Source organism: Dehalococcoidia bacterium, assembly GCA_040902535.1.
Taxonomy (GTDB): domain Bacteria; phylum Chloroflexota; class Dehalococcoidia; order DSTF01; family JACRBR01; genus JBBDXD01.
In genome coordinates, this window is sequence record JBBDXD010000009.1 from 113,738 (window position 1) to 168,291 (window position 54,554).

At 66.0% G+C, this 54,554-nt stretch carries 58 protein-coding genes, 1 tRNA gene and 1 pseudogene (1 of these 60 cut by a window edge); 22 read left to right on the plus strand and 38 right to left on the minus strand.

Annotated features, from left to right (window positions below):
* The 10 genes from alaS to WEB52_04655 form a co-directional block, all read left to right on the plus strand.
* Nucleotides 1-455 carry the end of an alanine--tRNA ligase gene (gene alaS / locus WEB52_04610; protein ID MEX2225716.1) on the plus strand. It extends 2,251 nt beyond the left edge of the window, so 455 of the gene's 2,706 nt are visible here — the last part of the coding sequence; its start codon lies beyond the left edge, outside the window; it ends in the stop codon at nucleotides 453-455.
* Entirely contained in the window at nucleotides 456-908 is a 453-nt protein-coding gene (gene ruvX, locus WEB52_04615) for a Holliday junction resolvase RuvX (protein ID MEX2225717.1), read from the plus strand.
* Entirely contained in the window at nucleotides 905-1,969 is a 1,065-nt protein-coding gene (gene mltG / locus WEB52_04620) for an endolytic transglycosylase MltG (GenBank protein MEX2225718.1), read from the plus strand. Before ruvX ends, mltG begins: the two co-directional genes overlap by 4 nt.
* 13 nt (nucleotides 1,970-1,982) lie before the next feature.
* Nucleotides 1,983-2,843 (plus strand): shikimate dehydrogenase, encoded by an 861-nt coding sequence (aroE, locus tag WEB52_04625; protein MEX2225719.1) that lies wholly within the window; start codon nucleotides 1,983-1,985, stop codon nucleotides 2,841-2,843.
* 26 nt (nucleotides 2,844-2,869) lie between these two features.
* Nucleotides 2,870-3,562, plus strand: coding sequence for a hypothetical protein (locus tag WEB52_04630; GenBank protein ID MEX2225720.1), 693 nt, complete (start codon nucleotides 2,870-2,872; stop codon nucleotides 3,560-3,562).
* Nucleotides 3,563-4,732 carry a chorismate synthase gene (gene aroC / locus WEB52_04635; protein ID MEX2225721.1) on the plus strand — a complete coding sequence of 390 codons (1,170 nt, stop codon included), beginning with the start codon at nucleotides 3,563-3,565 and terminating at the stop codon, nucleotides 4,730-4,732.
* Nucleotides 4,733-4,924: 192 nt separating this feature from the next.
* On the plus strand, nucleotides 4,925-5,470 hold the full coding sequence (locus WEB52_04640; protein MEX2225722.1) for a shikimate kinase: 546 nt from the start codon (nucleotides 4,925-4,927) through the stop codon (nucleotides 5,468-5,470).
* Nucleotides 5,467-6,546, plus strand: a complete 1,080-nt coding sequence (aroB, locus tag WEB52_04645) for a 3-dehydroquinate synthase (protein ID MEX2225723.1) — start codon at nucleotides 5,467-5,469, stop codon at nucleotides 6,544-6,546. The genes WEB52_04640 and aroB overlap by 4 nt, the downstream gene beginning before the upstream one ends.
* A 154-nt stretch (nucleotides 6,547-6,700) precedes the next feature.
* Nucleotides 6,701-7,111 (plus strand): hypothetical protein, encoded by a 411-nt coding sequence (locus WEB52_04650; protein ID MEX2225724.1) that lies wholly within the window; start codon nucleotides 6,701-6,703, stop codon nucleotides 7,109-7,111.
* Entirely contained in the window at nucleotides 7,108-7,347 is a 240-nt protein-coding gene (locus WEB52_04655; GenBank protein ID MEX2225725.1) for a hypothetical protein, read from the plus strand. The genes WEB52_04650 and WEB52_04655 overlap by 4 nt, the downstream gene beginning before the upstream one ends.
* Here the strand turns inward: WEB52_04655 and tsaD are convergent.
* Complete coding sequence (gene tsaD, locus WEB52_04660) at nucleotides 7,344-8,354, minus strand: tRNA (adenosine(37)-N6)-threonylcarbamoyltransferase complex transferase subunit TsaD (GenBank protein MEX2225726.1); 1,011 nt, start codon at nucleotides 8,352-8,354, stop codon at nucleotides 7,344-7,346. The genes WEB52_04655 and tsaD overlap by 4 nt on opposite strands.
* A gap of 77 nt (nucleotides 8,355-8,431) precedes the next feature.
* On the opposite strand from tsaD, the gene WEB52_04665 reads away from it, so the two are divergent.
* The gene (locus tag WEB52_04665) at nucleotides 8,432-9,790 is read left to right on the plus strand and encodes an MFS transporter (protein MEX2225727.1); all 1,359 of its coding nucleotides are present in this window, start codon (nucleotides 8,432-8,434) and stop codon (nucleotides 9,788-9,790) included.
* Nucleotides 9,791-9,800: 10 nt separating this feature from the next.
* Here the strand turns inward: WEB52_04665 and WEB52_04670 are convergent, their stop codons facing one another.
* The 4 genes from WEB52_04670 to WEB52_04685 form a co-directional block, all read right to left on the minus strand.
* Nucleotides 9,801-9,989, minus strand: coding sequence for a hypothetical protein (locus WEB52_04670; GenBank protein MEX2225728.1), 189 nt, complete (start codon nucleotides 9,987-9,989; stop codon nucleotides 9,801-9,803).
* Between the two features lie 38 nt (nucleotides 9,990-10,027).
* Entirely contained in the window at nucleotides 10,028-10,924 is an 897-nt protein-coding gene (dapA, locus tag WEB52_04675) for a 4-hydroxy-tetrahydrodipicolinate synthase (protein MEX2225729.1), read from the minus strand.
* 61 nt (nucleotides 10,925-10,985) lie between these two features.
* Nucleotides 10,986-12,002: an aspartate-semialdehyde dehydrogenase gene (locus tag WEB52_04680; protein ID MEX2225730.1), complete on the minus strand. Its 1,017-nt coding sequence runs from the start codon at nucleotides 12,000-12,002 to the stop codon at nucleotides 10,986-10,988.
* Nucleotides 12,003-12,328: 326 nt separating this feature from the next.
* Nucleotides 12,329-13,492 carry a VIT1/CCC1 transporter family protein gene (locus WEB52_04685; protein ID MEX2225731.1) on the minus strand — a complete coding sequence of 388 codons (1,164 nt, stop codon included), beginning with the start codon at nucleotides 13,490-13,492 and terminating at the stop codon, nucleotides 12,329-12,331.
* Nucleotides 13,493-13,837: 345 nt separating this feature from the next.
* Here WEB52_04685 and WEB52_04690 point away from each other — a divergent pair, with 345 nt between their 5' ends.
* Nucleotides 13,838-14,221 carry a type II toxin-antitoxin system VapC family toxin gene (locus tag WEB52_04690; GenBank protein MEX2225732.1) on the plus strand — a complete coding sequence of 128 codons (384 nt, stop codon included), beginning with the start codon at nucleotides 13,838-13,840 and terminating at the stop codon, nucleotides 14,219-14,221.
* Nucleotides 14,222-14,404: 183 nt separating this feature from the next.
* Nucleotides 14,405-15,211, plus strand: coding sequence for a signal peptide peptidase SppA (sppA, locus tag WEB52_04695; GenBank protein ID MEX2225733.1), 807 nt, complete (start codon nucleotides 14,405-14,407; stop codon nucleotides 15,209-15,211).
* 19 nt (nucleotides 15,212-15,230) lie between these two features.
* Here the strand turns inward: sppA and WEB52_04700 are convergent, their stop codons facing one another.
* Together WEB52_04700 and WEB52_04705 are read right to left on the minus strand one after the other, a co-directional pair.
* Complete coding sequence (locus tag WEB52_04700) at nucleotides 15,231-15,494, minus strand: hypothetical protein (GenBank protein ID MEX2225734.1); 264 nt, start codon at nucleotides 15,492-15,494, stop codon at nucleotides 15,231-15,233.
* 182 nt (nucleotides 15,495-15,676) lie between these two features.
* On the minus strand, nucleotides 15,677-15,958 hold the full coding sequence (locus WEB52_04705; protein ID MEX2225735.1) for a hypothetical protein: 282 nt from the start codon (nucleotides 15,956-15,958) through the stop codon (nucleotides 15,677-15,679).
* A 417-nt stretch (nucleotides 15,959-16,375) separates the two neighbouring features.
* Between WEB52_04705 and WEB52_04710 the strand changes: the two genes are divergently transcribed.
* Together WEB52_04710 and WEB52_04715 are read left to right on the plus strand one after the other, a co-directional pair.
* The gene (locus tag WEB52_04710; GenBank protein ID MEX2225736.1) at nucleotides 16,376-20,092 is read left to right on the plus strand and encodes a DNA-directed RNA polymerase subunit beta; all 3,717 of its coding nucleotides are present in this window, start codon (nucleotides 16,376-16,378) and stop codon (nucleotides 20,090-20,092) included.
* Nucleotides 20,085-24,497: pseudogene (locus tag WEB52_04715) on the plus strand (DNA-directed RNA polymerase subunit beta'). The gene WEB52_04710 and the pseudogene WEB52_04715 overlap by 8 nt, the downstream one beginning before the upstream one ends.
* Before the next feature lie 400 nt (nucleotides 24,498-24,897).
* Here WEB52_04715 and WEB52_04720 read toward each other — a convergent pair.
* The 3 genes from WEB52_04720 to trxA form a co-directional block, all read right to left on the minus strand.
* Nucleotides 24,898-25,899, minus strand: a complete 1,002-nt coding sequence (locus WEB52_04720) for a diguanylate cyclase (protein MEX2225737.1) — start codon at nucleotides 25,897-25,899, stop codon at nucleotides 24,898-24,900.
* Between the two features lie 111 nt (nucleotides 25,900-26,010).
* A complete protein-coding gene (trxB, locus tag WEB52_04725) occupies nucleotides 26,011-27,021 on the minus strand; it encodes a thioredoxin-disulfide reductase (GenBank protein MEX2225738.1) in 1,011 nt (336 codons plus the stop codon).
* A gap of 94 nt (nucleotides 27,022-27,115) precedes the next feature.
* Nucleotides 27,116-27,571, minus strand: a complete 456-nt coding sequence (trxA, locus tag WEB52_04730) for a thioredoxin (GenBank protein MEX2225739.1) — start codon at nucleotides 27,569-27,571, stop codon at nucleotides 27,116-27,118.
* Between the two features lie 5 nt (nucleotides 27,572-27,576).
* Between trxA and WEB52_04735 the strand changes: the two genes are divergently transcribed.
* The 3 genes from WEB52_04735 to WEB52_04745 all read left to right on the plus strand — a co-directional run bounded on the left by WEB52_04735 (nucleotide 27,577) and on the right by WEB52_04745 (nucleotide 29,484).
* Nucleotides 27,577-27,909: a metal-sensitive transcriptional regulator gene (locus tag WEB52_04735; protein ID MEX2225740.1), complete on the plus strand. Its 333-nt coding sequence runs from the start codon at nucleotides 27,577-27,579 to the stop codon at nucleotides 27,907-27,909.
* An 86-nt stretch (nucleotides 27,910-27,995) separates the two neighbouring features.
* Nucleotides 27,996-28,610, plus strand: coding sequence for a DinB family protein (locus tag WEB52_04740; GenBank protein ID MEX2225741.1), 615 nt, complete (start codon nucleotides 27,996-27,998; stop codon nucleotides 28,608-28,610).
* A gap of 379 nt (nucleotides 28,611-28,989) precedes the next feature.
* Nucleotides 28,990-29,484 (plus strand): hypothetical protein, encoded by a 495-nt coding sequence (locus WEB52_04745; GenBank protein ID MEX2225742.1) that lies wholly within the window; start codon nucleotides 28,990-28,992, stop codon nucleotides 29,482-29,484.
* On the opposite strand, the gene WEB52_04750 is transcribed toward WEB52_04745, so the two are convergent.
* Nucleotides 29,481-30,851: a hypothetical protein gene (locus WEB52_04750; protein MEX2225743.1), complete on the minus strand. Its 1,371-nt coding sequence runs from the start codon at nucleotides 30,849-30,851 to the stop codon at nucleotides 29,481-29,483. The two genes, WEB52_04745 and WEB52_04750, sit on opposite strands and share 4 nt — an antisense overlap.
* A gap of 179 nt (nucleotides 30,852-31,030) precedes the next feature.
* On the opposite strand from WEB52_04750, the gene WEB52_04755 reads away from it, so the two are divergent.
* The 3 genes from WEB52_04755 (at nucleotide 31,031) to WEB52_04765 (ending at nucleotide 32,772) form a co-directional block, all read left to right on the plus strand.
* Nucleotides 31,031-31,846 (plus strand): hypothetical protein, encoded by an 816-nt coding sequence (locus WEB52_04755; protein ID MEX2225744.1) that lies wholly within the window; start codon nucleotides 31,031-31,033, stop codon nucleotides 31,844-31,846.
* 162 nt (nucleotides 31,847-32,008) lie between these two features.
* On the plus strand, nucleotides 32,009-32,551 hold the full coding sequence (locus WEB52_04760) for an alpha/beta hydrolase (protein MEX2225745.1): 543 nt from the start codon (nucleotides 32,009-32,011) through the stop codon (nucleotides 32,549-32,551).
* On the plus strand, nucleotides 32,551-32,772 hold the full coding sequence (locus tag WEB52_04765; protein ID MEX2225746.1) for an alpha/beta hydrolase: 222 nt from the start codon (nucleotides 32,551-32,553) through the stop codon (nucleotides 32,770-32,772). Before WEB52_04760 ends, WEB52_04765 begins: the two co-directional genes overlap by 1 nt.
* A gap of 108 nt (nucleotides 32,773-32,880) precedes the next feature.
* On the opposite strand, the gene WEB52_04770 is transcribed toward WEB52_04765, so the two are convergent.
* From WEB52_04770 to murI, 19 genes are all read right to left on the minus strand, one after another.
* Nucleotides 32,881-33,309, minus strand: a complete 429-nt coding sequence (locus WEB52_04770) for a F0F1 ATP synthase subunit epsilon (protein ID MEX2225747.1) — start codon at nucleotides 33,307-33,309, stop codon at nucleotides 32,881-32,883.
* A 4-nt stretch (nucleotides 33,310-33,313) separates the two neighbouring features.
* A complete protein-coding gene (atpD, locus tag WEB52_04775) occupies nucleotides 33,314-34,711 on the minus strand; it encodes a F0F1 ATP synthase subunit beta (GenBank protein MEX2225748.1) in 1,398 nt (465 codons plus the stop codon).
* A gap of 18 nt (nucleotides 34,712-34,729) precedes the next feature.
* Nucleotides 34,730-35,590 (minus strand): ATP synthase F1 subunit gamma, encoded by an 861-nt coding sequence (gene atpG / locus WEB52_04780; protein ID MEX2225749.1) that lies wholly within the window; start codon nucleotides 35,588-35,590, stop codon nucleotides 34,730-34,732.
* A gap of 159 nt (nucleotides 35,591-35,749) precedes the next feature.
* Complete coding sequence (atpA, locus tag WEB52_04785; GenBank protein MEX2225750.1) at nucleotides 35,750-37,261, minus strand: F0F1 ATP synthase subunit alpha; 1,512 nt, start codon at nucleotides 37,259-37,261, stop codon at nucleotides 35,750-35,752.
* A gap of 20 nt (nucleotides 37,262-37,281) precedes the next feature.
* Nucleotides 37,282-37,698, minus strand: a complete 417-nt coding sequence (locus WEB52_04790; protein MEX2225751.1) for a four helix bundle protein — start codon at nucleotides 37,696-37,698, stop codon at nucleotides 37,282-37,284.
* Between the two features lie 56 nt (nucleotides 37,699-37,754).
* Nucleotides 37,755-38,303, minus strand: coding sequence for an ATP synthase F1 subunit delta (atpH, locus tag WEB52_04795; protein MEX2225752.1), 549 nt, complete (start codon nucleotides 38,301-38,303; stop codon nucleotides 37,755-37,757).
* On the minus strand, nucleotides 38,304-38,819 hold the full coding sequence (atpF, locus tag WEB52_04800; protein ID MEX2225753.1) for a F0F1 ATP synthase subunit B: 516 nt from the start codon (nucleotides 38,817-38,819) through the stop codon (nucleotides 38,304-38,306).
* A 57-nt stretch (nucleotides 38,820-38,876) separates the two neighbouring features.
* A complete protein-coding gene (atpE, locus tag WEB52_04805; GenBank protein MEX2225754.1) occupies nucleotides 38,877-39,083 on the minus strand; it encodes an ATP synthase F0 subunit C in 207 nt (68 codons plus the stop codon).
* A 136-nt stretch (nucleotides 39,084-39,219) separates the two neighbouring features.
* The gene (locus WEB52_04810; protein MEX2225755.1) at nucleotides 39,220-40,431 is read right to left on the minus strand and encodes a F0F1 ATP synthase subunit A; all 1,212 of its coding nucleotides are present in this window, start codon (nucleotides 40,429-40,431) and stop codon (nucleotides 39,220-39,222) included.
* Nucleotides 40,432-40,438: 7 nt separating this feature from the next.
* On the minus strand, nucleotides 40,439-40,687 hold the full coding sequence (locus WEB52_04815; protein ID MEX2225756.1) for an AtpZ/AtpI family protein: 249 nt from the start codon (nucleotides 40,685-40,687) through the stop codon (nucleotides 40,439-40,441).
* A gap of 165 nt (nucleotides 40,688-40,852) precedes the next feature.
* Nucleotides 40,853-41,071: a hypothetical protein gene (locus WEB52_04820; protein ID MEX2225757.1), complete on the minus strand. Its 219-nt coding sequence runs from the start codon at nucleotides 41,069-41,071 to the stop codon at nucleotides 40,853-40,855.
* On the minus strand, nucleotides 41,068-41,376 hold the full coding sequence (locus WEB52_04825) for a hypothetical protein (protein MEX2225758.1): 309 nt from the start codon (nucleotides 41,374-41,376) through the stop codon (nucleotides 41,068-41,070). Before WEB52_04825 ends, WEB52_04820 begins: the two co-directional genes overlap by 4 nt.
* A gap of 4 nt (nucleotides 41,377-41,380) precedes the next feature.
* Complete coding sequence (locus tag WEB52_04830) at nucleotides 41,381-41,815, minus strand: MerR family transcriptional regulator (GenBank protein ID MEX2225759.1); 435 nt, start codon at nucleotides 41,813-41,815, stop codon at nucleotides 41,381-41,383.
* A gap of 128 nt (nucleotides 41,816-41,943) precedes the next feature.
* A complete protein-coding gene (locus WEB52_04835) occupies nucleotides 41,944-42,474 on the minus strand; it encodes a bifunctional nuclease family protein (protein ID MEX2225760.1) in 531 nt (176 codons plus the stop codon).
* 81 nt (nucleotides 42,475-42,555) lie between these two features.
* Nucleotides 42,556-43,944 carry an MFS transporter gene (locus WEB52_04840; GenBank protein MEX2225761.1) on the minus strand — a complete coding sequence of 463 codons (1,389 nt, stop codon included), beginning with the start codon at nucleotides 43,942-43,944 and terminating at the stop codon, nucleotides 42,556-42,558.
* Entirely contained in the window at nucleotides 43,945-45,273 is a 1,329-nt protein-coding gene (locus WEB52_04845) for an MFS transporter (GenBank protein ID MEX2225762.1), read from the minus strand.
* Nucleotides 45,273-45,488, minus strand: a complete 216-nt coding sequence (locus tag WEB52_04850) for a DUF951 domain-containing protein (protein MEX2225763.1) — start codon at nucleotides 45,486-45,488, stop codon at nucleotides 45,273-45,275. Before WEB52_04850 ends, WEB52_04845 begins: the two co-directional genes overlap by 1 nt.
* A gap of 26 nt (nucleotides 45,489-45,514) precedes the next feature.
* Nucleotides 45,515-46,366 (minus strand): orotidine-5'-phosphate decarboxylase, encoded by an 852-nt coding sequence (gene pyrF, locus WEB52_04855; protein MEX2225764.1) that lies wholly within the window; start codon nucleotides 46,364-46,366, stop codon nucleotides 45,515-45,517.
* Nucleotides 46,363-47,226, minus strand: a complete 864-nt coding sequence (gene murI, locus WEB52_04860; GenBank protein ID MEX2225765.1) for a glutamate racemase — start codon at nucleotides 47,224-47,226, stop codon at nucleotides 46,363-46,365. Before murI ends, pyrF begins: the two co-directional genes overlap by 4 nt.
* A gap of 30 nt (nucleotides 47,227-47,256) precedes the next feature.
* On the opposite strand from murI, the gene WEB52_04865 reads away from it, so the two are divergent.
* Nucleotides 47,257-47,901, plus strand: a complete 645-nt coding sequence (locus WEB52_04865) for a class I SAM-dependent methyltransferase (protein ID MEX2225766.1) — start codon at nucleotides 47,257-47,259, stop codon at nucleotides 47,899-47,901.
* 119 nt (nucleotides 47,902-48,020) lie between these two features.
* On the opposite strand, the gene trpB is transcribed toward WEB52_04865, so the two are convergent.
* From trpB to WEB52_04905, 8 genes are all read right to left on the minus strand, one after another.
* Nucleotides 48,021-49,211, minus strand: a complete 1,191-nt coding sequence (trpB, locus tag WEB52_04870; protein MEX2225767.1) for a tryptophan synthase subunit beta — start codon at nucleotides 49,209-49,211, stop codon at nucleotides 48,021-48,023.
* A gap of 8 nt (nucleotides 49,212-49,219) precedes the next feature.
* Entirely contained in the window at nucleotides 49,220-49,945 is a 726-nt protein-coding gene (locus WEB52_04875) for a phosphoribosylanthranilate isomerase (protein MEX2225768.1), read from the minus strand.
* Complete coding sequence (locus WEB52_04880) at nucleotides 49,942-50,457, minus strand: ATP-binding protein (GenBank protein ID MEX2225769.1); 516 nt, start codon at nucleotides 50,455-50,457, stop codon at nucleotides 49,942-49,944. The genes WEB52_04875 and WEB52_04880 overlap by 4 nt, the downstream gene beginning before the upstream one ends.
* Nucleotides 50,457-51,290 carry an indole-3-glycerol phosphate synthase TrpC gene (trpC, locus tag WEB52_04885; GenBank protein ID MEX2225770.1) on the minus strand — a complete coding sequence of 278 codons (834 nt, stop codon included), beginning with the start codon at nucleotides 51,288-51,290 and terminating at the stop codon, nucleotides 50,457-50,459. The genes WEB52_04880 and trpC overlap by 1 nt, the downstream gene beginning before the upstream one ends.
* Nucleotides 51,291-51,297: 7 nt before the next feature.
* On the minus strand, nucleotides 51,298-52,323 hold the full coding sequence (trpD, locus tag WEB52_04890) for an anthranilate phosphoribosyltransferase (GenBank protein MEX2225771.1): 1,026 nt from the start codon (nucleotides 52,321-52,323) through the stop codon (nucleotides 51,298-51,300).
* Between the two features lie 144 nt (nucleotides 52,324-52,467).
* Nucleotides 52,468-53,007 carry a hypothetical protein gene (locus WEB52_04895; GenBank protein MEX2225772.1) on the minus strand — a complete coding sequence of 180 codons (540 nt, stop codon included), beginning with the start codon at nucleotides 53,005-53,007 and terminating at the stop codon, nucleotides 52,468-52,470.
* Between the two features lie 291 nt (nucleotides 53,008-53,298).
* Nucleotides 53,299-53,389, minus strand: a tRNA-Ser gene (locus WEB52_04900).
* A 67-nt stretch (nucleotides 53,390-53,456) separates the two neighbouring features.
* Nucleotides 53,457-54,554 (minus strand): DUF1786 family protein (locus WEB52_04905; GenBank protein ID MEX2225773.1); only part of this gene is annotated, 1,098 nt, incomplete at its 5' end.

Sequence of the window (54,554 nt, forward strand, 5' to 3'; positions counted from 1 at the left end):
TCGAGGAGCGCATCGAAGCGCTGGAGGCCGACCTGGATGCCGAGCGCAAGCGGACACAGCAGCTCTCGCGCCAGGCGGGTCGCGCGGAGGTCGATACGCTGATCGAAGCCGTGGAGCGCGTCGATGGCACCTCGCTCGTCGTCGCCCGCGTGCCTGCCGACAGCGTCGAGGCGATGCGCGAAATGGGCGACCTGCTGCGAGACAAGCTGGGAAGCGCGGTCATCGTGCTGGGGTCGGTGGTCGGTGAGAAGCCGAGCTTTTTGGCGATGGTGACAAAGGACTTGTCGGGGCGCGTGCACGCGGGCAACCTGATCAAGAGGATGGCACCCGTAGCAGGCGGCGGCGGTGGCGGGCCTGCCGACATGGCGCAGGGCGGCGGCAAGGATCCGGCAAAGCTCGATGACGCTCTCGGCGTGGCGCGCGACCTTGCGAGGGAGAGCCTCGCCGGGAAGTAGATGGGGTCCGGCGGGCGGCTGCTCGGGCTGGACGTGGGCGAGCGCCGGATCGGCGTCGCCGTGAGCGAAGGAGCGATCGCGGTGCCCCTGGCAATCATCGAGCACACGAATCGCGCGAGCGACATCGCCCGCATCGTCGACATCGCGCAGCGCGAGCGTGTCGAGACGATCGTGATCGGCCTTCCGATCAGCCTCTCCGGCGAGGAGCACGAACAGGCGCGGCTCACGCGTAAGTTCGGCGATCAACTGGCCGAACAGACCCCAGTGCCGGTCACGTTTCACGACGAGCGCTATTCGAGCGTCCAGGCAGCCGGAGCGACCGATGCGATGTTACCGTCGAAACCAGCACGGCGACCGCGGGTCACGCCCAGGGATCGGCGCCGTCATCTCGACGACCGTGCGGCGGCGGTGATCTTGCAGTCCTACCTTGATGCGAGGGAGAAGGCGGAGTGACGCAGTATCGGACGGCATGGGCCGCCGTCATCATCATGCTGATCGTGGTGATCGCGAGCGGGGCGTGGTTGATTTCGCGCACGCCCGGCGCCATCTTCGACGAGGACGACGTGCCGCGTGTCGATGCCATCGAGTCGGGCGGCGACCCGTTGCTGTTCACCGTCAACGAGGGCGATAGCGCAGCCGCGATCGGCGACGAACTGGAAGCGCAGGGCATCGTCCGCAGCGCGCTCCTATTCGAGGTGCTCGTCGCGCTGAACGGCGTCGGCAGCGACCTCGAAGCAGGAGAATACGAACTTGACCGCGGCATGACGGCCATCGAAGTCGTGCACCGGATCGCCGAAGGCAAGACGGCTTCGCGCGTCCTCACCGTGCCGGAGGGGTTGCGCATCGAAGAGATCGGCGAACTGCTCGAGGTCAACGGGATCACGACGAAGGATGCGTTCCTCGCCGCGCTCGTGAAATCTGAGTACTCCGAGCCGTTCCTTCAGCAGATCGCGACCGATGACCTCCAGGGCTACGTCTTTCCCGCCGGATACGAGTTCGGCCGATCCACGACGGCCGAACAGGTCGCCGCAACGATGCTCCGCGGGTTCCAAACCAACGTCTTCGATGAAGTGAGCCGCGAAGGCCAGGCTATGACGTTTCACGACGTCGTGACGCTCGCATCGATCGTGGAGCGAGAGGCGGCCACCGCCGAAGAGCGCCCGATCATCGCCAGCGTGTTCCTCAACCGCCTGCGCCTGGGCATTCCGCTGCAGGCCGACCCGACGGTGCAGTTCGCCGTCGCTGCAGATCCGGCGAGCGTCGAACAGTACGGGTACTGGAAGCGCGAACTTACGCTCGACGACCTTAAGATCGATTCTCCCTACAATACGTACGTGTACGGCGGCCTTCCCCCGGGCCCGATCGCGAACCCCGGGCTCGACTCCGTACTGGCGGTCATACGTCCTGCGAGCACCGAGTACCTCTTCTTCGTCGCGAAGGCCGATGACGGCACGCACGTCTTCGCCGAGACGCTGGAGGAACACGAAGCCAACGTCCAGATGTATCAGCGCTAGGGGAGCCAGCAACGTGACGAAGCGCGCGGGGGTCATCGGTCACCCGGTCGGGCATTCGATCAGCCCGTCCGTCTACGGCGCCGCATTCAAGGCCGCGGGCATCGACGCCACCTACGAGGCGTGGGACACGCCGCCCGATACGCTTGAAGGGCGCGTAAACGCGCTTCGCGGTTCCGACTTTTATGGCGCGAACGTAACGATCCCGCACAAGGTCGCGATCGGGCAGTTCCTCGATGGCATGAGCGACGTCGCGACGAAGTCCGGCGCCGTCAACGCGGTGGTCCACGACGGCGACCGGCTCATCGGAGACAACACGGATGTCACCGGCTTTGCGCGCTCCCTGCGAGAGGATGCGGGCTTCGACGCAAAGGGCAAGCGTGCGATGCTGCTCGGATCGGGTGGCGCTGCTCGAGCCGTGGCGCTCGCGCTGATCGAAGCGCATGCGTCTGTGGTCTACGTCGTAGGTCGCCAGCCCAAGAAGATCGACCGCCTCGTGCTCGACCTCAAGCCGCTCACGCCTACGGGCACTACCGTGAGCTGGGCGTACTGGGGCGACGGTTCTTACCTCAACATGCTCGGCGGCGAAGCCGACCTCGTCGTCAACTGCACGCCCGTCGGCATGAGCGAGACGGACACCGCAGGGGAGAGCCCCGTACCCGCTGACCTGATGCAGCCGAAGACGCTCTTTTTCGACCTTGTCTATAACCCTGTCGAGACGCCGTTCGTTGCCGCTGCAAAGTCGCGCGGCGCAAGGGCGTGTTCCGGTATGGGGATGCTCGTCTACCAGGCGGCCGAAACGTTCAAGCTCTGGACAGGACAGACCGCCGATACAAACGCGATGTTCGCAGCCGCCAGGACCTCGCTCGGCGCCTGACTCCCCGCTCGGGGCATAATGGACGCATGAATCTGCCGGTCGTGCTCGCCGTCTCGGACTGGGGTCTCGCGTTTGGCAGTATCCTCGTGCTCCTGTTGTTCCTGGTCATCGGGTACGTCGTCGTCCAGGGGACGCGCGTGCAACTCGCCTGGCGTCAGCGCGTCGACGAGGGCGACGTCGACGCGATTCAGACGCTCGTCGGAGACGAGGTGGCGCGATGGAAGGCGGCTCGCATGCCGAAGGGCATGGAGCCTTCGGTCTGGCACGGCGTGCAGGGTGCGGAACTGCTCGAGGTGACGCCCGACAGCTTCCGGCTCAGCGCCTCGGCCGAAGGTCAATACGCCCTCGCCAGCGGCGAACGGCGCCAGGTGAGCAGCGCCTTGCGTGAAGGCATGAAGCTCACCGCCCAGCTCGCCGACATGGCGTTCTACGATATCCCCAACGTGATGCTGCCGTACGTCCAGATCGACATTTACAGCACCTTCCGCGACGAGCACGGATCTTCCCAGCAGTGCATTCTCTCGACACTCGCGGAACGCAGCGTTGCCGCGGAACTCGAATGGGACAGCATGGATGCGGAAGAGGTCGTGCGAGCGTTCGGCGGGCGGTACGCTCTCGATGATCGGGGCAACCCGCTTCCCATCCAGCCGGACAAGCCACGGACGAACGGCATTCCGTCGGCGTTTTATGAGCCCGGCGACAGCAAGGTCGAGGACTGAGTGCTGCGCTTTCTGACTTCAGGTGAGTCTCACGGCAAGGGCCTGACGACCGTGATCGAAGGCATCCCGGCCGGCCTCGCGCTGTCGGAAGACTTCATCGCTGTCGACTTGAAACGGCGACAGGGAGGCTACGGTCGCGGCCGCCGCCAGCGGATCGAGCAGGACCGCGCGGAGATCATGGCGGGCGTCCGGCACGGCGAGACGCTGGGCAGCCCGATCGCGCTCTTCGTGCAGAACCGCGACTGGGCGAACTGGACCGACGCCATGGCGATTGAGGCGATCGACAAGGAGATCGAGAAGGTTACGCGGCTGCGGCCCGGACACGCCGACCTCGCCGGTACGGTCAAGTACGACTTCGACGACGTCCGTCCGATCCTCGAGCGCGCGAGCGCTCGCGAGACGGCCGCGCGCGTCGCGGTGGGCGGCGTCTGCAAGCGCTTCCTCGAGGAGTTTGGTTTCCGGTTCTACAGCCACACCGTGCAGATTGGCACCGTCTCGGCCGACGTGCCCGAGGATATTGATTGGGCCGCGGTCGAAGAGTCGCCCGTACGCTGCGCCGACGCGGCCGCCGCCGAGCGCATGGTCGCGGCGATTGATGATGCCCGCAACGCCGGCGACACGCTCGGCGGCGTCGTCGAAGGCCGCGTCACTGGCGTACCGATCGGACTCGGCAGTCACATCCAGTGGGATCGCAAGGTCGATGGCCGTCTTGCGCAGGCGCTCATGAGCATCCACAGCGTCAAGGGAGTCGAGATCGGCGGCGGATTCGGACTCACGCGTCTGACAGGCTCCAACGTGCACGACGTGATACTGCCGCGCGAACGCTGGACCTCGGGCATGTGGGAGCGGGAAACCAACAACGCCGGCGGTACCGAGGGCGGCATCACCGACGGCCAGGACATCGTAGTGCGGATCGCGCTCAAGCCAATCGCCACCCTGCCCCGCTCGCTGCCTTCCGCCGACCTCCGCACAGGAGAGGAGATCGCAGCGCATTACGAACGCAGCGATGTATGCGTCGTGCCGGCCGCGGGCGTCATCGTGGAGGCGATGTGCGCCATCGTGCTCGCAGGCGCCGCGCTCGAGAAATTCGGCGGCGACAACATGCGCGAAACACTGCGCAACTTCCGCACGTACCAGGAGACGACCGGACCGCGTGACCTGCGCGAGTGAGAATCAGCCGGCGCGACGGTTCGCACGCGACGGGTTCGGGGCCGTCACCTGCGCCGGGAACGCCTACCCGACGTAACGCGGGCTCTGGTGCTTACGACGCGTTGTCCTCGGTGGATGGCGCTCTCGGTTGCCGTTAGTCATCGGCCTCGACAGCCGGACGCCTGACCATCTCCGACCTTGTACTCTTAGAGCATGAAAGATCAGGTCTGGCTCATTGGATTCATGGGTACGGGCAAGTCGCGCGTGTCGCGGCCTCTTGCCGCCGCCCTCGAGTGGGATCGCGTCGACATCGATGCTCTCATTGAGCAGGAAGCGGGGGAAGGCGTGCGGGCGATCTTCGCCAGGGGCGGAGAGGGCGCATTCCGCGCGCTCGAGGAGAAGACCATTGAGCGCGTCGCCGAGATGTCCAACGTCGTCGTCGCGACCGGCGGCGGTGCGGTCACTTCCGACGTGAACCGCGAAGCGATGCACAGGCGAGGATTCGTCGTATGTCTGGACGCGCGCGTCCAGACGATCGCCGATCGGCTGCTTACGTCGGATGCGCACGTATCGGAACGGCCGCTGCTCAAGGGTGATGACCCGGTTGGGAAGATCTCATCCTTGAAAGCCGAGCGCGAGGCGCTTTACCGTCAGGCGGACTTCATCGTCCAGACCGATGACATGTCACCCGATCAGATCACGCATCAGATCCTGCTGGCGTTCCGCGAGCAAGCGGCGGTACCCGGTAGCGCCCCGTGATCGAGGTGACGGCAACTGCCGGGCGCTACGCGGTCCACTGTCGCTGGGGAGCGCTGGATGATCTCGGCGCCCTCATGCGCGACGCCGGGCTTGCAGGCTCGGCGTTCGTCATATCCGACGATTGCGTGGCGCCGTTGTTCGGCGAGCGAGCGCTCGCGTCGCTGCGCGGCGCTGGCTTCGATGCGGACATCTCGGCGTTCAAGGCCGGCGAAGCAAGCAAGAGCCTCGAAACCGCGCGTGAGATGTACGACTGGCTTATCGAGCGGCGGGCAGAGCGCGGATCGACGATCGTGGCGCTGGGCGGAGGCGTCGTCGGTGACCTCGCCGGCTTCGTGGCGGCGACCTATCTGCGTGGCGTGCCGTTCGTGCAAGCCCCCACATCGCTGCTGGCGATGGTCGATGCATCGATCGGCGGCAAGGTGGGAGTCGATCACCCGCGCGGCAAGAATCTGATCGGTGCGTTCTACCCGCCCCGCCTGGCCGTGCAGGACACGAGCCTGCTGGCGTCGCTACCTCCCAGGATGCTGCGAGAGGGCTTCGCTGAGGTGATCAAGCACGGGCTGATCATGGACCCGCCGATGCTCGACGTGCTGGAGCAGGGCGCCGACCGTCTGCTCGCTCTCGAGCCCGAACTGATCACCAACGTCGTCGCGCGGAACGCCGCACTGAAGGGAAGCGTTGTGTCCGAGGACGAGCGCGAGAGCAGCCGTCGCACCATGCTCAACTACGGCCACACCCTCGGTCACGCCATCGAGGTGGTGACGGGGTACGCGCGCGTGCTGCACGGCGAAGCGATTAGCGTCGGCATGATGGCCGCCGCCGAGATCGGACGGCGCCTCGGCATCACGCCGGCGCACGTCGGGCAGCGTCAGGCACGTCTCTTCGAGCGTTTCGAACTGCCCGTGCGCATGCCGGGCGTCGATGTCGATGCCGTCATCGCTGCGACAGCGCTCGACAAGAAGGTCGCATCGAAAACAGTGCGCTGGGTGCTGCTCGAAGACTTCGGCCGGCCGATCCTGCGGGCGGACGTACCTGCTGACGTGGTGCGAAGCGCGGTCCAGGAGATTCTTATCTAGCACTCCTACGCGACGGGCCTGGTGTGATCCACCGCGACGCTGCGCCAACGCTCCCTGCATCTTCGCAGCCTCGCAACCTTCGCACGCTCGTGAAGGCGAGCGTTTCGTTATCCGCCCGTTCCTAGACTGCATGCAGAGCAGAAAGGAGCGCGACGTGGCAGACGAACGGGAACGCGACGTTGAACGCACATCGGATCTGCACAGGCGAGAGAAGGAAGACATCGAACGCGACGGCCCATCGCCGTACGATGAGGCTTCTCCCCACATGCCGGCCGATCGCGTCATCACGAAGGGCCAGCCCGAAAAGCCTGGACCGGCCGGCGCAGAACTCGACGCGGTCGATGAGCACGTACCCTCCGACGACGATCTGCTGCAGACTGGCCAGATCGATCGTGGCGGCGAAGTCGTCTCGGGCGGCACCGGCGGCATGAGCGGCTCGCTCGAAGACGAAGAAGCGCTCGAAGCGAACGACGAGAGCGGCACGCTCGGCGGCGAGGGCCTACACCGCCGGCTCCAACAGCAGGCGACCGAAGAGGACATGTTGGGCGACGAGGAGGATGGATGAGCGATCATCACGGGCGGCGCCCGCACGACCGGTCCACCGGCGCTGTCGATAAAGATCGAGCGGATCCGGGCAGCAAGATGGACCGCGAACTACGCAACACCGATTCCACCGGCGTCAACGATCGTGATCGGCGCGGCATGGGGCGGCAGGCGGTTGAGCAACAGGAACGAGAGCAGGACTTCGACCAGATCGACCGCGACCTATCGGCGGACAGCGCCGTGGACGACGACAGCTAACTCGCGAATCGCATCCCCGGATCGGGGTCGAGATCGAGTCCCGCCCGCAGCGCCTCACCGCGGAAGTGCGCGCATGCCGCGATCATAGCCCCGTTGTCCGTGCAAAGTACGGGCGGCGGCGCGAAGACCGGCACCGGCGACCGCGCGATGAGTGCATCGCGCAGCGGGCCGTTCGCGGCGACGCCGCCTGACAACAGCAGGCTTCGCGCGCCTTCGCGTGTCGCCGCTTGTGCCGCTTTCTTCGACAGCACGTCAACCACCGACTCCTGAAACGCCGACGCGATCTCTGGTACCGATGGCGGTTCACCGCGTTCGCCCCGGACAACATGAAGCACCGCGGTCTTGAGGCCGCTGAAGCTGAAGTCGTCGCTGCCCTTCAGCCACGCGCGCGGAAAGCGCAACGTGCTCGTCCGCTCCGATGCGCGTGCCGTCCGTTCGATCGCCGGGCCGCCTGGAAAACCGAGCCCGAGCAGGCGCCCCACCTTGTCGAACGCCTCGCCGGCAGCATCATCGCGCGTGCGCCCGAGACGCAGGTAGTCGCCGTGGCCGCGCATCAGCACAAGATCGGTGTGACCGCCCGACACGATCAGCCCGACCGCCGGAAGCGTTGGTTCCGCGTACTCGCGCCCGTCGACCTCGATCCAGTTCGCGTACAGGTGCGCCTCGAGATGATTGACGGCAAGCAGTGGCAAGTCGTGCGCCCACGCGAGCGCCTTTGCGGTGTTGACGCCGACGAGCAGCGCGCCCGAAAGGCCGGGCCCGGCCGTCACAGCGACGGCCGAAAGGTCGCGCCACCCGGCGCCTGCCTCCGCAAGTGCAGCGTCGACCACCTGCAAGATCACTTCCAGGTGGTGGCGCGATGCGACTTCTGGCACGACGCCGCCGTACTCCGCGTGCAGGTGGAACTGGGATGCGATGACGTTGGACCGCAGGTGACGGCCATCCTCCACAACGGCCGCCGCCGTCTCGTCACAAGAAGTTTCGATGCCGAGGATGAGCTGCCCCATGGGCGACATTGAAGCACGCGACGGCGCGGCGCGCCCACATCGCGGCTACAATGCCGCGCGATGATCATGTGCGGTCGTTGGACCTCGGCCCGAACTTCGTCGCCCCGCAGGTGCGCCGCGGTGTCGAGCCGCGCATTCAACCTGTGAGCAGGTTCGACGGCCTCTGGCGAAATCCCGACTTCGTGCGGCTCTGGGCTGCGCAGACGGTCTCCGTCTTCGGCTCCCTCATCACACGCACGGCGATCCCGTTCACGGCGATCTTGCTGCTCGATGCTTCCGCCCTTGAAGTTGCGTTCCTGACGATGTGCAGCGTGTTGCCCGGCGTCCTCGTCGGGCTGCACGCGGGTGTCTGGGTCGATCGCCTGCCCCGCCGCCCCGTCATGATCGCCGCCGATATCGGCCGCTTCGCGCTTCTGCTTACGGTGCCCGTCGCGCACTGGCTCGATGAGCTGCACATGGAGCACCTCTACGCCGTCGCGCTCTCGACTGGCGTGCTGACCATGTTCTTCGACGTCGCGTATCGCACGTACCTGCCGTCGATCGTCCCGCGCCAGGAATTGATGGACGGCAACGCGAAGCTCACCGCTTCGGAGAGCGTGGCGGAGTTCAGTGCGTTCAGCGTCGCGGGCTGGTTGGTGCAGATCTTCAGCGGCCCCGCGGCGCTGCTCGTCGACGCGGTGACGTTCGTGCTGTCGGCCCTATCGCTGAACGCGATCCAGCGCGATGAACCGCATCGCGCCGCGCCGGAGGTGCAGCCGTCGGTGCGGGAAGAAGCGCTCGAGGGGCTGCGCACGGTGTGGCGCGATCGCATCCTGCGCGGGCTTACCGGCGCGACGGTCTGCTGGTCGCTCGGCCTGGGCATGTTCGGCGCCGTGTACATGCTTTTCGTCACGCGCGGACTCGGCTTTAACCCCGGCGTGCTGGGCGTGATCTTCGGCATCGGCGGGATCAGCGCGTTGGCCGGCGCGTTGCTCGCGGAACGAAGCGCGCGACGGTGGGGCGTCGGACCATCGATGGTCGCGGGGCTCGCCGGCATGGGCGTATCGATGCTGTTCATTCCCATGGCACATGGCGCCGGGCTCGCCGCCGCATCGCTGCTCATTGCGCAGCAGGTGTTCGGCGATGGCATGTTCACCGTCTACCAGGTCAGCGACACGACGACGCGGCAATCGATCACGCCGGAGCACATGCTCGGCCGCGTCAACGCGTTCATGCGCATGCTCGAGCTGGGGCTCACGCTCACCGGGCTGCTGCTCGGCGGGCTCATCGGCGAGTGGCTCGGGTTGCGTACGGCGCTGACCATCGGCGCCGTGCTGACGATCGGTGCGGGCGCGGCGCTGCTCCTGTCGCCGGCACGCGGCGTGATGCGGTTACCGGCGCCGACGTGGCCGCTGGACGCAGCAGAGCCGGACGTCGCGCTGCCGCACGTGACGTGAACCCTAAGGTTCACCGCCCGTCTTCAAGCTCTTCCTTGCCGAACTCCTGGAGATGGCACTTGAGTGCCGACTTCGTGTACGCGAGGGCTTCGTCAAACGTATCACCCTGCCCGATGACGACGCCGTTCACGCCCAACGGGTATCCCACGTGACCGTCAGGGTGCTTTTCGATGACGATCTTGATCTGGTGAGGCTCCATTGGGACTCCGATCCCAAACGCGAGAGATTACACGAAGTCTAAACAGGCAGCGGCAGGTCGATCGTGTGGCGGCGCAACTCCGCTTCGATGCGGGCGGCGGAAGCTTCGTCTGGCTCGCACATTGGTAGCCGGTAGCCACCGACGCTGAAGCCAATGCTGTTGAGCGCGTGCTTCAGCGGGATCGGGTTCGTCTGGCAGAAGAGCGCATCGAGCAACGGCAGCAACCGCCGGTGGATCGTCGCGGCTTCGTCGGTACGGCCATCGACGAGATGGCGCACCATCGTTGCAAGCTGCCGGCCCACCAGGTGCGACGCGACGCTGATCACGCCGTAGCCGCCGAGCGTCATGATGCCGAACGTGTCTTCGTCGTTGCCGGACCAGATGCGGAAGCCCGGCGCCGCGTCTTCGACGATGCGCGCGATCTGCGCCATGTCGCCGCTGGACTCCTTGACGCCGGCGATGTTGGCGATGCGAGAGACGCGGGCCTGCGTGTCTGCGGTCATGTTCACGCTCGTGCGTCCGGGGATGTTGTAGAAGATGCACGGCAGCTCGACCGCTTCGGCGATGGCTGCGAAGTGGCGGTACATCCCCTCCTGCGAGGGCTTGTTGTAGTACGGCACGGTGAGCAGCAGCGCATCGACGCCGGTGCGCTGCGCCTCAAGGCTCAGGTCGATGCTGTCCTCGGTGCAGTTGTCGCCTGAGCCGGCGATCACCGCGGCGCGGTCGCCCAGCGCCTCCTTCACCTCGGTGAAGAGGCGAAGCTTCTCTGGCGGCTTGAGCGTGGGCGCCTCCCCCGTCGTGCCGCAGACCACGATCGACTCGCTGCCTGAATCGATGAGCGCGACGGCAAGCCGCCGCGCCTGCGCGTAGTCGACAGCGCCGTCCGCGGTGAACGGCGTCACCATGGCGGTGATGAGACGACCGGGTTCGATCATGATTGTCTCCTCTCGCATCGACATCCCGGTCGACGCGAAAGACCTGCGGGCGAGCGCGGCGTTACACCAGCCCGCGCTCGATCATCGTTTCGGCGATCTGGATCGCGTTGAGAGCGGCGCCCTTCCGCAGGTTGTCCGTCGAAATCCACATCGCGATGCCGTTCGGGTTCGATGCGTCCTGCCGAATACGGCCCACGTACACGGCGTCCTTGCCCGCCGCATCGATCGGCGTCGGATAGACGGCGTTCGATGGATCGTCCTGGACGACCACGCCCGGCGCATCGCGCAGCAGGTCCCGCACTTCCTGCGGGGATATCGGCCGGTCGAACTCCACATGCGCAGCGACGGAATGACTGATGAAGACCGGCACGCGCACGCAGGTCGCGGACAGCGCAAGATCAGGCTCGTGCATGATCTTCCGGGTCTCCGCCATCATCTTCCATTCTTCTTTCGTGTAGCCGCTGTCCATGAAGTTGTCGATGTGCGGCAGCACGTTGAATGCTATCTGGTGCGGATACACGTCGTGGCGCATCTCGCCGCCCGACGCCCAGGCGCGTGACTGCTGGTCCAACTCGCCGACCGCCGACGTGCCGGTGCCCGCTACGGACTGGTAGGTGTCGGCGATGACGCGCTTCACGCGGTTGACCTTGTGCAGCGGCCAGAGGCACATCACGAGCGGCGTCGTCGAGCAGTTGGGGATCGCGAGGATCCCGTGATGGTCCATGACGTCGTCGGCGTTGACTTCGGGCACGACGAGCGGCACTCCGGGGTCCTGCCGCCAGACGCTCGAATCGTCGATCGCGATGGCGCCGGCGTCGCGGGCCGCCGGACAGTACTCCTTCGAGGCGGCGCTGGAGGCCGATACGAAGACGAAGTCGGCGCCCTTGAACGAATCGGCGTTGGTCGCCTCGACGACGATCTCACCTTCGCCAAACGGGATGCGCTTACCCGCCGAGCGCTCGGTCGCGAGGAGCTTGAGCGACTTCAGGGGGAAGGCGCGCTCCGCTGCGATCTTGAGGAACTCCGCCCCGACGATGCCCGTGGCACCGACGACGGCGACGTTGTAGCGCTTCGACATGGCTTCGATGCTCTCCGCTTCGGGGTGTTATGTGATGCGTCAGAGTACCCGCTCGGCTTGGCCGGAACCAAACACCGTCGGCCGCGTGTCCGATCCACTTGATTGTTTTCGTTTTGGATTTTTCACTTTGCGGCTATCTGGATTCGATCTAAGCCAATCTTGATTGTGTCGTTTTGATTGTGGCCTCCAAATGTTGATCTCGGCGCGGCGGCGAGGCGTCCGACGGATGGGGCGCGGGTACGGTCATGCCCCATCATATGCCCGCGATCCGCGGCCAACGGCCCTGGGCATGTCACCCGTGCGGATCCCGCACACGGCGCGCGATGTCAGCCGGTGCTGCCGACCCCAATCATGCGGCCGATCGTATACGTCACTGCCGCCGCGATGGCGCCGATCGCGAGCTGGCGAAGGCCGCTGTAGATCGCGCTGCGGCCCGTGAAGAGCGACACGCCGGCGCCGATCGCGAACAGGGCGATGCCGCTGAACGCCACCGCCAGCCCGAAGTTCAACCAGCCGGAACCGAAGAGGAACGGCACCACGGGGATGATCGCGCCCGAGGCGAACGCCGTGAACGAGCTGAAGGCGACGCGGTACGGCGAGCCAAGCTCGTCGGGGTTGAGGCCGAGTTCCTCGCGGGCAAGCGTCTCCAGCGCGACGCCGCGGTCGGAGATGATGCGCGTCGCGAGCGCTTCGGCTTCCGGTTGGGCGATTCCCTTCGCGCGGTAGATCAGCGCCAGTTCGCGACGCTCCGACTCCGGGTCGGACTCCAGTTCTTCGCGCTCAAGCTCGATCTGGCGTTCAAACAGCTCGCGCTGCGACGTCACCGAGACGAACTCGCCGGCCCCCATCGAAAACGCGCCTGCGAGCAGGCCGGCGACGCCCGCGAGGATGATGAAGCGCCCGTCCGGGTCGGCGCCGGCGACGCCTATGACGAGGCTGAGGTTCGAGACAAGCCCGTCGTTGACGCCGAAGATCGCCGCCCGCAGCGTGCCGCCGGAGTCGACGCGGTGCCAGCGCTCACCTGCCGCGATGCTCGACACATCGTCGGTAGCGGCGAGCGGCGCGTTGGCGGAAGACAGCGCGGAGAGCGTGCGTGCATGGGCGCGTTCGGCCCGCGCGAGCGGCGGCCCGGCTTCGGCCTGCGCCATGTAGTTGTCGTAGCCGCTCGACTCCATCGCCGACACCATCGGCAGGACGGCGCGCGGGCCGAGCCGGTCGGCGAGAAAGCCAAGGATGCGGACGCGCATGCTCGGGCGCAGGTCGTCGCCGGGGTCGAAGCCGGCGTCGCGGAGCCTCTGGCGCCAGTGCTCGACGTGCGTCTTCTCGGTCTCCGCCAGATCGAGGAAGATCTGCGCCCGCTCGGGGTCCTTCTCGGCGCGCGCGAGCCGCCGATACAGCTCGACGCCGTCGATCTCGCCCTGGAAGTTGTCGCGGAAGCGCTTGATGTCAGCGGCGGTGGGGGCGGGCGGCCCCGGTTCGGTGGTGGTCATACGGGCATCATAGGCGGGTCATGCTCCCACCGTCCAAGGCGTTCGGCCCGGAAATAGGCAGGTGGACTGTCGGCCGATGGTGATGTAAGCTTACATCATGAGTCACAGGACGCAGATTACGCTCACCGACGATCAATACGCCCGACTCGTCCGTGAGTCGAAGCGGACAGGACTTGGTCTCGCCGAGTTGATCAGGCGAGCGCTGGACCGTAGTCACGGCGCAACACCGCGCGAGGATGCATTGCGCGCACTCGATGAGAGCGCCGGTGCATGGACTGATCGCCCGTTTGATGGAGCGAGCTATGTCGATGACCTGCGGCGCGGCATGGCAAGACGACTCGCTCGTTGACTGCTATCGTCGTCGATACGTCCGTCCTTATCGACTGCTTGCGTGACGATAGGAAGGCGATAGAGGCGCTTCGTACCGCCATTGAAGCTGGCGATTCTCTAGTGGCATCGGTCCTCACCAAAGTCGAAGTGCTCGCAGGAATGCGAGCAGGCGAGGAGCGACCGACACGCCGTTTGTTCGATGTTCTGCATTGGGTCGTCGTAGATGATGCGCTCGCTGAGCGTGCGGGGGCTCTCGCCAACCAGTACGCGAGGAGCCACCCTGGCGTCGACCCCGTCGATTACGTGATCGCCGCGACGGTGGAGCACCTTCACGCAGGGTTCATGACGCGCAACGTGAAGCACTTCCCGATGTTCCCGGGGCTCAAAGTTCCGTACTGACTGCAGTCAAACGGCTTCGCGACAGGCCGGCCTGAGCCGCCTGAGGTGGTTGTGCCTTCGATGAAGAGCCTATTCACCGCGCTCTGAATCACGTCCTCGCACGCACCTCGATTGACCCGCACTTCGCGCCTCCATACACTCGAAGCACGCCCTCACATCGTCCCTGACTTCCGAGAGGACCTCATGCTGCAAGCTGTGCTCAATCTCAACCCCGACCGCATCGCGGTGACCGAACTGTTCGGGGCGATCGGATCGCCGGCGCGGACGACGGAGTACATCCGCATGTTTCGCGCGATCGAAGAGAACGCGCGGATCCGCGCCGTGGTGATCGACATCGACTCGCCGGGCGGCAGCGCCGGGCCGTCGGAGTACCTGTACCGGGCCGTCGCGAAGATCGCGCGGAAGAAGCCGGTGATCGCCTTCGTGCGCGGCACGGGCGCTTCCGGCGCCTACATGGTGGCGGCGGGCGCGACGAAGATCGTCGCGGTGCCGATGGCGCTCATCGGGTCGATCGGCGTGATCTCGATGCGGCCGATGCTGTACGAGATGCTCGACAAGATCGGCGTTCGGGTCGAGGTGACGAAGGCAGGGCGGCTGAAGGACATGTTCTCGGCGTTCCGCGAGCCGACGGACGAGGAGCGCGGCAAGGAGCAGGCGCTGCTCGACGCGTTCTACAACCGCTTCGTCGAAATCGTGTCGGAGGCGCGGGCGATGCCGGCGGAGCGCGTGCGCGAGCTTGCGACGGGCGAGCTGTTTACGGCCGGCCAGGCGAAGGACAGCGGGCTCATCGACGAGCTGGGCGACCTGGATACGGCGATCGACCTCGCACAGCAGCTCGCGAAGCTCGCCGAGCGCAAGGTGACCTTCATGAAGCCGCACCGGGGGCTGCGGGACCGGCTGCTGAACAACGTCTCGACGGGGCTGGTGGACGGGGTGGCGTGGGCGCTGGAGTCTCGTCTTATGTCACGCTGGATTGATTATCGGGGATAGGGTCAGCTCCGCCTGCAGGCTACCGCGGGTCCAGTGTGAGCTCGGTGGGCTGCACGAAGGTGAGCCTGAAATGCTCCAGGATGTCGCGCCCCAAGAGTGACTCATGCTCGGTCCCGCTCTCGGAGTCGGCTATCCAAATGACGATCTCTCGCGCCCACGTCTCGTCATCATCGTGCGACAGAAAGAGCACGGCAGGCACCGCAAAGTACGAGTGTCCGGCCCCGGCGCCGCCCAGGCGTTCGGCATGGAAGCTGCGGACCGTACGCCACTGCGACTCACTCACGGCCAGCCTGAGCGAATCCTGAGGGTGGAGCACAGAGACATCGGCGCCAGTATCAACCAGGAACTGGAGCCTCGCGTAGCTGTCAATTGAGGGCACGTAGAGAAACGCGTCGAGGAGCGGCACCTGTGTCGGAGCGGGATCGTTCTTTCCAAGGTGTGTGGAACTGAAGAATCCTCTGATCACTAGAGGAGGACTATCGCGCGTCTCCTAGTGAGATGATCGATAGCGATCACATCCAGAGGCCAGCCGGATTGCTTCGCCGCCGCGAGGACGTCCTTCATCGAATCTTCGAAAAGAAACTGGCCCTTGTATGATGCGACCCACTGCCCTTCATGTTGCTCAATCAGGCGCGAGCGTTCGCGCGCTAGGTGGTCGGAGTAGGCGCGCCCCTCGGCTATGAGGTTTCGCACGCGCCGTTCATCGAAGCCCTTCGGCAGCCTCTCCGGGTGGAACTGTGCGGCCAACGGTTCACCTTCCTACGTCTAGCGGTCAGGCTAGCTATTATAGTCGGACGCGGCTCGCGGGGGGCGTTGCATCGTATACGCATGTCCGAAAACTGACCCTCGATTTCGTCCGGCGATGGCCCAAGTGGGCGCCTCCGACACGTTGTGCGGAGATCCCAGGCTGAATACCGACGGGAAGGTGACAGATTAAATTGACGGAATGTGACCCGGGGGGCTTGCAATTGGGGTAGCGGATTGGGTAGCATCCGCTGGTTGACATCCCCTCGATCCCATTTGTATACTCACTAGAGGCTAGACAGAACCCCCTTGCCCAATCATCCCCATGTGTCCCTTTTCGAGGGACTATTTCTGTCACCAGGAGATCACGGTTCGTAACGCATTGTCAGGAGCGCCGCCCGAATGACTGTCTCTACAGACATGGTCAGTACTCGATCGTTGGTTCCGGAGAGCAAGAAATCCTATGCGAAGATCGCTCACGTACTGGACATCCCGCACCTGATTCACATTCAACTCTCGTCGTTCGAGTGGTTCAGGAAGGAAGGCCTTCGCGAGCTTCTGGACGAGATCTCCCCGATCGAAGACTTCACGGGCACGCGCATGAAGCTGCGCTTCCGCGACTACTCGTTCGGTGACCCCAAGCACACCGAGCTGGATTGCCGCGAACGCGACATGACGTACTCCGCCCCGCTCAAGGTCTGGGTGGAGTTGGAGGTCAAAGAGACCGGGGAGGTCAAGGAGCAGGAACTCTTCATGGGCGACTTCCCGCTGATGACGCCCAACGGCACCTTCGTGATCAACGGCGCGGAGCGCGTCGTGGTGTCGCAGCTCGTGCGCTCGCCGGGCGTGTACTTCACACAGGAGACCGACCCGACGACGGGCCGGCAGCTCTGCTACGGCAAGCTGATCCCGAACCGCGGCGCCTGGCTGGAGTTCGAGACGAGCAACAAGGACGTCATGTCGGTCAAGGTCGACCGCAAGCGGAAGATCCCGGTGACGACGCTGCTGCGCGCGATCGACCAGCAAGAAGGGCTGTCGGACAGCGAGCTTGGCACCGACGAACGCATCCTCGCGAAGTTCGCTGACATCGACACGAACGAAGAGCACCAGTACATCCGCACGACGCTCGACAAGGAGGCGTCGTCGAGCAAGCAGGAAGCGCTGCTGGACTTCTACCGGCGGCTGCGCCCGGGCGACCCGCCGACGCTGGAGAACGCGCGCGGGCTGCTGAACTCGTTGTTCTTCAATCCCCGGCGCTACGACCTGGGCCGCGTCGGCCGCTACAAGCTGAACCGCCGGCTGCAGTTGGACACGGAGCAAAAGATCCGCGTCCTGCAGCCGCGCGACCTCGAGACGATCATCCGCACGCAGTTGCAATTGAACAACGGCGTCGGCCACCCGGACGACATCGACCACCTGGGCAACCGCCGCGTGCGGGCTGTCGGTGAGTTGATCCAGAACCAGTTCCGGATCGGGCTGCTGCGCATGGAGCGCGTCGTGCGCGAGCGCATGACGATCATCGACCCGGACCAGGCGACGCCGAGCGCGCTGATCAACATCCGCCCGGTCGTCGCGTCGATGAAGGAGTTCTTCGGCGGGTCGCAGCTTTCGCAGTTCATGGACCAGACGAACCCGCTGGCGGAGTTGACGCACAAGCGGCGTCTCTCGGCGTTGGGCCCGGGCGGTCTTTCGCGCGACCGCGCCGGTTTCGACGTGCGTGACGTGCACTTCAGCCACTACGGGCGCATCTGTCCGATCGAGACGCCGGAAGGCCCGAACATCGGCCTGATCGGGTCGCTGGCGACGTACGGCATCGTAAACCCGTACGGCTTCATCGAGACGCCGTACCGGCGCGTCGTGGGCGAGTTGCCGGCGGACTCCGCGGAGTGGGTCGGACGCTACCTCGCTGAAGACGTCGATGGCGTCGGCGACGCGGGCACGCAGATCGACGATGCGGCGGCGAAGAAGCTTTCGCGCAAGGGCAACAAGCCCGTGAAGGTGCGGCCGTTCGTCAGCACGCAGATCGAATACCTGGCGGCGGACGAAGAGGACCGCTACGTCATCGCGCAGGCGAACGCGATTCTCGACGAGAACAATCACTTCATCGAGGACCGCATCGAGGCGCGGGTGGGCGAGCGGTTCATCATGGAGCCGCCGAACCGCGTCGAGTGGATGGACGTGTCTCCGAAGCAGATCCTGAGCGTCGCGACGTCGCTGATCCCGTTCCTCGAGCACAACGACGCGCCGCGCGCGCTGATGGGATCGAACATGCAACGCCAGGCGGTGCCGCTGGTACGGCCCGAGACGCCGATCGTGATGACGGGCGTGGAGGCGCAGGCGGCGCAGGACTCCGGCCAGGTGATCATCGCGGAGAACGAAGGCATGGTCTTGCAGGCGGACTCGAAGATGATCCGCGTGCAGTACGAAGGCGAGCCGGAGATCACGGAGTACCCGCTGCTCAAGTTCGTGCGCTCCAACCAGGGCACGTGCATCAACCAGCGCCCGACGGTGAAGACCGGCGACCGCGTATGGCGCGGGACGCCGCTCGCGGACAGCTCATCGACCAGCAAGGGCGAATTGGCGCTGGGGCAGAGCGTGCTCTGCGCGTTCATGAGCTGGCAGGGCTACAACTTCGAAGACGCGATCATCTTGTCGGAGGCGCTCGTGCGCGACGACAAGTTCACCTCGATCCACATCGAGAAGCACGAGGTGGAGTCGCGCGACACGAAGCTCGGGCCGGAAGAGATCACGCGCGACATCCCGAACGTCGGTGAGGAGTCGCTGCGCGACCTTGACGAGGACGGCATCATCCGCGTCGGCGCGGAGGTGAATTCGGGCGACATCCTGGTCGGGAAGATCACGCCGAAGGGCGAGACCGAACTGACGGCGGAAGAGAAGCTGCTGCGCGCGATCTTCGGCGAGAAGGCGCGCGAGGTGAAGGACACGTCGCTGCGGGTGCCGCACGGCGAGCGCGGCAAAGTCATCGACGTGAAGGTGTTCCGCCGTGACACGCACGACGAACTGCCGGCGGGCGTCAACGAACTGGTGCGCGTTTCGATCGCGCAGCGACGCAAGGTGTCCGAAGGCGACAAGATGGCGGGCCGTCACGGCAACAAGGGCGTCGTGGCGCGCATCCTGCCCGTCGAAGACATGCCGTACCTCGCGGACGGGACGCCCGTCGACATCATCCTGAATCCGATCGGCGTGCCGAGCCGGATGAACGTCGGGCAGGTGCTGGAGACGCACCTGGGCTGGGCGGCGAACCAACTTGGTTTCCGCGCCGTGACGCCGGTGTTCGATGGCGCCAGCGACCGGCTGATCGAAGACGAACTGGCGCGGGCATGGCTCGCACAGCAGGCCGACGCGTTGTACCGCGCCACCAACGGCAGCGGCGACGGCGTGTCGCCGTACGAGAAGCTCGACATGGAGAAGCTCGACGCATGGCTGTCGGCCCGCGGCTACGACAGCCGCGAGGTGCTCGATCCGACGCGCGCGGGGGTGGCCAAGCAGGCCTGCCTCGAAGTGTGGTTGGAGACGGTCGTCGGCGCGAAGCGCGTCAAGGGCATGGCGCCGGAGAAGATCGAAGAGAAGGTGAGCGAAGCGGCGTTCCAGGGCCTCGCGCCGCCGACGTGGGGCAAGCAGGCGGTGCTCGATGGCCGCACCGGCGAGCCGTTCGACCAGCCGGTGACGGTGGGCTACATCTACATGCTGAAGCTCGTCCACCTCGTCGAGGACAAGATCCACGCCCGCAGCACGGGGCCGTACTCGCTGATCACGCAGCAGCCGCTGGGTGGCAAGGCGCAGTTCGGCGGCCAGCGCTTCGGCGAGATGGAAGTGTGGGCGCTGGAAGCGTACGGCGCGGCGCACATCCTGCAGGAACTGCTGACCGTGAAGTCCGATGACATCGTCGGGCGCGTGAAGGCGTACGAAGCGATCGTCAAGGGCGAGGACGTGCTGGAGCCGGGGGTGCCGGAATCGTTCAAGGTGCTCGTGAAGGAGCTGCAGAGCCTTGGCCTCTCCGTGGAAGTGTTGAACGAAGACGAAGAGTCCGTGGAGTTCGTGGAAGAGGGGGAGGGCGTGCCCGAGCTGGGCATCAACCTCTCCGGCTTCGAAGGTGAGGAAAGAATCAGTGCTTGAGGTAAACGACTTCAACGCCGTCCGCATTTCGCTGGCGTCGCCGGAGCAGATCCGGTCGTGGTCGTACGGAGAGGTAACCAAGCCGGAGACGATCAACTACCGCACGCTCAAGCCGGAGAAGGACGGCCTGTTTTGCGAGAAGATCTTCGGTCCGACGAAGGACTTTGAGTGCTACTGCGGCAAGTACAAGCGCGTGCGCTACAAGGGCATCGTCTGCGACAAGTGCGGCGTCGAGGTGGCGCGCTCGAAGGTGCGCCGCGAGCGCATGGGGCACATTGAGCTTGCGTCGCCGGTCAGCCACATCTGGTTTGTGAAGGGGACGCCGAGCCGGCTCGGGCTGCTGCTCGACGTATCGCCGCGCTCGCTGGAGCGTGTGCTGTACTTCGCGCAGTTCATCGTCACATCGGTCGATGAGAATGCCAAGAAGCGCGCGCTCGAGCACCTGAAAGAAGAGATGGACCGCGAGGCGACGCGCCGCGAGAAGCAGTTCGCGGACCGCATCGAGGAGCTCCAGGAAGAACAGGCTGCGGCCGAGAAGCAGATCGCCGACGACAAGAAGAACAAGCTGGAGCAGATCGAAGACGATCGCCAGGAAGCGGCCGACGCGATCATGCAGCAGGCCGTCGAGGTCGAAGCTGATCTGAAGGAGAACATCGGCAAGTCCGCTCGCAAGGGCTACCGCATCGGCGACGCGCTCGTCGTCGAGCGCGGCACGGTGATCGAAAAGGGCATCATCAGCGGGCTGACGAAGGTCGCGAAGGAGCGCGTGGCGGCGCTCGAAGCGGACTACAAGAAGAAGCGCGAAGACGCGACGCTCATGCTGGATGCGGCGCTCGACCAGAAGCGCTCGAAGATCCTCGAGGAACTCAAGCCGAACCAGGAGAAGGTCGGCGGCGAGCGCCAAGCCGTCTACGCGGAGTTCCAGGGGCGGATCGATGAGTTGGAGAAGCTCGTCGACCCGGTCGACAACGACTCGATGATCCTGCTGCCGGAGTCGCAATTCCGCGAGATCGTCGAACGTCACGGCAACGTGATCGAGGCGGGCATGGGCGCCGAGGCGATCCTGAAGATCCTCGAGCGCGTGGATCTGGAGCGGCTGCGCGAGAAGATGCAGTCGGAGATCCACTCGACGTCGGGCCAGCGGCGCAAGAAGGCGACCAAGCGCCTGAAGGTGATCGAGTCGCTCCGCAAGTCCGGCAACCGGCCGGAGTGGATGGTGTTCACGGTACTGCCGGTGATGCCGCCGGAGCTGCGGCCGATGGTCCAGCTCGATGGCGGACGCTTCGCGACGAGCGACCTCAATGACCTGTACCGCCGCGTGATCAACCGCAACAACCGCCTGAAGCGGCTGCTGGAGCTGGGCGCGCCGGAGATCATCATCCGCAACGAGAAGCGGATGCTGCAGGAAGCCGTCGACTCGTTGATCGATAACGGGCGGCGGGGCAGGGCCGTGGCGGGGTCGGGGAACCACAAGCTGAAGAGCCTGAGCGACATGCTCAAGGGGAAGCAGGGGCGGTTCCGCCAGAATCTGCTCGGCAAGCGCGTCGACTATTCGGGACGCTCGGTGATCGTCGTCGGCCCGGAGCTGGAATTGCACCAGTGCGGGCTGCCGAAGCGAATGGCGCTCGAGCTGTTCAAGCCGTTCGTGATGCACGCGCTGGTGGCCAAGGGGCTTTCGCACAACATCAAGAACGCGAAGCGGCTCGTCGAGCGAGCACGTCCCGAGGTCTGGGACGTGCTGGACGAGGTGATCCGGACGCGCCCGGTGTTGCTCAACCGCGCACCGACGCTGCACCGGCTGGGCATCCAGGCGTTCGAGCCCGTGCTCATCGAAGGCAGCGCGATCCAGATCCACCCGCTCGTCTGCACCGCCTTCAACGCGGACTTCGACGGCGACCAGATGGCCGTACACGTGCCGCTGTCGCGCGAGGCGGTGGCGGAAGCGCGGCAGATCATGCTTTCGACGCACAACCTGCTTTCGCCGGGGTCGGGTGAGCCGATCATCGCACCGACGCTCGACATGGTGCTGGGCTGCTATTACCTGACAGTCGACAAGCCAAACGGGCGCGGCGCCTACAAGGCAGGGAGCAACGGCTCGCCGCCCGAGGGGGTGTACGGCAGCCCGGAGGAAGCGCGACTGGCGCATGATCTCGGCATCGTCGACCTGCACGCGCGGATCCGCGTGCGCGTCCCGTTCGAGAAGCCGCGCCTGCCCAAGCGAGCGCCGAGCGAGGCGTTCCCGGCGCTGCCGGAGCCGAGCTACGACGGCGCCTCCGAGACGACGTTCTCGTACGAGTCGTCGGTCGCGGTCGCGGAGCCCGCGCCGGGCGGACGCGCACGCACGGCGATGCTGGACACGACGGTGGGCCGGCTGATCTTCAACGAGATCCTGCCGGGCGGCGTTGGTTCGTCGGTCAGCGGCGATATCGATTACATCAACGAGAAGATGGACCGCAAGATGCTCAAGACGGTCGTGGCTCGCTGCTACGACGTGCTCGGCAACGAGGACACGGCGCAAGTCGTCGACAACATCAAGCGCATCGGCTTCGAGTACGCGACGCAGTCGGGCATCACGATCGCCGTGAACGACCTGCGCGTGCCCGCCGAGAAGGCGGGTCTGATCGAGAAGGCGGAGCAGTCGATCCGCGAGATCGAAGACGAGTACGAGATGGGGCTGATCACCGACCAGGAGCGTTACGACGCGACGGTGGAGGTGTGGAGCCGCACGACGGAGGAAGTCAAGAAGACGATCCAGGACCAGTTGGACCACTACGGCTCGGTCTACATGATGGCGATCTCGGGTGCGAAGGGTAACATCAGCCAGATCACCCAGATGGCCGGCATGCGCGGACTGATGACGGACCCGTCCGGACGCATCATCGACCTGCCGATTCGGTCGAGCTTCCGCGAGGGGCTGACGGTGCTCGAGTACTTCATCTCGACGCACGGCGCTCGCAAGGGCCTCGCCGACACGGCGCTCCGTACGGCGGATTCCGGGTACCTGACGCGGCGCCTGATCGACGTGGCGCAGGATGTGATCATCCTCCAAGAAGACTGCGGCACGCGCATGGGCGTCTGGCTCGACCAGCCGGATGCCGGCGTGCTGGAGTCGTTCAGCGAACGCATCGTCGGACGCTACTCGGCGATGGACCTCGAAGATCCGGAGAAGCCGGAGGAGATCCTGGTCGCGTTCAACCAGGAGATCGACGACCTCAAGGCGGCGCGGATCGACGAGTTGGGGCTGGAGCGCGTGTACGTGCGCTCGGCGCTGACCTGCCAGTCGAAGCGCGGCATCTGCCAGCAGTGCTACGGGCGCAGTCCGGCGCGCGGGCGTGTCGTGAACGTCGGCGAGGCCGTGGGTATCGTCGCGGCGCAGTCGATCGGCGAGCCGGGGACACAGCTCACGATGCGCACGTTCCACACCGGTGGTGTGGCGAGCGGCATGGACATCACGAGCGGTCTTCCGCGTGTCGAGGAGCTGTTCGAGGCACGAGTGCCGAAGGGCCAGGCGCTGATCAGCGAGATCGACGGCTCGGCGGAGGTCGTCCGCGAAGGCGACGCCCGGCGCATCCGCGTGAAGAACACGGAACTGTACAGCGACGAGTACGAGATCCCCGCGGGCGCGAAGATGCTCGTCAAGAAGGACGACATCATCGAGCAGGGGACGATCCTTGCGCGGCTGGCGGAGTTGCCGTCGGGTGAAAAGAAGAAGAAGAAGAAAGCGGAAGAGGAGCCGGAGAAGAAGCCGAAGGCCAAGTCGCGATCGAAGAAGAAGGTCGAGGAATTGCCCGAGGTCCTGGAAGGCGACGTCGTTGCGCGCATCGGCGGCCGCGTCCAGGTGACGGGCAAGAAGGTCTCGATCGTCTACGAAGAGCGGGAAGAGCGCGAGTACCCGGTGCCGGCGGCGGCGCGGCTGCGCGTCGACAATGGCGACCCGGTACACGCTGGCCAGCAGCTCACGGAAGGCTCGCTGAATCCGCAGGAGATCCTCCGGATCATGGGGCCGGAAGCCGTCCAGCTCTACCTGGTGGAAGAAGTGCAGAAGGTCTACCGGTCGCAGGGTGTGGTGATTAACGACAAGCACATCGAGGTGATCGTGCGGCAGATGCTGCGGAAGGTGCGGGTCGATGCGCCGGCCGATACGGCGTTGTTGCCCAACGACATCATCGACCGCTTCGAGTACGAGGAGATCAACGCGCGCGTGCTGGCGGAAGGCGGCGAGCCGGCGACGGCGGTGCCGGTACTGCTGGGCGTGACGAAGGCCTCGCTGAGCACGAACTCATTCCTGGCGGCGGCATCGTTCCAGGAGACGACGCGCGTCCTCACGGAGGCGGCGATCAGCGGCCAGAAGGACCACCTGCTCGGCCTGAAGGAGAACGTGATCATCGGGAAGCTCATTCCGGCGCGGGCGACGATCGACCTGCCGCCGCCGCCGGTCAAGGAGATCCCGCTCCCGGAGGTGCTCGAACTGGAAGAGGGCGACGACCTCTTCGGCGAGGACGACGAAGTCCGCGGCTTGCTCGGCGCGCTCGTGCTCGACGAGCCGGAGGAAGAAGGCACGGCAGAGCCGGCGGACGACGACGAAGACGCGCCGGTGGCCGAAGTCGCCGAGCCAACGCCCGAAGACCTGCTCGCCGATCATGCCGCCGACGAAGTGCTCGAGATCGAGGACAGCGCACCGGCGGCGCCGGAGATCCCGAAGGGGTTCGTCGCTGAGCCGGACGAGTAGACCGCACTGCAAGTGCTAAACGAGGACGGGGCCGCGCGGCCCCGTCCTTTGCTTTATCTGTCTATCGTGACGGGGATCAGGCGGCGTCTTCTCGCTTGCCCTCGATGACGGCCGTGAGCAGGTCTTCGACGCTCATGCCGCTCGTCGGGAACGCGGCGCAGCGGATGCTGATCTGGGGCTGCGGCACCTCCGGGAAGCGCCGCGCAACCATCTCGCAGACGACGTCGCGCAGGCGGCCGGCCGAGAGCTGCGTGCCATCGATGCCGGTCTCGGTGTGGATAACGGCGTAGCGCCCGCCGACGGCGCCCAGGATATCGGAGTCGCGCACGGTGGCGAGCAACTGGCCGCCGATGCGCCGCAGCAGGTGGTCGGTGAAGAAGTCGCCGAAGCGCTGACGGATGTCCGGTTCGTTATCGAGCCAGAGGACGGCAAGCCCCACTTCGCGACCGTAGCGGCGCGCGCGCGTGACCTCGCGGCGGAGTAGCGCGAGCAGGAAGTCCTCGTCCGGCACCCAGAGCCGCCGGTCGACGGAGTGCAGGCGGCGCGCTTCCTCGCGCTGGCGGAGCTGGTAGATCGCCACCGCGGCGTGCGATGCGAGAATGTTCACCATGTGCTGCGTCGCGGGCGAGTCATCGACGCAGAACAATGCGACGCCGATGTGCTCGCGGTTGTAGGCGATGGGCGCGACGATGACGCTGTCGACGCCGGCATCGCGCCCACGCTCGCCGAAGAGGTCCGCAAAGGGCAGGGCGATGGCATCGGCGCGTTGCTCCGCATCGGTGAGCGCCGCGCGGAGGACGTCGTTCGAGGCGAGCGCGTCGATCTCGAGTTCCTGCCAGAGATCGCGCGCCGTCGCCGGGCGGGGCGATGCTGAGGCGGAAGGCCGGTAGACGCCGCGCTCGTCGGAGAGGGCGAGGACGGTCAGGGCAGCCCCGAACGCCTTTTCGCCGATGAACTCCAAACGACCGGTGAGCCACGGCATGTCCGGCGAAGCATGCACGGACGCCAGGTTCTCGGCGAGGTATGCGTACCGCTCGCTGGCTTCTTCCGCCGCTTCGAAGCCGCTCGTCCGTTCCATGATGGAGTATCGGCGGCAGGCTGCCGTGGTGCGTAGGGATTCCGCCTAAGGAGCCGGCGATCGGCGCTGACGCCGATCTGCAACCCCCTGCAGGACAGATGGCTTCGAAGCTCAGGCGCTGGTGGCGCCGGGCTGCGGCTGGCCGGCCTGCGATGGCATCCAGACGCCGATCCCCGGCTTGCCGCCGAAGTGGTCGCTGATGTAGTGGTCGGCGCGGATCGCCGCCGTCGCGCCATCGCCGGCCGACGAGACGACCTGGCGCGCCGACTGGGCGCGGATATCGCCCGCCGCGAAGAGCCCCGGCACGTCGGTCTCCATCCACTCGTTCACGAAGATGTGACCGCCCTCATCCATGCGCAGCTTGTCGCGCAGGTAGTTCGTATTCGGCGTCAGGCCAATGAAAATGAAGACAGCGGCGACCGGTAGTTCCGACTGCTCTCCGGTAACGATGTTCTTCAGCTTCACGACCTTCACGGCGTCATCACCCGCAATCTCCTCGACGACGGTGTTCCAGATGAACTCCATCTTCGGCTCGGCGAAGGCGCGCTCCTGGAGGATCGCGCTGGCCCGCAGTTCGTCGCGGCGGTGGATGAGGTAGACCTTGGAGGCGTAGCGGGAGACGAAGAGGCCTTCGTCCATCGCGGCATCGCCGCCGCCGACGACGGCGACGACCTGATCTTTGAAGAACGCCGCATCGCACGTGGCGCAGTAGGAGACGCCGTAGCCCGTGAGGCGCTCTTCGCCCTCGACGCCGAGGCGGTTATAGTCGGCGCCGCCGGTGATGATCACGGCCTTCGCGCGATAGTCGCCCTCGGTCGTGCGCACGACATGCATCTGGCCGTCCTGCTCGACGTCCGTGACGTCGGCGTAGGCGGTCTCCATGCCGTACTTCTCGGCCTGCTTGTGCATATTTTCGGCGAGGTCGAAGCCGTTGATGTTGTCGAAGCCCGGGTAGTTCTCGACGTCGGCGGTGAGCGCGATCTGGCCGCCGGTGACCTTGCGCTCGATGATCAGCGTGCGGCGGCGGGCGCGCGCGGCGTAGAGCCCCGCGGACAGCCCCGCCGGGCCGGCGCCAACGATCACGATGTCGTATTCGGGCGTTTCTATAGCTGGTGTGGTCACCGCAGGCTCCTTCGAGGCGTCACCGGCATGCGGACATGATACTGATGCAGCGGCGGCCCGCCGCCGGTGGCGTGCCGCCGTGGCGAGGCGGAAGCTAGACGAGCGCCGCGTCGAGGCGCTTCTTGAGGTCGCTCTTGGGCCTGAATCCGATGATCTGGCCCACCGGCTCGCCGCCCTTGAAGACGAGCAGCGTCGGGATGCTCCGAATCCCGTACTTTGAGGCGGTGCCGACGTTGTCATCGGTGTTGAGCTTGACGAACTTCACCTTGCCGTCGTACTCGGTCGACAGCTCATCGACGATGGGGGCGACCATGCGACACGGCCCGCACCACGGCGCCCAGAAGTCCACCAGCACGGGCTTGTCGGCCTGGAGTACCTCGTTATCGAAGTTGGCGTCGGTTACTTCGTACGGCTTGGTCATCTTGTCGGGTCTCCTTCGTCTGGTCTGCGTCGCCTGTGGGTTGACTTCCTTGCTGAAGACAGCATATGATACCCCCGAGGGGTATGTCAAGGTACATCGCGAACGTGGCGGAGCGCCCTTCCGGAGCATGACTTATGACCATCCCCGCGACCGACCGACCCGAACGCAAGAGCCTCGAAGACGACATCGCGCGGCGGCTGCGCCGCATCGAAGGACAGGCGCGCGGCGTCCAGAAGATGCTCGATGAGCGCCGCGACTGCGAAGAGATGCTGACGCAGACGATGGCGATGCGCAGCGCGCTGGACCAGGTGGGGGCGCGCCTGATGGAGCATCACCTCGACCGCTGCGTGCTCGAGGGCTTCGACTGCGATGCCGAGCGGATGGATAACCTGCGCGAGGCGCTCAAGCTATGGACGCGGTTCGGGCAGCCGGCGCCCGCGATGACCGTGGCGCCGTACGAGGACTGAGTTCTCAGTTCTAAGTTCTCAGTCTTAAGTAGGTCATCGCCCACGCCGCTTGACGTTCACGACGCCTCACGCGAGAATCGGCGGCTATGAGGACGAGAGCGGAACTCGCGGTTGCTACGCTGACGAGCGCACGCGACCAGCTCACCAGAAACCTCCGCACGCTGACGCTCGATGAGGCGTTGCAATCGGCCGGCGGCTTTCGCTCGATCGTCGGCATCCTCAAGCACACCGCCAGTTGGAGTCACGTCTACCAGTCGTACGCGTTCGACGCGCAGCCGCGCCACATGCGATCGCTCGACTGGCCGCGCGGGGTGTACGACACGATCGAGACGTCGCAGGCGTACCTCGACGAGCTTGTCGAGTGGTACGAGGACTCGTACGGGCGATGGGTGGCGTCGGTCGAACCGCTGATCGATGAGACGTTCGACGAGCCGCGCCCCTGCCACTGGGGCGCGACGATGCCGCTGTTCGAGATCATCCTGATCAACGCCAACCACTGGTGCTATCACACCGGCGAAGTCAACGCGATCATGTCGATTTTGCGCGGCGAGGCGTGGGAGTACACCGAAGAGATGGAAGAGAACCACATCTCGACGGTGGGGCATCGGCTGCGACCGGACTGGATGAGCGCCGGGCACGCGGCGGCGTGGGAGGCGCACCTCGCGAAGCGCGACGCCGAATTACACGGCGGCGGCGAGTGACCAGTGTTACCGGCAGCATCGACGAAGCGGCGCTGGAGTTTTATCGCACGGCCGGCGTGATGACGGACCTCAGCAACTGCGCGCCGTCGACAATCGTCGATCTGCCGACCGGACCCGAGGCAATTGCAAAACTGGTCCAAGGGTTGCTCGTCGACCGGACAGCGGCCGCGTGGCGGTTCGGCGTGCAGGTCCCCGAGGAGCGCGGGCAGGAAGCTGACATCCACCCTGTGGAGCAGATGATCTCCGTCATCGAGTCGCTCGATGCGCGGCCGCTGACTGTGCAGCGTGCGCCGGGCCAGCGGCTGCTCTCGACCTGCAGGCACTTCGCGACGATGAGCACGGCGTTCCTGCGCCATGCGGGCACCGCCGCTCGCGCTCGATGCGGGTTCCATCGCTACGCCGGACACGGGCCGTACTTCGACCACTGGATCACGGAGTACTGGGATGCCGGCGAGCAGCCTGGCGCAGGCTCGACACCGAGATCGGCGAGTCGTGGCCGGAGCCGCTCGCATGGGGGACGCCACACGAACTGGCGAACACGCGATTCTGGACCGGCGGCGAGGCATGGCTACGCTGCGCCTCCGGCGAGGCTGACGCGAAGAAGTTCGGCGTATTCGGCACCACCAACTTCGGGCCCGCCGAGATCAGCGGGAACGCCATCCGCGACCTCGCCGCGCTGAACAAGGTCGAGACGCTGCCTTGGGACGAATGGGGGCGCTTGCCCGAGGCGTACCGCGGCGAAACAGGCGACGAATACGACCGCCTCATCGACCGCATCGCCGAAGTGACCGGTAGCGACAACCTCACCGCCATCCGCGAGCTGTACGAGGGGATCGACGAGTTGCGCGTCCCGGAGTCGCTTCTGCCGCGCTAGTCCGGTGGCGTCCACCAGTCATACAGGTAGTCCAGCGGAAACGAGTGTGGACCGGCGCCGCTCAGATCAAGCACCATGCGCTGATCGCTGCCATCGCTCCGCATGATCCAGAGCTGCGTCTTCGGATAGCCGGCGCTTTCGTGCTCAGGTCCGTTGCGCACGAAGAGGATCCATTCGCCATCGCCGGACCAGCGCGGCGACGAGTCGACCCATTCCGGTGATGACGTGAGCTGGGTGCGGGCCTCCAGGCTGGCCGTCCAGATACCTTCTTCGGGGACCTCGGGCGCGCAGACCTGACAATCGCCGAGCCGCATCGACGGGAAGCTCGTGAAGACGACGGCCGATGCGTCAGGGGACCACGCCGGCTGCCAGTCTTCGACACCAGATGGGGAGATCGTGTCGCCGTCGCCCAACCCTCCCGGCCGGCGAACGACCATCGGGCGCGGGTAGGCGTCGTACGGGCGGCCGCCCGACTGAACGTACACGTAGCTTGAGCTATCGGGCGCCCAGGCGATCGGGCCTGCGGTGTCGCCGACGTACGTGAGGACGCCGGAGCCGACGTGCAGTTCGAAGACGTGCTGCGTATCGACGCATCCGCTCGCGGCGATGCCGCACATCTTGAAGATGATCCATTCACGATCGGGCGACCAATCGATGCTGCCGGGACTTGTGAGGCCCAGCGACGGGACGCCGTCCGGCATGACCGCGAGCATCTCCGTCACGTCGACGGTCAGGGACGGATCCGTGGCGCCGGGCGGAAGGATCGCCAGCCGAGGGCAGCGCCGCCCAATCGGCGTCCCTCCCTCTTTACGCAGATCCTGCGGCAACACTTCGGGCGGGCACGCGCCTGCGTCCTTCCAGTAGGCGATGGACTCACCCTCCGCCGCGAACGCGAGCGCGCCATCGATCACGCGTTCTTCGCCGGAAGCGACGTGGACGACGACCAGCGTCGCGCCCGCCTCGACGAGGCGGCTGCGGCCGATCACGACACGGTCGTTTCCAAGCCAGGCGAACTCTTCGGAGCCGAAGCTGCGCGGGGACGAGCCGGCATCGAGCCTGAGGACCGTCGTGCCGCGGCCGTCGTGGAAGGCGATCGACTCGCCATTCGGCGACCAGCGGATGCGCCCGATGTCCCGGTCGTGCTCGCTGCGCAGTTGTGGCGCCGGGCAGTCTTCGGTCAGCGTCCAGAGCCGCGCGCCTTCTGCCCAGGCGAGCCGCTGTCCAGCCGGGAGCGTCGCCGGCGCTCCTTCCGCCGCTTCGCAATCGGCCGAGGAGGCGCGGGCAGGCGCGGAATCCGTGTCTGAATCGTCGGAGAAGCAGCCCGTGCACATGACGAGGAGTGCGGCCAACAGGAGGATGCGCGGCATTCGTCTCCGCCCGTCTCGCCCCGCAGAACGTCCTTCGCGCCCGAAGCATCGTGGCACTGGCCGGATATCCCGTCAAGCGGTCGGGTGCGACGGTCGCGGATCGAGCGTTATGAGTACAACAGACTCCCCGGTAGAGGCCGAATATGCAGGCAGGGGAGCAGAAGGGGTCAGGGATCACCATGCGCACGAACGGAGCCTCCGCGCGCCCGTCACGCACGCTCGCCGCTGTCTTCCAGGACGCCGCTACCGTGCTCCGGCAGGACCTGTCCGAGTACGGCTATATCGGTCTGTGCGGGGCGTTTGGCGCCGCGATCCTGGCGACCATCCTGCGATACATCGATACGCCCATCTCGAACACGCTGATCGTGCCTGTGATCGCGATCATCGCCGTCGGCACGCTCGCGACGTGCGCCGCGGCGCTCGAACGCACGCAGGACGGCCTGCAGCCAGACTCGGGGCAGTCTGCCGCCGAGGCGATGGTACGGGCGCCGTGGCTGCTTGCCCGCATCGTGCCGCCAGTCCTCGCGATGGGCACGGCCGTCTATGTGACGTCGGCCTACGGCGGCGATCTTGGCCGTTGGATCTCGCTCGCGATCGGCGCGCTACTCGTCTTCTCGGCGATCTACGTTGCGCTGCCATTGCCGATGTACGTGGCGGCGCTGTTCGCGCGCGAATCTTCGCCGCGGGACGCAGCGGCGCACACGCTGGCGATCATGGCCGGTTCGCGTGCGTTCGTCCTGGCGGCGCTGGGGATCGCGCTCGGGCCCGCGGAGATCGCGACGGCGATCGCGCTGCTCGCGCGCTTCGGCACGATGACGACGGCGCTGTTCGCCTTTGCGTTCGTGATCTCGATGCCGCTGGTGGCGGCGATGATGTCGCTGATCCACGCCAGGCTGGCGCCCTGGATCGGCGCGACGCCGCGGCGCCAGGCGCAGTCCGTGGCGCCGCAGCAGGGCTCGAACGTCGCGACGCGGCTGGACCGGCACGTGCGGTAGGTCTGCGGCCTAGAACAGACAACAGAGAACAGACAACAGAAGGCGCGAAGCGTACCCCCTTGTTGTTTGTTCTTTGTTGTCTGTTGTCGTACTCCCCAAAACTTGACTTCCCGCCATGCCGCGATGAGTATGGCGTGGCAACTGGCGCTGGGAGGGCGAGCCATGGACTACGTGACCTCTGCTGATGGCACGCGGATCGCGTTTGAGCGCAGCGGCGATGGACCGCCGCTGGTGCTCGTGCACGGCTCGATCAACGACCGGAGAGCCTGGTCGCTCGCAGTGCCGGCGTTCGCCGAGCACTTCTCGGTGTACGCGATGGACCGTCGCGGACGGGGCGAAAGCGGCGAGCCGGGCGAGCACCAGTTCGCATGCCAGATCGAAGACGTCGCGGCGGTGATCGGCGCTGCCGGCGCGCCTGTCGACCTCGTGGGGCACTCGTACGGGGCGCATTGCGCGCTCGGCGCCGCGGCGATGGCGCCGGCGAGCATCAAGCATCTTGTGCTGTACGAACCGCCGCTGGTCGACGACGTGCGGGGGGCAGTCGCGCAGGCGTTCGAGCAGAACGAGGCTTCGGAAGCCGTCGCACAGTTCTTGGAGAAGAATCTCCAAACCCGAAGGAGCAGGTGGAAGCGCTGCGAGAGACGCCCATCTTTGAATACCTGGTCAGCTTCGCGCCATCGATGCCATCGGAAGGTCGCGCGCTGATGGACCACGGATTCGATGCGGCTAAGTTCGCATCGTTGACGATGCCCGCGTTGTTCTTGCAGGGAAGCGTGACGCAGGAGCGGCTCGGCAGGGTGCTCCGTCAACTGGAGCCGCACATGCCGCAGGCCGAGTGGGTGACGTTCGAGGGCCAGGGCCACGCCGCAATGATGACGGTGCCGGACGCGTTCACGAAGACCGTGCTCGAGTTCCTGCGACGGTAGCGTTGCCGCTGCGCGGCACAGCAAACAACAAACGGCAAACAGTAAAGGATGGCGCCGCAGTCTCGCCTACGGTTTGCTGTTTGCTGTTTGTTTTAAGCGCGCAGCGCTTCAGCGCCTCTGCTGGCTGGTGCGGCGGCGGCGGGTCTCGGCGATGCGCAGGCGGATGAGCGCGCGCTGCAACGACGCCTGTACTGCTGCGAGATCCTCGGTGCTCTCACGGCGTTCGAGCGCCTGGCGGGCACGCTCGCGCGCCTCTTCGGCGCGGGCGACGTCGATCTCCTCCGCGTGCTCGGCGGCGTCGGCGAGGACGATCACCCTGTCGTTGAGCACTTCAAAGAAGCCGCCGGTGACGGCGAACGGCGTCTCTTCGCCGCCCTTCTTGAGGATCAATTCGCCCGGCGCGAGCATCGTCATGAACGGGGCGTGTCGCGGCAACACGGCGAGTTGGCCTTCGACGCCGGGAGCGATCACTTCATCGACGCCCGTCTCTTCGAGCAGCTTCCGTTCGATCGTGACGATCTCGACCGTGAGCGGCATGTGATTACTCGCCTGCTGCCATCTGCTGCGCTTTTTCCGTCGCCTGGTCAATCGTACCGACATTGACGAAGGCCTGCTCGGGCAACGCATCGTGGTTGCCTTCGAGGATCTCCTTGAAGCCGCGGATCGTCTCGCGGAGCGGCACGTACTGGCCCGGGATGCCGGTGAAGATCTCACCCATGTACATCGCCTGGCCCAGAAAGCGCTCGATGCGGCGGGCGCGGGCGACGGTCTGCTTGTCGTCGTCGGACAGTTCTTCGACGCCGAGGATGGCGATGATGTCCTGCAGGTCCTTGTAGCGCTGCAGCACGCGCTGGACGCCGCGCGCGATACCGAAGTGCTCCTCGCCGACGATGTTCGGGTCGAGGGCGCGGGAGGACGAGGACAGCGGGTCCATCGACGGGTAGATCGCCTTCTCGAAGATGCCGCGGTCGAGCGCGACGACGGCGTCGAGGTGGCCGAACGTCGTCGCGACGCCGGGGTCCGTGTAGTCGTCGGCGGGGACGTAGATCGCCTGGAACGACGTGATCGAACCGCGCTTCGTCGTCGTGATGCGCTCTTCGAGTTCGCCCATCTCGGTGGCGAGCGTCGGCTGGTAACCGACGGCGGACGGCATGCGGCCGAGCAGCGCCGACACTTCCTGGCCGGCGAGCGTGTAGCGGTAGATGTTGTCGATGAAGAGCAGGACGTCCTGGCCGGACTCGTCGCGGAAGTATTCCGCCATCGTAAGCCCGGTGAGGCCGACGCGCAGGCGCACGCCGGGCGGCTCATTCATCTGGCCGAAGACCAACACCGTCTTGTCGAGCACGCCGGACTCTTCCATCTCGACCCAGAGGTCGTTGCCCTCGCGGGAGCGCTCGCCGACGCCGGTAAACACCGAGATGCCGGAGTGCTCAGCCGCGATGTTGCGGATCAGCTCCTTGATCAGCACCGTCTTGCCGACGCCGGCGCCGCCGAAGAGGCCGACCTTGCCGCCCTTGACGAGCGGTGCGATCAGGTCGACGACCTTGATGCCGGTTTCGAGCAACTGGACTTCGGTCTCCTGCTCGTCGAAGCCCGGCGGCTTGCGGTGGATCGACGACTTCCGCACGTCGCCGAGGTCGCCGCGCTTGTCGAGCGTCTCGCCGAGCACGTTGAAGAGGCGGCCGAGCGTGCTTGGCCCGACGGGCACCGAGATCGGCGAGCCGGTGTCGCGCACCTCGGTGCCGCGGCGCAGGCCGTCCGTGGTGTTCATCGCCAGGCAGCGCACCCAGTTGTTGCCCATGTGCTGGTTGACCTCGGCGACGATCATCTCGCCGTCGGCCCCGATCTCCAGCGCGTTGTATAGCGCGGGCAGCTCCCCCGTTGGAAACTCGACGTCAACGACGGTGCCGATGACTTGCGTGACTCTTCCGTTTGCCATGATGTCGCCTCGCTTGGGCTACTTCATTGCTTCGACACCGCCGACGATGTCGAGCAATTCCTTGGTGATTTGTTCCTGGCGCGCCTTGTTGTAGACGAGCGTCAGCGTCTCGATCATCTCGTCCGCCGCTTCGGTGGCGTTGCGCATCGCCACCATGCGCGCCGAGAGTTCGCTCGCTTCTGACTCGAGGATCGCCTCGTAGATCGTCATCTCGATGTAGCGCGGCAGCAGTTCGCCGAAGACTTCCTGCGGACCGGGCTCGTAGATGTAATCGACGTCCTCCACTGTACGATCCGCAATGTCCTGCGGCTCGATCGGCAGGATCTGCTTCACCGTCGGGATCTGCACGGCGGTGTTTACGAAGCGCGGGTAGAGCAGGAAGACGCGGTCGACCTTCTCGGACTCATATTCTTCCAGCACGACGCGCGTCACGGGCAGCGTATCGATGAGGTTCGGGTATTCGGGCATGCTGAAGTCCGCGACGAGCGGCTGGCGCGCGCGGACGATGAAGTCGCGGCCCTTGGCGCCGACGGCGACGAACTCGACCGGCGCCTCCTGCTCGAGCCCGAACGATGCGGCGCGGCGGTTCATGTTCGAAGGCAGGCCGCCGGCGAGGCCGCGGTTCGTGTTCAGGAAGAGCACGAGCACGTTGCGCGCGGGCCGCACCGTCAGGAACGGGTGGCGCGTCTCGTCGTCGCCCTGCTGCTTTGCCAGGTCGCCCAGGATCTCGAGCATCTTGTCGGCGTAGGGACGTGCCTGCAGGGCGCGAGTCTGCGACCGGCGCATCTTGGAGCCGGCGACGAGTTCCATGGCCTTCGTCACCTTCGCGATGGAGGTAACGGAGCGGACGCGCCTGCGGATCTGCCTGACGGATGCCATACGTTCTCTCGTTCGCGGTTACACCCGCGTTCATCCTCGTGGCGCGGGCTTTCGCCCGCGACTTCGGACGCAGCTAAAGCTACGTCCCTACGATCCGGTCTCGGCGGCCCGGCTTCCGACCTCCGACCTCCGACCTCCTACCCCGATCTCCCACCTCCCCTAATACGGCACGCTGCTCTTGAACTCTGTGAGCGCCGATTTCAATTCGTTCTCGATCTCTTCGTTCAGCGTCAGTTGATCGCTGATCTTGGCAATGGTCTGCGGCTTGTTGCTCTCCATGTACTTGTGGAACGCCGCCTCAAACGCCTGCACCTTTTCGACGGGCACGTCATCGAGGAAGCCGTTGTTGAGCGCCCAGAACATCGTCACCTGCTGGGCCATCGAAAGCGGCTGGTACTGCGGCTGCTTCAGGATCTCCTGCGCGCGCTGTCCGCGTTCGAGCTGGCGGCGCGTCGCGGAGTCGAGGTCGCTGGTGCCGAACTGCGCGAACGCCTGCAGTTCGCGGTACTGCGCCATGTTGATGCGCAACTGCCCCGCGACCTGCTTCATCGCCTTGCGCTGCGCCGCCGTGCCCACGCGCGACACCGAGATGCCGGCGTTGATGGCGGGCCGGATACCGGCGTTGAACAGGTCGTTCTCCAGGAAGATCTGGCCATCGGTGATCGAGATGACGTTCGTCGGGATGTACGCCGAGACGTCGTTCGCCTGCGTCTCGATGATTGGCAGCGCCGTGATCGAGCCGCCGCCGAGTTCGTCGCTGAGCTTTGCGGCGCGTTCGAGCAGACGGCTGTGCAGGTAGAACACGTCGCCGGGGTACGCCTCTCGGCCGGGCGGGCGGCGCAAGAGCAGCGACACCTGGCGGTACGCCCATGCGTGCTTCGAGAGGTCGTCGTAGACGATGAGGACGTCCTTGCCCTGCTCCATCCACTCTTCGGCGATGGCGCAGCCGGCGTACGGCGCCAGGTACTGCAAGGCCGCCGACTCCGCCGCCGTCGCTGAGACCATGACGGTGTGCGCGAGGGCGTCGAGCTTCTCCAGCGTGGCCATCGTCTGCGCCATCTTCTGCGCCTTCTGGCCGATGCCGACGTAGATGCAGAGAAGGTCGCCGCCCTTCTGGTTGATGATGGCATCGATGGCAAGCGCCGTCTTGCCCGTGGAGCGGTCGCCGATGATCAGCTCGCGCTGTCCGCGGCCGATCGGGATCATGCCGTCGATGGCCTTGATGCCAGTCTGCACCGGCGTGTCGACGGACTTGCGCGTCGTGACGTCCGGGGCGATGCGCTCGACGGCGCGTGTCTTCGTCGTCGCGATCGGGCCCTTGCCGTCGATCGGCTCGCCGAGCGCGTTCACCACGCGGCCCAACATCGCATCGCCGACCGGCACTTCGACGATGCGGCCGGTCGCACGCACCTCGTCGCCTTCTTTGATCTCGTCGTACGAGCCGAGCACCATGATGCCGACGCTGTCCTCCTCGAGGTTCAGCGCGAGGCCCATGACGCCGTTCGCGAATTCCACCAGCTCGCTCGAAGCGACGTTCGACAGTCCGTGCACCCGCGCGATGCCATCGCCGGCTTCGACGACGGTGCCCACGTTCACCGAAGCGACCTCGGTGCCGAACTGCTGAATCTGCTGCTTGATGATGCTTGCGATCTCTTCCGAGCGAATCGCCATGGGTCTACCTCCGGTAGTTGTCAGTTTTCAGTTGTGAGTCGTAAGTCATGGGTAGGTTGGCGCGTGCTTCCGCCATTGGAATCGACGCCCCCAATCGTCCTGATCAAGGCTGAAAGCATCCGTTTCACCTCGTCAGTCTGAGCGTTGAGTGCCGCGTGCGACTCCGAGTCTAGATACGTCAGGTCACGCGCGAGCTGCAGTTGGTAGTCCGCCTCCAAGGCGGAACCCATCGCTATGTGCAGGAAGCGCACCAGGTCCGCGTTGGAACCGCGACCACAGCCTTCCGCTATGTTCGACGGAACGGAACTCGCGCTTCGCCTCAACTGCGCAGTCAGTCCGTATCGTTCGGCGGCCGGGAATCGGGACGTCGCCTCATAGATGGAGAGTGCCAACTTGTGACTCTTCTCCCAGACTTTGAGTTGCCGAAAATCTTGCATCCCGCGCCTACTTACAACTTACTACTTACTACTTACAACTTCTCACTACTTACAACTTACGACTTAACACTCGCGCCAAGCTGGCGCTTAAGCGCCAACAGCTTCGTCCGCGTGCTGCCATCGATGAGCTGATCGCCGATGCGGGCGATCAGGCCGCCGATGATCCGTTCGTCCACGACCGGCGTGACGTTGACCTGCTTGCCGGTGACGGACGACAGGCGCGCGGCAATGGCATTCCGCTCGTCATCGCTGAGCGGCACCGCGGTCGTGACGACGGCGTGCGCGATGCCGCGCGCATCATCGACCTTCTCCTGGAAGACGATTTGGATGTCGCGCGCAATGTGCAGCTTGCCTTTGTCCTCCAGGATCCGCACGAGGTTCATCGCCAGCGGGCTGATCTCCCGTTCGAGGCCGGCGCTCAGCAGGCGCATCTTGTCCCCGCGCGGGACGCGATTGCTGGCGAGCAGCCCGCCGACGTCCGCCTCGCCGACGAAGTCCGCGATCGTCTGGAGGTCGCCGCTCCACTGGACCCACGATTCGTTCTCCGTTGCGATCTCGAAGATCGCATCCGCGTACCTGCGCGAGGAGGGGCTGCGAGCTGGCACCTAGTTCTTCTCCCGGAAGCTGGACTGCGCGAGTGTCTCGTCGATCAGGCGGCGGTGCTGGTTGCGGTCGAGCGACTCGTTGATCACTTTCTCGGCGGCGGCGATCGTAAGGTCGGCGAACTCCTTGCGCAGCTCGGCGATGGCCTGATCGCGCTCGAGCTGGATCTCGTTACGGGCGCGGCCGAGCATGGCGTCGGCATCGGTCTGGGCGATCGTGCGTGCCTCCGCCTGTATGCGCGCGGCGATCTCCTGAGCCTGCGCGACGAGCGCCTGTCCTTCGCGGCGCGACGCGTCGAGCTGGTCCTGGATCTGACGGCCCGACTCGGCGGCCTGCGCTTTCGCCTGGTCGGCGGCCGAAAGACTTTCGGCGATGCGCGCGCGGCGGTCGTCGAGCATCTTCGTCACGGGTCCCCACGCGACGAGGCGCAGAATGACGAGCAGGATCGTGAAGTTCACGAGCTGCGCGATCAGGACCGGTAAGTTGATGCCGAGATCGGCGATTCCAAGGATGATCATGATGACACTCCAGACGGAGTGGTGATCCGCGTTGGGCGGACCGCCTGTGAACCGTCCCTAGAACACGAAGCCGATCATGACCGCCACGACCAGGGCGTAAATCGCGATCGCTTCGGCGAATGCGATACCCAGGATCATGTTGGTCTGGATGACGGGCTGCGCCTCGGGGTTGCGCCCGAGCGCTTCCATCGCCTTGCCGGTGAGCATGCCGATCGCGATCGCAGGCCCGATGGCGCCGACGCCGATGGCTAAACCCGCACCCATGTACCTGAGTCCTACGTCGGTGAACTCCAGCAGCGGCAAAAATCCGATGTCCATGTCTGACTCCCTCTTCCTTCGTCGCCCGCACTCGCGGACGGCTTCCTGATCGTGTGAACCCGCCGTGGCGGGAGGCTCCCTGTTAGTGCGTGACGGGCACCGGCCCTTCGAGCGGCCGATCCGGATCGTCGTGACCGCCCAGTTCGTCGTGCCCTTCGTGCGACGAAACCGCGAGAGAGGCGAACAAGAGCGTCAACATAGCGAATACGAATGCCTGGATCACTCCGACGAACGTCTCCAGCCCGTAGAACGGCAAGGCGACGAGGAACGGCGCCAGGAACGTCATCACGAGCAGCAGGATCTCGCCGGCAAGCATGTTCCCGAAGAGACGGAACGTGAAGCTAATGAGCCGCGCGACCTCCGCCACCAACTCCAGGAGCCCGACGATGAAGTTGATCGGACTGGAGAAGTTCAAGAACTTTGCGCCGTACTTGAAGAATCCGAGAGCGGTGATGCCCCAGAACTCGACGAAGATCATCGCCATGATCGCGATCGAAAGCGGCGAGTTGATGTCGGTGTTCATGCTGCGGAAGTAGGGGATGAGGACGCCGAGTTCCTTGCCATCCGCCTCGATCATCTGGATCGCCTCGTCGAGCGAGGTGACGCTCTCCGGGACGACTTTGTCCTTGTGCAGCGCTTCGAGGATCGCCTCTTCGCGCGCGTGCTCTTCGGCGACAAGCCGTTCCTCTTCGAGGAGGCGGATCTCACCGGCGGAAGCGGCGGCGGTCTCCGCTTCCGCGATCTGCTCGTCGAGGCGCTCCACGTCTGCCCAGGAGGGCGCCTCGATCTCTTCGAACTCGAGTTCCTTCTCATTAAGGTTGATGAAGCTGAGCGGGCCGGCGCTCTCGAAGATCACCGCCTCTTCGTGCCAGTGATGCGCATCGACCTTCTGCACGCCGCCGATGGCGTTGAAGAAGGGCAGCAACGCCATCCAGTTGGCGATCCAGATGAACGTGAAAATCGTCATGACGACGGGGAAGAAGCGCTTCGCGTTCTCGGGCCCGGCGGTGTTGATGCAGATCGTGTACATCGCATCGACGATCGCCTCGAGGAGGTTCTGCGCCTTGTTGGGGATAAGCGTGAGGTTGCGCGTCATCCAGATCGCGAGAAGCGAAATGACGATGACGACGACGGTGGAGGTGAGGTAGGTGTTGACGAACGGGAACGGCCCGATGTCCGCCAGTTTCTCGGCCCTGATCTCGATAATCGGCTTGGGTCCGCGGACGAACACGAAGCCTACGAGCAGGAGCACGAGGGCGCCGACGGTGATGAGAATCGTCCTGGGATTCTTCAAAAGCCCGCTACTTCTTCTTCGGCAGCTTCTGCTGCTGCCGCTGCCACCGCTCGACATCGGCGATGGTGTCCATCAGCATGCGATAGCCGCCATAGAAGGCGGCCACCAGTCCGAGCGCTAAGCCGCTCAGCGTGAAGATTCTGCCCGTGTCCAGGGCCTGATCCAAAAAGTGTCCGCCCACGGTGCCCCCGGCGATGCAGGTCGCCAGGTACGAGCCGAGGCCGAGAAGCTGAATCGCCGGGGTCAGGCGCTGCACGCTACGCCTCCTCCGGAACCTGTCTGGACTTTGAGAATCTTATCACGAGCGCCGTGGCGCGATCAACGTGAAATTTCGCACGAACGGTGAGAAGCTCTTCCCCTTGGCCGCCAAAGTATCCTCGCTGCGCCGGTGGGGGACAAGGGGTCTGGTACGGCGGATGGGTCAGGCCAGGCGGCGCCTGTTCCAGCGCGTGAGCGCCACGCCAGCCCAGATGACTTCGACCACGCCGAAGGGCCACGCGCCCGCCAGGAAGCCGTACGCGGCGGCGAGCAGGCACGCGAAGGCGAACGCGAGCACAAACGCCGGCGCCCGCTCTTCGAGGGCGTAGAAGGCCAACATGGCGCCGACGGCGAGGACGCCGAAGAGCGTGAGCAGGCTCATGCGCGCGCGGTGAGCATGTCGTACAGCACATCGAGCTGGCGCGGGGCGGCGATGATGCGCAACTCGACCTGCGGTCCGGGCGGCAACTCCCAGCGGATGTCCGGGCAGCACAGACGCTCGGCCGCAACGAGGCCTTCCGCCAATGTGAACGCATCATCGTCGAATGCAACGACGATCGCGCTCGTCGTACGACGCACGCCGCGGACATGCGGCGCCAGGTCCTCGAAGGTCGGCGCGCCTCGCGGGCGGACGCCGATCTCACACGCCAGCACGTCGATCAGGTCGCGTTCGTCTGGTTGTTTCATCGCGTCACGCTCCTTCGCCGTCGGGACTGATGCAGAATGTACACTCCGAGACCCGGCCGGGTCGCGCGGTGCAGGGCGCGTTGCGCACATGACGCTCCAACTCCGACAGCTCGCGTCGCAGCGCCTGCAGATCCTCGATCCGCCGCAGCACTTCCTGGTTCTTGCCGGCGATCAGGTCAGCAAGTTCAGGCACGAATGACTCACACGTCGACGAGAACGCCTGCTCGATGAGCGTGCGCACGTCCGGCAGCGAGAGTCCGAGCAGGCGTGCATGACGCACGAGCCGCAAGCGTCGTACGTCCGACGCGGCGTAGAGCCGGTATCCGGAAGCGGAACGGCGCGCCGCGGGCACGACGCCCTGCGACTCGTAGAAGCGAATCGTGCGGACGGAGACGCCGCTTTCGCGCGCGAGGGCGCCGATCGTCAGGTGTGACGCCATACGCACAGCGTAAACCCTCCAGTAAGTAGAAGGTCAAGCGCCGAGGCAAAAGATCCGGCTATTACTACTCGGCGCGAAGAGCGGCGAGCGGCGGCGCTTCAGTACGCCGAGTGGGCGCGCCGGATGGCTTAGCTCTTGCGCTTGTCGAAGTCGTCGAGGTCGAGGCTCTCGATGAACTCCTTGAAGGCGGACATCTTTTCGAGCTCTTCGGGGTCGATCCTGACCGCGCCCTCCGGGCGTTCGATCGTCTCGCCGTCCTTGTCGATGAGCACGCCGGCGCGTTCGAGGACGGTCTCCTCGGCGAAGATCGGCACTTTGGCGCGGACGGCGAGCGCGATGGCATCGCTGGGGCGTGAGTCGATCTCCATCGTGCCCCCGTTCACATCCAGGACGATGCGGGCATAGAAGGTGTCGTTGGCGAGGTCGTTGACGAGGATGTGGTTGACCTGGGCGCCGAGCGTATCGATGACGCTGCGCAGCAGGTCGTGCGTGAGCGGCCGCGCGACGGCGACCTCCTGCAACTGCACGGCGATGGCGTCGGCCTCGGCCGGGCCGATCCAGATGCAGAGATACCGGTCGGAGGCCTTTTCCCGGAGAATCACTACCCGCTGGTAGTTCATCAGGCTGACCCTGATGCTCTCAATCGTCATCTCAATCAAACGCACCGACCTCCGCATCCAACCGATTCAGTCTAGACACGGCCTTCTTCAGGTGTCAACGAATCTGAAATCGCAGGCTCGTCACAGAACGGCCCCTTCCGTAGCGCCGGGAGGTGGCGGTCTCGTACCGACCGACCACTTTGCCTCCAGGTAGATACTGATCCCGGCGATCGTCGCCATCGCGAAGGCAATCGCGAAGAGCACCGGACTTACACCGAAAATATCGGCCACAGAGCCCGCAAGAATTAGCGGCAGAATGCCCACCGCGTTCGCCAGCACCACCTGCGCGGCGAAGACGCGGCCGCGCATGTCGGCGGGCGCGCGTTCGTGCAGGACCGTCTGGGCGGGGGCGTTGACCAGTGCGTAGGTGAATCCGAGCGGCCCCGCGAAGGCCATCGTCAGCAGGACGAGGATCGAAAGCCCGCCAGCGCGCTGGTCATCGGAGAACGGGTCGACGTGCTCCGTGCGCTCGAGCAGGTTCGCGATCGGCTCGACGAAGCCCAGCGCGATGGTGCACAGCGTCAGACCGCAGAGCCCGGCGATCACCGTGCGGTTCTTGCCGAGTCGCGCGACGATCAGCGGCAGCGCGCGCAGGCCGACGATTGCGCCGATGCCGACCGGCGCGAAGATCGTCACCGCCTTGTCCGGCGCCACCTGCAGCACCGCCTGCATGTAGCGCGGCACGAGCACGGCGAACAGCAGGACGAGCGAACTGCCCGTCGCGTAGTGAATGAGCGCGAGCCCGGAGACGGGGTCGCGCCAGAGCGTCCGCAGCGTCTGCGCGTAATCGCCGGCGGCCTCGCGGAGTTCACGGAACGTCGGCCACTGGCGATCGTGCGACCCGTCGTCGCTCTGGATGGGCGGCATGAGACGCGCGCACAGCACCGACACCGCGAACATCACTGTCGCGACGCTGAACACGACGACCGGGCCGTTCTCTCCGAACGCGGGCAGCAGGATCGGCGCCAGGAAGATCATGCCGGCAAGCTGGGAGCCGGTGACGGCCATGCTGAACATGCTGTTTGCCGCGATCAGTTGATCGCGCGACACGACGGAGGGCACGGTGACGGCGTCCGTAGTGCCGAAGAGCTGGCTCGCCGTCGCGAAGAAGATGCTGATGACGATCAGCAGCCCCACGTGCTCGCGCGCGAGCAAGAAGCAGATCGCCAGCAGCGCGCGCGCAAGGTTCGTATAGATGAGCAGCAAGCGCTTGCTCCACATATCGACCAGCACGCCGGAGAACACGCCGAAGACGACCGACGGAATGACAAATGACAGCACCAGGATCGACGTAAACGTCGACCCTTCTGTGAGGTCGGTGACGAGCACGAGCAGCGTGAACAGGATCGCGTTCTGGGCGGACTGCGAAATCAGTTGGGCGAGCCAGAGCAGCAGAAAGCTGCGGTTGGTCAGGACGGGCCGGGGTTTCGCAGGACGCGGTTGGCGCAGGGTCCGCGTTCCGTTGCGCATCTAGTACGCCGTCCTTGCCGGCATCGCCAGGTTTCGCGCGGCGTAGAACACGGCGAGCGCGGCGCACATCAGCCCGACGAAGAAGAACACCGGCGTGACGCCGATCGCGTCGGCCATGAGGCCCGTGAGCAGGATCGGCGGGATCGACGCGAGATTCGTCAGCACCGTCTGCGCCGCAAACACGCGTCCCTGCATCTCGCGCGGTATGCGTTCGTTGACGATCGTCCTCCCCACCACGTTCACGAAGGTGAATGCGAACGCCAGCCCGGCGGCGAGCACCCCGGTGATGATAATACGCGCCGTGCCCTCGCCGAACGGCCCCGGGTCGAATGCGCCGAGCAGATTCCAGCTTTCCAGCGTCGCGCCCATCGGCCGGATGAACGCGAGAAGCATCACGCCGAGCACGAGCGCGGCGAAGGAGCCGCCGACGCTGTACCACGGCGATACGCGCCCGGAGACGCGCGCCACGAACCGCAGCGCCAACCAGATCCCGACCGCGGCCGGCGTCACGACGAAGATCGCGTTCTCCGTGTTGACGCCGAGCACTTCGGACGCGTAGCGCGGTAACAGCGTCACGACGACCAGGCCCGTCGTGTTGGCGAGCACCACGAGCACGACGCTGATGTATGACATCGCGTCCATCGTCAGGTAGTGCCACGCTTCCGCGAAGCGCTCGCGCGTGTCCTCCCAGGTGACGGCGACGCGGCTGATCGGGCCGCCGAGGCCATCGATGATAAGGAAGTTGAACGCCGCGGCGCCGAACATCGCGGCGCAGACGATGGCAAGAGCCTCCGGCCCGACGGTCTTGAGGAAGACGATCGGCAGGATCATCAGGCCGGCGATCTGCGAGATCAGCGAACCCAGGTTGTTCAGCGAATTCGCCGACGTGAACTCCTCGGAATCGACGACGGCGGGCAACGCTGCCGCCTCGGCGGGGCTGCTGAACTGCGAAGCCACGGCGAACGCCACGGCGACGACGTAGATCATCACCACGCTATCCGTCGAGAGCGCGAGCAGGACGCACAGCGCGGCACGCACTGCGCTCATGCCGGCGAGCATCAGCCCCTTCGGTACGCGGTCGACGAGTACGCCGGAGATCGTGCCGAGAAGCGCACTCGGCGCGATGTACGCCACGACGAAGAGGCTGCTCGCGAAGTTCCGGCCAGTGGCCTCGACAACCATGATGAGCATGGTGTAGACGACGGCGTTGACGGGGGTGTGCGAGAGCAAGCGCGACAGCCACAGCTTGCGAAAGGCGTCGTTCTCGAACAGCGTCCGTTCGCCGACGAGTGCGGACAGGCGCAGCATGGCCGTCCGCGTGTCGGCCATCAGTCCCGCTCCAGCGCGATGCGGACCTGTTCGGGGTCGGGCTCGGGGCCTCGCGACACGAACGTCTTGAGGCGCTTCTCGAGGGTGCGGCGGTCGAGCAGCACGCGGTGACCGCAGGTACGGCACTTGAGGCCGATGTCGGCGCCGAGTCGCACGATGTCCCACTCGTAGCCGCCGCACGGGTGCGGCTTTCGCAAGCGGACGACGTCCTCCATCCGGAAGTCGACGATCTCGGCCACGGTCAGCCTCGTGCGGCGGCGATCGCCGCGCGCTCGGCGTTGATGGCGTCGCGCAGGCGTACGGCTTCGCGACGCGCCGCATCGGCGAAGTCGCTGCCCCGCGAGGCGTACGTAACGCCGCGCGAGGCGCTGATCAGCAACCCGCGGCCGCGCGCATCCACGCCCGCGCGCACGGACGCCGCGAGTTCGCCCGACTGCGCGCCGATCCCGGGCACCAGAAACGGCATCTCGGGGCACAGTTCGCGAATGCGCTGCATCTCGCCGGGGTACGTCGCGCCGACGACCAGTCCGACGTTCGCGTGCTTGTCCCACGACCGTGCCTTGAGCGCGACGGCTTCGTACAGCGGCATCGCGCCGCCATCCGACTGTACCTGCAGATCTTGCAGGTCCGCGGCGCCCGGGTTCGACGTGCGACACAGCACGAACGCAGCTTTTTCAGGGCGCTCGATCCAGGGTTCCGTAGAGTCATAGCCCACGTACGGATTCACCGTGCAGGCATCGAAGCCCAGTTCATCGAAGACGGCCTTCGCGTAGGCGCGCGCGGTGTTCGTGACGTCGCCGCGCTTGGCATCGGCGAGCGTGATGACGTGCGACGGTATCGCCGCCACGATCTTGCGCAGCGCGGCGTAGCCCTTCTCCGGTCCCAGCGCCTCGTAGAACGCGACGTTGGGCTTGTACGCGCACACGAGATCGCTCGTCGCCTCGACGATCGCGATATTGAACGCGGCGACGTCGTCGAGCGCCATCAACGCCGGATCTGGGTCGAGGCCGATGCAGAGCAGGCTGTCGCTGCGGGCCCAGGCCGCTTCGAGCTTCGCGCGGAAGGTCTGCGTCCCCGTGGTGCTCCTCCTCATGTCGCCGACGTTTCCGGGATCTCCGCGCCCGCCTCGCGCAGACGCTGGCGCAACGCCGCGAACGCGCGGTCATCGCCGCTTGTAAGGTACAGCACGCCACCACCGCCCGAACGCGGACGCAGCAGGTCGTGCGACTCCAGCACGCGCCTCACCTGGCGCGCGACTGCCGGCGACGGCTCGATCACGGCGATGCCATCGCCGGCGCGCCGCTCGATGATGGCGCGGAGGAAGGCGTAGTGCGTGCAGCCCAGCGCCAGCACATCGGCGCCGGAGTCGCGTACGCGCTGGAGGTACTGGTCGACGAGTGCCGCCGTCTCGTCGTCATCGATCGCGCCCGCCTCGACGCGTTCGGCGAGTCCCGGCGCCGCGATCGTTTCGACGTGTACCTCGGCACCGTAGCGATCGATCAGCGCGGCGAGCTTTTCGCCACCGGCGGTTGGCGGCGTGACGAGCAGCGCGACGCGGCCCGCCACCGTGCGTTCAGCGGCGGGCTTGAGCGCCGGCTCCATGCCGATGAACGGTACGTCGAAGGTCGCGCGCAGATGGGCGATCGCGGCGCTCGTGGCAGTATTGCAGGCGACGACGATGGCTTTCGCGCCGCGCGCGAGCAATTGCGTGGTCACCGCAACCGAGCGGGCGCGAATGTCGTCCGGGCCGTGGGCGCCGTAGGGGAAGTACGCGGCATCGGCGCAGTAAATGATGTCTTCGCCGGGCAACAGCCGGCGCACTTCGACGAGGACGGAGAGCCCGCCGACGCCGGAGTCGAAGATGCCGATAGGGGAGGACGCATCGGGCATAGGCGCAGGTAGATCGTACGCCGCCGCGGCGATCACGTCCAGCAGGCGCCCCTTCATCGTCATTCACACAATCATCCCGGGTATGATCCCACCATGAAGCGCGCCGACGACCCCAACCGCGACTATCGCAAGCTCGTCGCACGCGGGTACGACGAGGTCGCGTCGGTCTTCAACGCATCACGGTCGCGCGAGGACGCGCAGGCGCTGGCGCCCCTGCTCGGCGCCCTGCCCGATGGCGCCCCGATACTCGACCTCGGCTGTGGCGCCGGCGTGCCGGTAGCGCGGGCGCTGGCCGAGCGGTTCTCGGTGACCGGCGTCGATCATTCGGCGGCGCAACTGGCGCTGGCGCGCGAGCAGGTGCCGCATGCGACGTTCATCCGGGCCGACATGGCGAGCGTCGACTTTCGCGACGCCTCGTTCGACGCCATCGTGAGCTTCTACGCGATCTTCCACCTGCCGCGCGAAGAGCACGCGCCGTTGTTCGCGCGGATGTATCGCTGGCTGCGGCCGGCGGGGTACCTGCTGGCGTCGGTGGCGATGACGGAAGAGGCCGCGTACACCGAGGATTACTTCGGCACGGAGATGTACTGGAGTCACTTCGACGCCGTCGCGAACCGTCGCATGGTCGAGGACGCGGGCTTTTCGATCCTGAAGGACGAGGTCCTCGGGCACGGATACGGCGACGGCGATCACTCGCCGGAAGCGCATCCGTTGATCTTCGCGCGGAAGCCGGCGTAGCAGTGATCCGTCGCCTCTGCAGTGACAGTCTGTGCCTAACGTCATCCTGAGCGAAGCGAAGGATTTCGTCGCGGCATAGACGTCACGCGCGCATAACCGCCGCGGGCGAACGACGGCAACTACACCTCGATCCCCAGCGCATCGACGACGGTGTTCATGTCCTTGTCGCCGCGGCCGGAGAGGCCGAGCAGGATCAGCGTGTCCTTCGACATCAGCGGCGCGATCTTCGCGACGTGCGCGATCGCGTGCGACGGCTCCAGCGCCGGGATGATGCCTTCCGTCTCGCTGAGCAGCTTGAAGCCTTCGAGCGCTTCGCTGTCCGTGATCGCGACGTACTCCGCGCGGCCGGTGTCCTTGTAGAAGCTGTGCTCCGGACCGACGCCGGGATAGTCCAGCCCCGCCGAGATGCTGTGCGCTTCCTGCACCTGGCCGTGCTCGTCCTGCAACAGGTAGGACTTCGAACCGTGCAGGACGCCGGGCGTGCCCTTCGACAGCGTCGCGGCGTGGCGTTCCGTCGACAGGCCTTCGCCCGCAGCCTCGACGCCGATGAACTTCACAGCGGCGTCTTCGACGAACGCGTGGAACAGGCCGATCGCGTTGCTGCCGCCGCCGACGCACGCGATCGCGTAATCAGGCAGACGTCCTTCCGCTTCCAAGATCTGCACACGCGCTTCGCGGCCGATCACGGCCTGGAACTCGCGCACGAGCCACGGGTACGGATGCGGCCCGGCGACGCTGCCGATCAGGTAGTAGGTGTCGCGGACGTGCGTCACCCAGCCACGGATCGCTTCGTTCATCGCGTCCTTCAGCGTCCGCGAACCACTCTCGACGACTTCGACCTTCGCGCCGAGCAGTTTCATGCGAAAGACGTTGAGGGACTGACGCCGCACGTCCTCTGCGCCCATGAACACGGTGCACTCCATGCCGAGCATCGCGCAGACGGTCGCCGTCGCGACGCCGTGCTGCCCGGCGCCCGTTTCGGCGAAGATGCGATGCTTGCCCATGCGGCGCGCGAGCAGGCCCTGCGCGATGGCGTTGTTGATCTTGTGCGCGCCGGTGTGCGCGAGGTCCTCGCGCTTGAGGTAAATCTTTGCGCCGCCGAGCTTGCGCGTGAGATTTTCGGCGCAGTAGAGCGCCGTCGGGCGGCCGACGTACGTCTTGAGCAGATGGTTCAGCTCGAGGTTGAACGTCTCGTCGTTGCGGGCGGCTTCGAACGCGGCGGTGAGTTCGTTGAGCGCGACCATCAGCGTCTCGGGCACGAAGCGCCCGCCGTACGGCCCAAAATGCCCCATCGCGTCCGGAAGTTCCATCATAGATGTCATACGGCGAGTCCGTTCACTGCGCGGATGAAGGCTTCGATTCTCGATGCGTCCTTTTTGCCGTTTGTTTCGACGCCGCTCGACACGTCGACCGCCCATGGCCGCACGACGCGGATCGCCTCGCCGACGTTCTCCGGCGTCAGGCCGCCCGCGAGCCACATTGCGCACTTCGACGCAACGTCGCGCGCTACGTCCCAATCGCCGCGTGCGCCCCTGCCACTGCTACCGTCGAGCATGAACGCGATCGCGGCATCGGACTCAAGCGCGGCGCGCACGTCGGCGGCGGTCATGCCCGGAAGCTCGCGCACTACTTTGACGGTCTGTCGCGTCGCGAGCAGCGCGTCGGACCACGGCTCGGCGCCGCTGAGCTGCACCATGTCCAGGCCCACCTCGTCGGCGATCTCGTTGACCTCGTCGATCGGCTGATCTTTGAACACGCCGACGACGAGCGGCCGCTTGCGGGCGAGCAGCCGGTCGAGTGCCTGCGCACCGTGCGCGAACCACGCCTCGGGGCTGTCGAAGCGGCCGGGATGCAGCGGCGGCGGCTCGTCCTGCTCGTGCAGCGACATCGGTTCGCCGACGGCGCGCGCGATCACCGCGGCTTCATCCAGCGACACGCGGCGGCGGCTATCCGCAAACATGATGCCGATGAAGTCGGCGCCCGCCTCGGCAGCGGCGATGGCGTCGGCGGCGCGCATGCAGCCGCAGATCTTGACGCGCGTCATGCGGGCACCCCCGCGCGAATGTGTGCAACCGCCTTTTCGACGATCTCGTCGAGCGGGCGGAGCGTATCCAGCACCAGCCGCTCGCACGACGGTTCGACAATCCTTTCGGCAAGGTCGAAGCGGTACGGCTCGCGCGGCTGCGAGATCAGCGCGTCACGCACGGCGAGTCGCTCGACGAGCACGCCGCGGTCGCTGCAGACGCACTCGACCATGACGTAGTTGGCGCCGGCCTCGTCCGCGACCTGGCGCGAGCGCTGCTGCACCAGCGGCCAATACGCCGGGTTGTCGAAGACGAGCGAGTGCCCCTGGTGCGCGATCGAGCGCGCCATCGCCCAGTAGACGTCGTACGCAGGCGGTCCGGCGGCGGCGTTGTCGTATCCCGTCGCGGTCATGATCGCAGCCTTCACGACATCCTTATCGAGCACGACGGCGCCCAGCCGCGCACCGATCTCCTTCGCGACGGTGCTCTTGCCGCTTCCCGGCTCTCCGTGCATCTGCACGACGATTGCCATCAGAACACGAACTCCCGCATCTTCTCGCGCACGTCGCTCGCCGTCATCAGAGCCTCGCCGACCAGCACGGCGTGTACCCCCGCGTTCGCCATGCGCTCGGCGTCGGCGCGCGTATGGACGCCGCTCAGCGCGGCGACGACCTTGTCGTTGGGGATCAGCGGTCGCAGCCGTTCCGTGACGGCGAGATCGACGTCGAACGTGCGCAGATCGCGATTGTTGATGCCAATGACGTCGGCGTCGACGGACAGCGCGCGCTGCAACTCGTCTTCACTCGCCACTTCGACGAGGCACTCCATCTGCAGTTCGTGCGCCAGCGTAACGAGCGCGCGCAACTCCTCATCGCTGAGGATGGAGACGATGAGGAGGATGGCGTCGGCGCCGTACGCGCGCGACTCCCAGACCTGGTAGGGGTCGAAGATGAAGTCCTTGCGCAGCATCGCAGGCCGGCCGCCGGGGTAGTAGCCATCGATGCTGACCCGGCAGTCGCCCAGGAAGTCGATCGACCCCTGGAAGTACTTCGACTCGGTGAGGATCGAGATCGCACAGGCGCCGCCGATCGTAAACGTGCGGGCGAGCGCGCGATGCTCGAGCGTCGCGACGAGCCGTCCCTTCGACGGAGTGGCTTTCTTGATCTCCGCGATCAGTTGCAGACGGCGGCCGCCGGACGACGGCCCGCGCGGGCCTTCGAGGATCGACTGCACGAGGCTGTACTGCGGCGTCGGGATGCGGTCCTGGCGGCGCTTCAGCGCGTCGAGGGGCTCTTGCTGCTTGCGCGCTTCGATCTCCGCGCGCTTGTCGGCGACGATCTGCGCAACGACGGTCCCTTCGCCCATAGCGCGCCTATACGCCGTTCGATGCGGCGACGAACGCGTCGAGCCTGGCGACGGCAGCACCAGAATCGATGCTCTCGGCGGCGAGCTTCACGCCTGCGCTGAGGTCGGGCGCGGACCCCCACGCGATCAGCGCCGCAGACGCATTGATCAGCGCGAAGTCACGCAACGGGCCGGGAGCGCCTTCGAGCACGAGGCGCAGTTCGGCGGCGTTCTGTTCCGGCGTGCCGCCGCGGAGCGCGCCGACGTCGTGGCGCTGAAGCCCGGCGTCTTCCGGCGTCACCCTGGAGGTGCGCACGCCATCGGGCGTCAATTCGGCGATGATCGACCCGCCGGAGATGCTGACCTCGTCGAATCCGTCGTCGCCGTGTACGACGAGCGCGCGCTTGCTGCCGAGACGCTGCATCACCGCGGCTATCGTTTCAACGAGGTCTTCGCGCGCGACGCCGATCACCTGGCACGTCGCGCCGGCGGGGTTCGTCAGCGGGCCGAGCAGGTTGAACACGGTGCGGATGCCGATCTCACGCCGGGCGGCGGCGACGTGCTTCATCGCCGGATGGAAGGCCTGGGCGAACATGAAGCCGATACCAGCCTCGTCGATGCAGGCTTCGACCTGCTCCGGGTTGAGGTCGATCTTCGCGCCGAGCGCCTCGAGGACGTCGGCGCTGCCGCACTGCGAGGTCATCGCGCGGTTGCCGTGCTTGGCGACGCGGGCGCCGGCGCCGGCCGCGATGAACGCGGCGCAGGTGCTGACGTTGAAGGAGCCGCTGCCATCGCCGCCGGTGCCGCAGGTATCGAGCAACTCGCCGCCGGCGTCCAGATGGCTTGACTTCTCGCGCATGACGCGCGCCATGCCGGTGATCTCGTCGGCCGTCTCTCCCTTGAGGCGCAGGGCCGTGACGAACGAGCCGAACTGCGCCGGCGAAGCTGCGCCCGTCATCAGCTCTTCCATGCAGGCGGCGGCCTCCTGCTCGTCGAGGTCGTAGCCTTCGACGAGCCGCGCGATCGCGCCGCGTATAGCAAGTTCTGCGGTCATAGGAGCCTCATCAGCGACCATCAGCGTATCGCGACACACCTTTGGCCCGCCAATAGAGCGATGCCAAAGGATGCCGCCAGCGACTCGCTCCCAGGCGATAGATTACGACCCTGACAACTGAAAACTGACGACTGACGACTCGACTTACGGTGTCGCGAGCAACCGCCTCACGATCGGCGGCATCAGCGGCGCCAGCGGCGACGGGCGCTCCGAGATGTCGTTGACCTCGAACCCGCGTGGCGTCGTGCGGTAGGTGCGAAAGCCCTCGGGCCGGATGCCCAACCGGCGGCAGATCTTCTTGGCCTCGGAGCCGTATCCGACCGGCACATAGAGGTAGAACGCCTGGTTGGGGATCGATGCGATGCGCGACCATACGCGCTTCGCCTCGCCATCGGTGACCTGCTCGCGGATGCACACCTCGGCCGTCATCACGAGCCGCGTCTCGCCGGTGTTCACGCGCTCGACGACGACGATCGTCGGGTCGATCTCCTCGTCGCCGACCTGGACGCCCATCGTGACGTTCGGGACGTTGAGGTGCGTGCGGTACGCCGGGTACTCCTGCGTCGGGAACTCGAAGCGCTGGCCGGCGATGTTCTGCGCCGCCTTGACGAGCGCTTCGTCCTTCGTGCGCTCGCTGCGCTTGAGCAGCTCATCGACGTTTTCCCAGCGGGTGTCCATGCTCACGGCGACCTCCCCAACGAGGATGGCGACATTGGCGCCAGATTCAAATTGAGATTAGTGCAGGAACGCACAAGGGACAAGATCGGTAGTGGGTCGTTTGACAGTTAACCCGCTGAGGACGCCGCACGAGCTTACGGGACCAGCTTGCCACGTGAAGATTCAGATCCGCCCGTGCACGGGCCTCGTGCGTGCCCCCTCAGCGGGCTAGCAATCAGCATTCTAGCGAGTCGAGTGACGGCCGTGATCCCTTCCGCGAGCCGAAGTGCCGCTGACACTGGCGCCCAGGAAACGGGCTGGCGGAGGGGGTGGGATTCGAACCCACGGTGACCTTTTGGGCCACAACCGTTTTCAAGACGGTCTCCTTCAACCACTCGGACACCCCTCCGGGCGAAGTGGCGCTTCAGTTTAGCAGCGAGCGTTCGAAGACTAACCGCGGGGTAACCGACGTTCTCTTACTCGACCATCAGCGCGCGGTCGATGGCCTCGCGGTGCTCGGGGTAGCGGGCGCCGAATGCGCGCACGAGTCCGAAGCAGCCGCTGATCATCATGTCGCCGTGTGGCGCCGCGAAGTACGGCTGCAGCCGGCTGCCGCGAAGCTTGCCCCGCTGCGGGCCCGTCACCGCGACGATATCCGCGTCACCGCTCGACGGCTCGCCGTCGGCGTAGAAGACGCCATGGCCCTTCGTATCGAACACTTCCTGGTGCGCCAGCGTGCCATCGAGCAGGCGCTCGCTGAAGTCTTCGATCTGCTCGCGCGACATCTCTCCCGTGTGATGCTCGTACAGGCTGATGATTCGCGTCCCCTGCAGGTGAAACGCCAGCGCGTGCATGTTACCCAGGTTCAGCACGAGCTGGGTCGCCGCGCGCGCCACCGCCGGGTCCTGCAGCGCGCCGAGCGCCGCTGCCGGCCCGGTATCGAGGAAGACGATCGGCGTCGCGACGTCCTGGCGCCGGGCGCCTTCGACCATCGTGCGGGCGCGCGTGAGATAGTCGGGCAGTTCGTCGTAAAGATACGCGAACTGCTGCAGATCGTTCCTCTCGCCGACGACGCGCTTCAAGTGGTCGAAGCGAAAGAGCCGGTCGGAGTAGTCCGGCGGCGACGCCCCGTGATCGAGGCACGCGAGCGCCATCCCGTCGACGTGCGGTGACACGTCGAACGCGGCGAACGCCGCGCGGATCGCTTCGAGATCGAGGTCGCGCAGCTCGACGCGCGTGACGCCGTCGAGCGCGGCCGCCTCATCGTCGGAAACGACGCGTACGCCCATCTGCTCGACCTGCGTTAGATCGTCGTCGAAGGTCTGCGCGGCTTCGGGTGTCGCAAAAGCGGCGCCGCCGGCTCGCAGATGATCTTCGAGCGCCCAGTGACAGGGGCCGCCGCCCTGGATCACGCCCGTCAGCAGGAGCGGACGCTTGGCCGCAGTGGCCTGTCGGATGCGCCCCGCGGCGATCTGCGTCGCGCTCGGCATGACGAGCTTGATGCTGTTCTCGACGGGGGCGTCGGAGTCGAAGAGCAGGATGTCCTGCGTGCCGGTGCCCATGTCGATGGCGAG

Coding starts and splice junctions, on each gene's coding strand:
- WEB52_04770 (MEX2225747.1), bottom strand. CDS start 33,309: ATGCCGCTCACGGTCGAGATCGTCACGATCGAACGGAAGCTGCTCGAA.
- WEB52_04710 (MEX2225736.1), top strand. CDS start 16,376: ATGGTCAGTACTCGATCGTTGGTTCCGGAGAGCAAGAAATCCTATGCG.
- WEB52_04760 (MEX2225745.1), top strand. CDS start 32,009: ATGGACTACGTGACCTCTGCTGATGGCACGCGGATCGCGTTTGAGCGC.
- WEB52_04850 (MEX2225763.1), bottom strand. CDS start 45,488: ATGGAGGACGTCGTCCGCTTGCGAAAGCCGCACCCGTGCGGCGGCTAC.
- WEB52_04735 (MEX2225740.1), top strand. CDS start 27,577: ATGACCATCCCCGCGACCGACCGACCCGAACGCAAGAGCCTCGAAGAC.
- WEB52_04840 (MEX2225761.1), bottom strand. CDS start 43,944: ATGCGCAACGGAACGCGGACCCTGCGCCAACCGCGTCCTGCGAAACCC.
- atpF (MEX2225753.1), bottom strand. CDS start 38,819: ATGATCATCCTTGGAATCGCCGATCTCGGCATCAACTTACCGGTCCTG.
- atpA (MEX2225750.1), bottom strand. CDS start 37,261: ATGGCGATTCGCTCGGAAGAGATCGCAAGCATCATCAAGCAGCAGATT.
- WEB52_04790 (MEX2225751.1), bottom strand. CDS start 37,698: ATGCAAGATTTTCGGCAACTCAAAGTCTGGGAGAAGAGTCACAAGTTG.
- WEB52_04685 (MEX2225731.1), bottom strand. CDS start 13,492: ATGACCACCACCGAACCGGGGCCGCCCGCCCCCACCGCCGCTGACATC.
- WEB52_04830 (MEX2225759.1), bottom strand. CDS start 41,815: ATGGCGTCACACCTGACGATCGGCGCCCTCGCGCGCGAAAGCGGCGTC.
- WEB52_04745 (MEX2225742.1), top strand. CDS start 28,990: ATGCGGGTTCCATCGCTACGCCGGACACGGGCCGTACTTCGACCACTG.
- WEB52_04865 (MEX2225766.1), top strand. CDS start 47,257: ATGAAGCGCGCCGACGACCCCAACCGCGACTATCGCAAGCTCGTCGCA.
- atpG (MEX2225749.1), bottom strand. CDS start 35,590: ATGGCATCCGTCAGGCAGATCCGCAGGCGCGTCCGCTCCGTTACCTCC.
- WEB52_04880 (MEX2225769.1), bottom strand. CDS start 50,457: ATGGCAATCGTCGTGCAGATGCACGGAGAGCCGGGAAGCGGCAAGAGC.
- atpE (MEX2225754.1), bottom strand. CDS start 39,083: ATGGGTGCGGGTTTAGCCATCGGCGTCGGCGCCATCGGGCCTGCGATC.
- WEB52_04680 (MEX2225730.1), bottom strand. CDS start 12,002: ATGTCGAAGCGCTACAACGTCGCCGTCGTCGGTGCCACGGGCATCGTC.
- WEB52_04765 (MEX2225746.1), top strand. CDS start 32,551: ATGGACCACGGATTCGATGCGGCTAAGTTCGCATCGTTGACGATGCCC.
- trpB (MEX2225767.1), bottom strand. CDS start 49,211: ATGGAACTTCCGGACGCGATGGGGCATTTTGGGCCGTACGGCGGGCGC.
- WEB52_04825 (MEX2225758.1), bottom strand. CDS start 41,376: ATGAAACAACCAGACGAACGCGACCTGATCGACGTGCTGGCGTGTGAG.
- WEB52_04630 (MEX2225720.1), top strand. CDS start 2,870: ATGAATCTGCCGGTCGTGCTCGCCGTCTCGGACTGGGGTCTCGCGTTT.
- WEB52_04755 (MEX2225744.1), top strand. CDS start 31,031: ATGCGCACGAACGGAGCCTCCGCGCGCCCGTCACGCACGCTCGCCGCT.
- WEB52_04875 (MEX2225768.1), bottom strand. CDS start 49,945: ATGACGCGCGTCAAGATCTGCGGCTGCATGCGCGCCGCCGACGCCATC.
- pyrF (MEX2225764.1), bottom strand. CDS start 46,366: ATGAGGAGGAGCACCACGGGGACGCAGACCTTCCGCGCGAAGCTCGAA.
- ruvX (MEX2225717.1), top strand. CDS start 456: ATGGGGTCCGGCGGGCGGCTGCTCGGGCTGGACGTGGGCGAGCGCCGG.
- trpC (MEX2225770.1), bottom strand. CDS start 51,290: ATGGGCGAAGGGACCGTCGTTGCGCAGATCGTCGCCGACAAGCGCGCG.
- WEB52_04655 (MEX2225725.1), top strand. CDS start 7,108: ATGAGCGATCATCACGGGCGGCGCCCGCACGACCGGTCCACCGGCGCT.
- WEB52_04720 (MEX2225737.1), bottom strand. CDS start 25,899: ATGGAACGGACGAGCGGCTTCGAAGCGGCGGAAGAAGCCAGCGAGCGG.
- trxA (MEX2225739.1), bottom strand. CDS start 27,571: ATGCTCCGGAAGGGCGCTCCGCCACGTTCGCGATGTACCTTGACATAC.
- murI (MEX2225765.1), bottom strand. CDS start 47,226: ATGACGATGAAGGGGCGCCTGCTGGACGTGATCGCCGCGGCGGCGTAC.
- WEB52_04640 (MEX2225722.1), top strand. CDS start 4,925: ATGAAAGATCAGGTCTGGCTCATTGGATTCATGGGTACGGGCAAGTCG.
- tsaD (MEX2225726.1), bottom strand. CDS start 8,354: ATGGGGCAGCTCATCCTCGGCATCGAAACTTCTTGTGACGAGACGGCG.
- atpD (MEX2225748.1), bottom strand. CDS start 34,711: ATGGCAAACGGAAGAGTCACGCAAGTCATCGGCACCGTCGTTGACGTC.
- sppA (MEX2225733.1), top strand. CDS start 14,405: ATGCTGCAAGCTGTGCTCAATCTCAACCCCGACCGCATCGCGGTGACC.
- WEB52_04845 (MEX2225762.1), bottom strand. CDS start 45,273: ATGGCCGACACGCGGACGGCCATGCTGCGCCTGTCCGCACTCGTCGGC.
- WEB52_04750 (MEX2225743.1), bottom strand. CDS start 30,851: ATGCCGCGCATCCTCCTGTTGGCCGCACTCCTCGTCATGTGCACGGGC.
- trpD (MEX2225771.1), bottom strand. CDS start 52,323: ATGACCGCAGAACTTGCTATACGCGGCGCGATCGCGCGGCTCGTCGAA.
- WEB52_04820 (MEX2225757.1), bottom strand. CDS start 41,071: ATGAGCCTGCTCACGCTCTTCGGCGTCCTCGCCGTCGGCGCCATGTTG.
- WEB52_04740 (MEX2225741.1), top strand. CDS start 27,996: ATGAGGACGAGAGCGGAACTCGCGGTTGCTACGCTGACGAGCGCACGC.
- WEB52_04670 (MEX2225728.1), bottom strand. CDS start 9,989: ATGGAGCCTCACCAGATCAAGATCGTCATCGAAAAGCACCCTGACGGT.
- dapA (MEX2225729.1), bottom strand. CDS start 10,924: ATGATCGAACCCGGTCGTCTCATCACCGCCATGGTGACGCCGTTCACC.